This is a genomic window from Bartonella sp. B12(2025), from assembly GCF_053795135.1.
Genome location: NZ_CP200031.1, coordinates 688,552 through 746,222, shown reverse-complemented (window position 1 = coordinate 746,222; position 57,671 = coordinate 688,552). Strand labels below are relative to the sequence as shown.

At 36.2% G+C, this 57,671-nt stretch carries 51 protein-coding genes, 2 tRNA genes and 1 pseudogene (1 of these 54 running past the window's edge); 25 read left to right on the top strand and 29 right to left on the bottom strand.

The genetic code is table 11. The features are described 5' to 3' along the window. Positions 1-19: 19 nt before the first annotated feature. A complete protein-coding gene (locus tag V3564_RS03330; protein WP_455481448.1) occupies positions 20-514 on the top strand; it encodes a hypothetical protein in 495 nt (164 codons plus the stop codon). A gap of 364 nt (positions 515-878) precedes the next feature. Here V3564_RS03330 and V3564_RS03325 read toward each other — a convergent pair. The 4 genes from V3564_RS03325 to V3564_RS03310 form a co-directional block, all read right to left on the bottom strand. Continuing rightward, positions 879-954: transfer RNA gene (locus V3564_RS03325), tRNA-Thr, on the bottom strand. A gap of 199 nt (positions 955-1,153) precedes the next feature. Beyond that, positions 1,154-2,512 (bottom strand): acetyl-CoA carboxylase biotin carboxylase subunit, encoded by a 1,359-nt coding sequence (gene accC, locus V3564_RS03320; protein ID WP_455481394.1) that lies wholly within the window; start codon positions 2,510-2,512, stop codon positions 1,154-1,156. 13 nt (positions 2,513-2,525) lie between these two features. Next, on the bottom strand, positions 2,526-3,020 hold the full coding sequence (gene accB, locus V3564_RS03315; protein ID WP_455481393.1) for an acetyl-CoA carboxylase biotin carboxyl carrier protein: 495 nt from the start codon (positions 3,018-3,020) through the stop codon (positions 2,526-2,528). A 254-nt stretch (positions 3,021-3,274) separates the two neighbouring features. Continuing rightward, a complete protein-coding gene (locus tag V3564_RS03310) occupies positions 3,275-4,147 on the bottom strand; it encodes a DsbA family protein (RefSeq protein WP_455481392.1) in 873 nt (290 codons plus the stop codon). 364 nt (positions 4,148-4,511) lie between these two features. Here V3564_RS03310 and glpD point away from each other — a divergent pair, with 364 nt between their 5' ends. The 3 genes from glpD (at position 4,512) to cobT (ending at position 8,892) form a co-directional block, all read left to right on the top strand. Continuing rightward, on the top strand, positions 4,512-6,017 hold the full coding sequence (glpD, locus tag V3564_RS03305) for a glycerol-3-phosphate dehydrogenase (RefSeq protein WP_455481391.1): 1,506 nt from the start codon (positions 4,512-4,514) through the stop codon (positions 6,015-6,017). A gap of 486 nt (positions 6,018-6,503) precedes the next feature. Beyond that, the gene (gene dusA / locus V3564_RS03300; protein ID WP_455481390.1) at positions 6,504-7,484 is read left to right on the top strand and encodes a tRNA dihydrouridine(20/20a) synthase DusA; all 981 of its coding nucleotides are present in this window, start codon (positions 6,504-6,506) and stop codon (positions 7,482-7,484) included. A 400-nt stretch (positions 7,485-7,884) separates the two neighbouring features. Beyond that, positions 7,885-8,892 carry a nicotinate-nucleotide--dimethylbenzimidazole phosphoribosyltransferase gene (gene cobT, locus V3564_RS03295; protein WP_455481389.1) on the top strand — a complete coding sequence of 336 codons (1,008 nt, stop codon included), beginning with the start codon at positions 7,885-7,887 and terminating at the stop codon, positions 8,890-8,892. A gap of 34 nt (positions 8,893-8,926) precedes the next feature. On the opposite strand, the gene V3564_RS03290 is transcribed toward cobT, so the two are convergent. From V3564_RS03290 to topA, 6 genes are all read right to left on the bottom strand, one after another. Next, positions 8,927-9,418: an Lrp/AsnC family transcriptional regulator gene (locus V3564_RS03290; RefSeq protein ID WP_455481388.1), complete on the bottom strand. Its 492-nt coding sequence runs from the start codon at positions 9,416-9,418 to the stop codon at positions 8,927-8,929. A gap of 20 nt (positions 9,419-9,438) precedes the next feature. Beyond that, positions 9,439-10,074 carry a uracil-DNA glycosylase family protein gene (locus V3564_RS03285; RefSeq protein WP_455481387.1) on the bottom strand — a complete coding sequence of 212 codons (636 nt, stop codon included), beginning with the start codon at positions 10,072-10,074 and terminating at the stop codon, positions 9,439-9,441. A 46-nt stretch (positions 10,075-10,120) separates the two neighbouring features. Then, entirely contained in the window at positions 10,121-10,684 is a 564-nt protein-coding gene (locus V3564_RS03280) for a thermonuclease family protein (RefSeq protein ID WP_455481386.1), read from the bottom strand. Between the two features lie 305 nt (positions 10,685-10,989). Next, on the bottom strand, positions 10,990-11,157 hold the full coding sequence (rpmG, locus tag V3564_RS03275; protein WP_455481385.1) for a 50S ribosomal protein L33: 168 nt from the start codon (positions 11,155-11,157) through the stop codon (positions 10,990-10,992). Between the two features lie 1,561 nt (positions 11,158-12,718). Beyond that, entirely contained in the window at positions 12,719-14,989 is a 2,271-nt protein-coding gene (gene rnr / locus V3564_RS03270; RefSeq protein WP_455481384.1) for a ribonuclease R, read from the bottom strand. Positions 14,990-14,992: 3 nt separating this feature from the next. Next, positions 14,993-17,554, bottom strand: coding sequence for a type I DNA topoisomerase (topA, locus tag V3564_RS03265; RefSeq protein ID WP_455481383.1), 2,562 nt, complete (start codon positions 17,552-17,554; stop codon positions 14,993-14,995). Positions 17,555-17,816: 262 nt separating this feature from the next. Here topA and V3564_RS03260 point away from each other — a divergent pair, with 262 nt between their 5' ends. Then, on the top strand, positions 17,817-18,023 hold the full coding sequence (locus V3564_RS03260; RefSeq protein ID WP_455481382.1) for a hypothetical protein: 207 nt from the start codon (positions 17,817-17,819) through the stop codon (positions 18,021-18,023). Here V3564_RS03260 and dprA read toward each other — a convergent pair. The 4 genes from dprA to V3564_RS03240 are packed head-to-tail and all read right to left on the bottom strand — an operon-like array spanning position 17,953 to position 22,060. Beyond that, complete coding sequence (gene dprA / locus V3564_RS03255; protein WP_455481381.1) at positions 17,953-19,167, bottom strand: DNA-processing protein DprA; 1,215 nt, start codon at positions 19,165-19,167, stop codon at positions 17,953-17,955. The two genes, V3564_RS03260 and dprA, sit on opposite strands and share 71 nt — an antisense overlap. After that, on the bottom strand, positions 19,142-19,786 hold the full coding sequence (plsY, locus tag V3564_RS03250; RefSeq protein WP_455481380.1) for a glycerol-3-phosphate 1-O-acyltransferase PlsY: 645 nt from the start codon (positions 19,784-19,786) through the stop codon (positions 19,142-19,144). The genes dprA and plsY overlap by 26 nt, the downstream gene beginning before the upstream one ends. A 10-nt stretch (positions 19,787-19,796) precedes the next feature. Next, positions 19,797-21,098, bottom strand: a complete 1,302-nt coding sequence (locus tag V3564_RS03245; RefSeq protein WP_455481379.1) for a dihydroorotase — start codon at positions 21,096-21,098, stop codon at positions 19,797-19,799. Then, a complete protein-coding gene (locus V3564_RS03240; protein WP_455481378.1) occupies positions 21,095-22,060 on the bottom strand; it encodes an aspartate carbamoyltransferase catalytic subunit in 966 nt (321 codons plus the stop codon). The genes V3564_RS03245 and V3564_RS03240 overlap by 4 nt, the downstream gene beginning before the upstream one ends. 132 nt (positions 22,061-22,192) lie before the next feature. Here V3564_RS03240 and V3564_RS03235 point away from each other — a divergent pair, with 132 nt between their 5' ends. Then, positions 22,193-23,821: an acyl-CoA dehydrogenase family protein gene (locus tag V3564_RS03235; protein WP_455481377.1), complete on the top strand. Its 1,629-nt coding sequence runs from the start codon at positions 22,193-22,195 to the stop codon at positions 23,819-23,821. On the opposite strand, the gene ruvX is transcribed toward V3564_RS03235, so the two are convergent. Further along, entirely contained in the window at positions 23,806-24,285 is a 480-nt protein-coding gene (gene ruvX, locus V3564_RS03230) for a Holliday junction resolvase RuvX (RefSeq protein WP_455481376.1), read from the bottom strand. The genes V3564_RS03235 and ruvX overlap by 16 nt on opposite strands. Positions 24,286-24,424: 139 nt before the next feature. On the opposite strand from ruvX, the gene gatC reads away from it, so the two are divergent. Continuing rightward, positions 24,425-24,712: an Asp-tRNA(Asn)/Glu-tRNA(Gln) amidotransferase subunit GatC gene (gene gatC / locus V3564_RS03225; protein WP_455481375.1), complete on the top strand. Its 288-nt coding sequence runs from the start codon at positions 24,425-24,427 to the stop codon at positions 24,710-24,712. Between the two features lie 31 nt (positions 24,713-24,743). Then, the gene (gatA, locus tag V3564_RS03220; RefSeq protein WP_455481374.1) at positions 24,744-26,228 is read left to right on the top strand and encodes an Asp-tRNA(Asn)/Glu-tRNA(Gln) amidotransferase subunit GatA; all 1,485 of its coding nucleotides are present in this window, start codon (positions 24,744-24,746) and stop codon (positions 26,226-26,228) included. A gap of 80 nt (positions 26,229-26,308) precedes the next feature. Here the strand turns inward: gatA and V3564_RS03215 are convergent, their stop codons facing one another. The 5 genes from V3564_RS03215 to V3564_RS03195 form a co-directional block, all read right to left on the bottom strand. Beyond that, positions 26,309-27,019 carry an ABC transporter ATP-binding protein gene (locus V3564_RS03215; protein ID WP_455481373.1) on the bottom strand — a complete coding sequence of 237 codons (711 nt, stop codon included), beginning with the start codon at positions 27,017-27,019 and terminating at the stop codon, positions 26,309-26,311. Continuing rightward, positions 27,006-27,788, bottom strand: a complete 783-nt coding sequence (locus V3564_RS03210) for an ABC transporter ATP-binding protein (RefSeq protein ID WP_455481372.1) — start codon at positions 27,786-27,788, stop codon at positions 27,006-27,008. The genes V3564_RS03215 and V3564_RS03210 overlap by 14 nt, the downstream gene beginning before the upstream one ends. Beyond that, positions 27,785-28,843 carry a branched-chain amino acid ABC transporter permease gene (locus V3564_RS03205; protein WP_455481371.1) on the bottom strand — a complete coding sequence of 353 codons (1,059 nt, stop codon included), beginning with the start codon at positions 28,841-28,843 and terminating at the stop codon, positions 27,785-27,787. The genes V3564_RS03210 and V3564_RS03205 overlap by 4 nt, the downstream gene beginning before the upstream one ends. Continuing rightward, positions 28,843-29,919, bottom strand: a complete 1,077-nt coding sequence (locus V3564_RS03200; protein WP_455481370.1) for a branched-chain amino acid ABC transporter permease — start codon at positions 29,917-29,919, stop codon at positions 28,843-28,845. The genes V3564_RS03205 and V3564_RS03200 overlap by 1 nt, the downstream gene beginning before the upstream one ends. 113 nt (positions 29,920-30,032) lie before the next feature. Then, positions 30,033-31,166, bottom strand: a complete 1,134-nt coding sequence (locus V3564_RS03195; protein ID WP_455481369.1) for an ABC transporter substrate-binding protein — start codon at positions 31,164-31,166, stop codon at positions 30,033-30,035. A gap of 313 nt (positions 31,167-31,479) precedes the next feature. Here V3564_RS03195 and V3564_RS03190 point away from each other — a divergent pair, with 313 nt between their 5' ends. The 3 genes from V3564_RS03190 (at position 31,480) to V3564_RS03180 (ending at position 34,394) form a co-directional block, all read left to right on the top strand. After that, positions 31,480-32,055 carry a cold-shock protein gene (locus tag V3564_RS03190; protein ID WP_455481368.1) on the top strand — a complete coding sequence of 192 codons (576 nt, stop codon included), beginning with the start codon at positions 31,480-31,482 and terminating at the stop codon, positions 32,053-32,055. A gap of 769 nt (positions 32,056-32,824) precedes the next feature. Beyond that, positions 32,825-33,598: an alpha/beta fold hydrolase gene (locus V3564_RS03185; protein WP_455481367.1), complete on the top strand. Its 774-nt coding sequence runs from the start codon at positions 32,825-32,827 to the stop codon at positions 33,596-33,598. A 583-nt stretch (positions 33,599-34,181) separates the two neighbouring features. Beyond that, positions 34,182-34,394, top strand: a complete 213-nt coding sequence (locus tag V3564_RS03180) for a DUF3126 family protein (protein WP_455481366.1) — start codon at positions 34,182-34,184, stop codon at positions 34,392-34,394. Between the two features lie 45 nt (positions 34,395-34,439). On the opposite strand, the gene radC is transcribed toward V3564_RS03180, so the two are convergent. From radC to sfsA, 3 genes are read right to left on the bottom strand one after another with little or no spacing between them, the layout of a single operon-like run. Continuing rightward, positions 34,440-35,234 (bottom strand): RadC family protein, encoded by a 795-nt coding sequence (gene radC, locus V3564_RS03175; protein ID WP_455481365.1) that lies wholly within the window; start codon positions 35,232-35,234, stop codon positions 34,440-34,442. A 12-nt stretch (positions 35,235-35,246) separates the two neighbouring features. Further along, the gene (gene map, locus V3564_RS03170) at positions 35,247-36,077 is read right to left on the bottom strand and encodes a type I methionyl aminopeptidase (RefSeq protein WP_455481364.1); all 831 of its coding nucleotides are present in this window, start codon (positions 36,075-36,077) and stop codon (positions 35,247-35,249) included. Continuing rightward, on the bottom strand, positions 36,070-36,786 hold the full coding sequence (sfsA, locus tag V3564_RS03165) for a DNA/RNA nuclease SfsA (RefSeq protein ID WP_455481363.1): 717 nt from the start codon (positions 36,784-36,786) through the stop codon (positions 36,070-36,072). Before sfsA ends, map begins: the two co-directional genes overlap by 8 nt. A gap of 298 nt (positions 36,787-37,084) precedes the next feature. Here sfsA and V3564_RS03160 point away from each other — a divergent pair. The 3 genes and pseudogenes from V3564_RS03160 to rpsD all read left to right on the top strand — a co-directional run bounded on the left by V3564_RS03160 (position 37,085) and on the right by rpsD (position 39,529). Then, a pseudogene (locus V3564_RS03160) lies at positions 37,085-37,922 on the top strand (RNA methyltransferase). After that, positions 37,915-38,727, top strand: coding sequence for a glutamate racemase (murI, locus tag V3564_RS03155; RefSeq protein ID WP_455481362.1), 813 nt, complete (start codon positions 37,915-37,917; stop codon positions 38,725-38,727). The pseudogene V3564_RS03160 and the gene murI overlap by 8 nt, the downstream one beginning before the upstream one ends. Positions 38,728-38,911: 184 nt before the next feature. After that, on the top strand, positions 38,912-39,529 hold the full coding sequence (gene rpsD, locus V3564_RS03150) for a 30S ribosomal protein S4 (RefSeq protein WP_455481361.1): 618 nt from the start codon (positions 38,912-38,914) through the stop codon (positions 39,527-39,529). Positions 39,530-40,064: 535 nt separating this feature from the next. Here rpsD and rimO read toward each other — a convergent pair. After that, entirely contained in the window at positions 40,065-41,378 is a 1,314-nt protein-coding gene (gene rimO / locus V3564_RS03145) for a 30S ribosomal protein S12 methylthiotransferase RimO (protein ID WP_455481360.1), read from the bottom strand. A gap of 195 nt (positions 41,379-41,573) precedes the next feature. Beyond that, positions 41,574-42,278 (bottom strand): transcriptional repressor LexA, encoded by a 705-nt coding sequence (lexA, locus tag V3564_RS03140; RefSeq protein ID WP_455481359.1) that lies wholly within the window; start codon positions 42,276-42,278, stop codon positions 41,574-41,576. Between the two features lie 818 nt (positions 42,279-43,096). On the opposite strand from lexA, the gene V3564_RS03135 reads away from it, so the two are divergent. Then, positions 43,097-43,172: transfer RNA gene (locus tag V3564_RS03135), tRNA-Lys, on the top strand. Positions 43,173-43,629: 457 nt separating this feature from the next. Here V3564_RS03135 and V3564_RS03130 read toward each other — a convergent pair. Next, complete coding sequence (locus V3564_RS03130; protein WP_455481358.1) at positions 43,630-43,812, bottom strand: hypothetical protein; 183 nt, start codon at positions 43,810-43,812, stop codon at positions 43,630-43,632. 943 nt (positions 43,813-44,755) lie between these two features. On the opposite strand from V3564_RS03130, the gene V3564_RS03125 reads away from it, so the two are divergent. The 7 genes from V3564_RS03125 to V3564_RS03095 all read left to right on the top strand — a co-directional run bounded on the left by V3564_RS03125 (position 44,756) and on the right by V3564_RS03095 (position 52,084). Beyond that, complete coding sequence (locus tag V3564_RS03125; protein ID WP_455481357.1) at positions 44,756-45,634, top strand: septal ring lytic transglycosylase RlpA family protein; 879 nt, start codon at positions 44,756-44,758, stop codon at positions 45,632-45,634. A gap of 335 nt (positions 45,635-45,969) precedes the next feature. Continuing rightward, positions 45,970-47,133, top strand: a complete 1,164-nt coding sequence (locus V3564_RS03120; RefSeq protein WP_455481356.1) for a D-alanyl-D-alanine carboxypeptidase family protein — start codon at positions 45,970-45,972, stop codon at positions 47,131-47,133. Between the two features lie 32 nt (positions 47,134-47,165). Continuing rightward, entirely contained in the window at positions 47,166-47,810 is a 645-nt protein-coding gene (tmk, locus tag V3564_RS03115) for a dTMP kinase (protein WP_455481355.1), read from the top strand. Next, positions 47,807-48,865 (top strand): DNA polymerase III subunit delta', encoded by a 1,059-nt coding sequence (locus V3564_RS03110; protein ID WP_455481354.1) that lies wholly within the window; start codon positions 47,807-47,809, stop codon positions 48,863-48,865. Before tmk ends, V3564_RS03110 begins: the two co-directional genes overlap by 4 nt. Before the next feature lie 62 nt (positions 48,866-48,927). Continuing rightward, entirely contained in the window at positions 48,928-50,487 is a 1,560-nt protein-coding gene (metG, locus tag V3564_RS03105) for a methionine--tRNA ligase (RefSeq protein ID WP_455481353.1), read from the top strand. After that, entirely contained in the window at positions 50,477-51,250 is a 774-nt protein-coding gene (locus V3564_RS03100) for a TatD family hydrolase (RefSeq protein WP_455481352.1), read from the top strand. The genes metG and V3564_RS03100 overlap by 11 nt, the downstream gene beginning before the upstream one ends. Positions 51,251-51,262: 12 nt before the next feature. Next, positions 51,263-52,084, top strand: coding sequence for an MBL fold metallo-hydrolase (locus V3564_RS03095; RefSeq protein ID WP_455481351.1), 822 nt, complete (start codon positions 51,263-51,265; stop codon positions 52,082-52,084). Positions 52,085-52,833: 749 nt separating this feature from the next. Here V3564_RS03095 and V3564_RS03090 read toward each other — a convergent pair. The 3 genes from V3564_RS03090 to pcsA are packed head-to-tail and all read right to left on the bottom strand — an operon-like array spanning position 52,834 to position 55,164. Next, positions 52,834-53,280: a DUF6163 family protein gene (locus V3564_RS03090; protein WP_455481350.1), complete on the bottom strand. Its 447-nt coding sequence runs from the start codon at positions 53,278-53,280 to the stop codon at positions 52,834-52,836. Then, positions 53,277-54,323 carry an enoyl-CoA hydratase/isomerase family protein gene (locus V3564_RS03085; RefSeq protein WP_455481349.1) on the bottom strand — a complete coding sequence of 349 codons (1,047 nt, stop codon included), beginning with the start codon at positions 54,321-54,323 and terminating at the stop codon, positions 53,277-53,279. Before V3564_RS03085 ends, V3564_RS03090 begins: the two co-directional genes overlap by 4 nt. 1 nt (position 54,324) lies before the next feature. Continuing rightward, complete coding sequence (gene pcsA, locus V3564_RS03080; RefSeq protein WP_455481447.1) at positions 54,325-55,164, bottom strand: phosphatidylcholine synthase; 840 nt, start codon at positions 55,162-55,164, stop codon at positions 54,325-54,327. A gap of 179 nt (positions 55,165-55,343) precedes the next feature. On the opposite strand from pcsA, the gene V3564_RS03075 reads away from it, so the two are divergent. The 3 genes from V3564_RS03075 to V3564_RS03065 all read left to right on the top strand — a co-directional run. Next, positions 55,344-56,591, top strand: coding sequence for a UbiH/UbiF family hydroxylase (locus V3564_RS03075; protein ID WP_455481348.1), 1,248 nt, complete (start codon positions 55,344-55,346; stop codon positions 56,589-56,591). 702 nt (positions 56,592-57,293) lie between these two features. Continuing rightward, complete coding sequence (locus V3564_RS03070; RefSeq protein ID WP_455481347.1) at positions 57,294-57,632, top strand: hypothetical protein; 339 nt, start codon at positions 57,294-57,296, stop codon at positions 57,630-57,632. Next, positions 57,610-57,671, top strand: partial view of a hypothetical protein gene (locus tag V3564_RS03065; RefSeq protein WP_455481346.1) — the beginning only. The gene runs 265 nt beyond the window's last position; the window shows 62 of its 327 coding nt (coding positions 1-62); the start codon lies at positions 57,610-57,612; its stop codon lies beyond the right edge, outside the window. The genes V3564_RS03070 and V3564_RS03065 overlap by 23 nt, the downstream gene beginning before the upstream one ends.

Below are 57,671 nucleotides of genomic sequence, written 5' to 3'. Positions count from 1 at the left end.
GTCATTAGGTGAGTTCATGATGGTTGCACGAAAACGCTATGCCAATACGCTTACATTAGTTGATTATTTATCTCATTCCGCAGTTAAGTTATTAGATATTCATGCTATGCTTTCGAAGGTGAGAGAAGATAATATGGGGAAAAAGCCAAATTTATTGCATCAAATTGATTCCACAAAAAAGCAGTTGGATGAGATAAGTCATGCTCTTATTTTAGAATATCGTAAACGCCAAGAAAATGAGCGCTTTTTAAAACAAATTTTGGTATCAATTTCTGATCAGCTTTTTTCACTTAATAATGGTTTCAAAGAAAGTGGACGCCTTTTCTTTCAGGAGATTAGAATACTTCAATCTCAGATACAGTATTTTTACGAGGCTAAGAAGAGACAACATGCATTGGATAGCCAAGAACCTTTTTATTCTCCATCAAAAATTGATGAAGTCATTAAACAGTTACAAAAAGCACGAGAAAAGCTTATTGTTGAAAGCCCACATCTCTTTGAAAAAGAATATTAAAGCTAAAAACAAAATATTTTTTGAACTAAGTACGTTTGTAAAGATATTTTCAACCTCATAGAAAATAGTGCAGTTAGAAGTCTACAGCTTTTTTAAGGAAAAAAGCAAATTCTTATCGTGAAGTTTCTATAATAAAGTCTTCTGATTCTTTTAGTCGTAAAATTTATGGTATAGGCCATTAGAATATTGCATAGCTTTCACAGCACAACTTGGCAGAATTCAAAACATTAATAGAAAAAGTTGATAAATAAAGGATACATTTATAGAATCAAATTGGAAGAAGCTATTCCCTAGCTTTTATTCAGACGCTCTACACCTTGAAAAAGAGTTTTAAAATAAAAATCCCGTGTGTAATAAAAGTATGTGGTGCCCCCAGAGAGACTCGAACTCCCGACCCCCTGATTACAAATCAGATGCTCTACCAACTGAGCTATAAGGGCACAACGGCGCAAAAGGTAGCACAAACTCACAAAAAGAAAAATAGAAAATATCAGTTTTTGTGCATATTTCTAAAAAATTATGTTATAAATTATAAAATAATCAGCTCCTTTAGTTTTTACATAGTTTACAGGCAATGTTGGATATTATTTCCAATACTGACAGAAGTATTGATAGAAGATCGCCATTTCGTTATAGGAATTACGAATCTGGAGAAGGTGATTGATTAGAAAGATATTTTTCCAGCCAGTGAATATTATAATTACCCTCTGCTATATCTTGATTATTAATGAGATCACGAAAGAGAGGCAATGTGGTTTTTATCCCATCCACCACAAATTCATCTAAAGCACGCCGTAAACGCATCATGCATTCTAAGCGAGTACGTCCATGAACAATCAGCTTTCCAATCATACTATCATAATAAGGAGGAATACGGTAACCTGAATAAGCACCTGAATCGACGCGAATTCCTAATCCTCCAGGTGTATGAAAATGTGTAATGATTCCTGGTGATGGAGTGAAGTTAACAGGATCTTCCGCATTAATACGGCATTCAATAGCATGGCCAGAGAAGCAGACATCGTCTTGTGTAACTGAAAGTTTACAGCCCGATGCAATATGAATTTGTTCATGAACTAAATCTATACCTGTAATCGCTTCAGTTACAGGATGCTCGACTTGTAAGCGTGTATTCATCTCAATAAAGTAGAACTCGCCATTTTCATAAAGAAACTCAATGGTACCCGCTCCACGATATCCAAGTTGTGCGCAGGCATTTGCGACAATACCACCAATTTTTTTTCGTTCAGCTTCATTAAGTGCAGGTGACGTAGCTTCTTCCCATATTTTTTGATGACGTCGTTGCAGTGAACAATCGCGTTCTCCTAAATGAATAGCATTCCCTGTTCCATCACCTATAACTTGAATTTCAATATGACGGGGGTTTTCTAGATATTTTTCGATATATACTGCGCCATCACCAAAAGCCGCTTCCGCTTCTGAACGGGTTGTTTTGAGAGCTATAGCAAAGTCTTGTTCAGAATGGACGACTTTCATACCGCGTCCACCACCACCGGCAGAAGCTTTAATAATAACTGGATAACCAATTTTACGAGCAGCGCGTAAAGCATCTGCTTCTTCAGTGACAGCTCCGTCTGAACCAGGGACTACAGGAACTCCAAGTTTTTGAGCGGTTTTCTTTGCTTCGATTTTGTTGCCCATGATTTGAATATGTTCAGCCGTTGGACCGATGAATGTGATATTATGGGCTTCTAGAACATTTGCAAATTTTGCATTCTCAGAAAGGAAGCCATAGCCCGGATGAACAGCATCAGCGCCTGTAATCTCGCACGCGGCAATAATTTGATGAACACTCAAATAAGAATCGCGTACTGGGGGAGGGCCAATACAAACACTTTCGTCAGCAAGACGAACATGCATTGCATCAGCGTCAGCAGTAGAGTGAATGGCTACGGTTTTTATTCCAAGTTCTTTGCAGGCTCGCAGAACGCGAAGAGCAATTTCTCCCCGATTGGCAATGAGGATTTTTCGAATCATAGTTGCCCTCGCTTTATTCAACAACAACAAGTGGTTCACCAAACTCAACGGGTTGGCCATCTTTGACGAAAATAGTGGTCACTGTGCCTGAGCGCGGTGATGGAATTTGATTCATCGTTTTCATCGCTTCAATAATAAGTAATGTTTGTCCTTCAGAAACATTTTGCCCTACCTCTACAAAAGATTGTGCACCTGGTGAAGGTGCAAGATATGCTGTACCAACCATTGGAGATGTTACTGCATTCTTTGATTTGTCTTCTTGTGTAGGAGTTTCAGTCGTTGATGCTGAAAGAGAAGAAGCTACGGCAACAGTAGGTGTGGAAACGGGAGCATAAATTGTTTGCTCGGGAATGGCGGAGGCATTTTGACGTGATACACAAATACGAAGTCCACCCTGTTCAAGTTCAATATTGGTTAGATTTGTATCATTCAAGATTTCAGCAAGGTCGCGGATAATTTTCGTATTAATTGCGGTATGTTTTGCAGCGTCCGTTTTTTTCGTTGCCATTTTATTTCTAACTCCTTGATCAATGAAGAGTGTCATTATTTAATTTTTATGACTGAATATTTTTAGATTACGGATAACCTTTTTGAAGATTCTATTAAAACTTATTTACTTTTTTAGAACTATATTTTGCAATTTAAAATCAGTATCTGCTACGCGAGATTGTATCTATAAGCCTGTTGTCAAAAAAGAGGAAGCACGAAATCACCTAATTTACGGTATACTCTTAATAAATCTGATGAGTTAAAGAAGAACGCTTACTGTAAATTTTCTATGGATTCTTTTAAAATATCTTGTGTTGAGGCTCCGATGAGCACTTTATCACCAATGATATAAGATGGTGTACCCGTAATATTGATTGCGGAAGCAATTTGAATATTTGCTTTAAAGAAATTTTGGAGATTAGGATCTTTTATTGCATTGCGCAGTCTTTCTTCATCTGCTCCTAATGAAACTGCGATTTTTATAGCCTTAGCCTCAGTTGCGCGACTTTTATTATTTAAAAGCGCTTTATGAAACTGAGGATATTTCTCTGGAAATTGTTGCCGAAAAGCATAGGCAACGGTATGCGCTCCCATAGAATCAGGTCCCAAAATTGGTAAATCTTTAATAATAACTCGTAGATCTGGGTATTCTTTTATTAAGTTTTCTATATATGAATAAGACATCTTACAATACTTGCAATTGTAATCAAAAAAATCAACAAGAACTTTTTTACCATTTGGATTTCCTAAAACAGCATCATAAGGAGACTGAAAAATTTCCTTTTTTAACAAATTGATGATTGAAGCTTGTTCTTGGGTTTTTTGCTCTCTTTGCTTTTCCATCTTTTCTTGAAGGATAAGTTGCATTTTAATCATAATTTCTGGATTAGTGAGTAAGTAATCTCTTATAATTCTTTGAATATCGTGATCGTTAATACGTGGTGTAATCTTTTCTTTGAGCTTAGATAAAAAAGTATGATCTTCTAGAAGTTGTATCTTAAGGTTTTCTGCATTCAAATAATTTTCTGTTTTTCTGCTTGATGTTGCGTTTGATACAAAAGATGGGCAGATTAAAATGCTCAACATGATTGTTGCTAAAAATTTTGCAATAAGCGTTGCTTTTGAATGTTGAGGCTTATGGGTCATTTATATGGCTTTATGTTTCTAGTGTAATGTTGGGTAAACTCTACGAAAACTTATTGCCTATGTGCAATAAAAAACTTAACTGACAGTATAAATCTAATAGGTTGAAGAGAAAAGATCAATTTTTTTCTAAGAAAGTTTAATATGAAACATATTTTGCGATAATTATGTTCTTTAACGGCTAAAATTTCCTCTCTTTTTTATCAAATACTGTTTTTATTTATGATGATATCAAAGATCTTTTTATGCATATTTGTTGTGGAAAAAAGCACATTGATAATCCAAGTAAGAGCGTTTGTATTGACTTTTTACTGTTTCTTTATTGAGCACAATGAAATAAATGAAATCTAATACGAAAAGAAAAATTATGAAAACCACTATGCATTATGACCTGTTTATTATTGGTGGGGGAATAAATGGATCGGGATTGGCGAGAGACGCAGCTGGGCGCGGCTTTAAAGTGGGATTGGCGGAGATGAATGATCTTGCATCAGGGACGTCAAGTGCATCGACGAAGCTTATTCATGGTGGTCTTCGTTATCTTGAACAATATGAGTTCAGACTGGTTCGTGAAGCGTTAAAAGAGCGCGAGATTATTTGGCGTATGGCTCCACATATTGTGCGTCCTTTGCGTTTTCTTCTCCCTCATCATAAAGAGTTGCGTCCTGCTTGGATGTTGCGTTTTGGACTTTTCATTTATGATTATCTAGGTAACTGGAATCAAAAACTGTGGCGCACTAAAACGGTTAATTTTTCAAAAAACTTTTGCTTTACACTTAAGAAAGAGTATCAGAGAGGTTTTGAATATTCTGATGCAAGAGTAGATGATGCACGTTTGGTAATTGCTAATGCTCGTGATGCAGAAAAGCAGGGCGCTGATATAAAAGTACGGACAGAAGTTCTTTCTTTAAAGAGAGAAAAAAATAGATGGCTTATAACTCTTCACAATAAATTAAGTAGCAAAGAATACTGCGTCACGGCCTCTTATGTTGCGAATATGACAGGCCCATGGATTAATCATATTTTGAAAAATGTATTAGACTGTAAAGAGCATCCACCTGTACGACTTGTCAAAGGTTCTCATATTCTGGTTCCCAAGCTTTATGCCCATGATCGTGCTTATATTTTTCAAAATGGTGATGGGCGTATTATATTTTCTATTCCGTATCAAGAAGAGTTTACATTGCTTGGAACAACAGATTGTGACTATCAGGGTAGTCTTGCTGATGTTCATATTACGGATGCAGAGATTGAATATATCTGTACAGCAGCGAGTAAATATTTCATACAACCCGTATTGCGTGAGAATATTGTCTGGACATACTCTGGTATTCGTCCGCTCTATGATGATGGAGCTTCAAAAGCACAAGAAATCACACGTGATTACGTTCTAAAAGAAATGGGTACAGAAAGTGAGCCACGGATTCTGAATCTTTATGGCGGTAAGATTACAACTTATCGCAAGCTAGCTGAAGATGCGATGAAATTTGTTGAAAAAGCGCTTGGGACAAAGGGAGCTCCGTGGACAAAAAACTCAACGCTTCCTGGGGGAGATTTTCCGTATAATAGGCTAGATACCATTGAAAATGAGATCGCTCTTTTGGTTCCAGATTTAGATGCTTTTACATACCGCAGACTTGCACGTTCTTATGGTTCGGAGGCGCTAGTGATATTTGCAAATGCTAAAGCAGATAAAGGAAAAGATTTTGGACATGGACTTTATGAAGTAGAAGTCAAGTGGTTAATGGAAAAGGAATGGGCTAAAACATGTGAAGATGTGTTATGGCGCCGTTCAAAACTTGGGCTTTTTTTTAATGAGAAAGAGATTGATGTTCTTTCTGCCTATATGCAAACTCAAAAAGAGATCAAATAAGATTTATGATAATCCATCTTTACAGCAGCACATTATAGTAACACTTATTCACGCACTAAATTGAAAAACATTGAAGGAAAGCAAGCTATAATGATACGATTCGTATAATGTTTCTGTTTATTGTTTATCAGACTCAGAATATCTTAGATACTGTTTTGGATAATGCAGGTATAATCTTAAAGGATAGTATGAGTGGCGGGAAAAACCATTCAAATGAATTTTTATTTACAATTTCATGTCGTATAATACTACTTGCGTAATCATATATCTAAAAATCGTCCCGTTAAGAACAGTATATTGTGCTCTTTCTTTTGGATTTCACAAAAGTTTAAGTTTAGGTCAATTGAGAAAGGCAATTGGATAAAAGTGGGTGTTTATATTTTTAGGCGATACTTAAAGAGAACCAAACTTTCTGTAAAGTAGAAAAGTGGAGAGCTGTGTGTGTGAATGGAAAGCACTTAATGGAGATGAAAGAGTAATTTTTTTATGATATTTTATGCTCCTCCATCGTCAGTAAAATTTGCAGTAGCGCCAATGTTGGGCTGGACAGATAAACATTGCAGATTTTTTTATCGCCTTTTAACGAAAAAGGCGCTCCTTTATACTGAAATGATTGTAGCTGATGCTGTAATCCATGGTGTTCGTGAAGAACTGTTGGCTTTGAAGCATAAAGAACATCCAATTGCATTGCAATTAGGGGGAGCAGATCCCAAAAAATTGGCAGAGGCTGCAAAAATTGCTGAAGAATTTGGTTATGACGAAATAAATCTCAATGTTGGTTGCCCATCAAATCGTGTTCAAGCAGGCGTGTTTGGTGCTTGTTTGATGCTGCATCCTGACATTGTAGCAAGTGCTGTAGAAGCGATGAAGCAAGTGGTTACCATACCTGTAACTGTAAAATGTCGTGTTGGTGTGGACGAGCAGGATGAAGAATTAGCTTTAGATCTTTTAGCTGATAAAGTTTGGAATGCTGGGTGTGATGCACTCTGGGTACATGCACGTAAAGCGTGGTTACAAGGATTAAGTCCGAAAGAAAATCGCAATATTCCTCCACTTAATTATAAAAGGGTTTATAAATTAAAACGTAAATATCCTCATAAATTCATTGGAATAAATGGTGGAATTAAATCGATTTATGAGATCAAAGAACATTTGACTTTGTGTGATGCTAGCATGGTTGGTCGACAAGTTTATCATGATCCAGCTTTGTTAAAGCATATTGATTTTGAAATATACGGTGAACCCAAAAATGATCTTAGTGATAGTGATCTTATTGAGGTCATGTGTGATTATGCTGCTCGACACATCGCGTTAGGAGGGCGGCTTTCACATGTGACACGTCATATGATTGGTTTATTTCATGGTCGGGATGGTGCACGTCGATGGCGACAAATATTATCAAATGATGCAACAAAAACAGATGCAGGTGTGCATGTTTTGAAAGAAGCTTTTTCTGTCCTCATTTAATAGCAGTTTACAGTTTAACATATGTTAAAGCTTAGATTCTTTAAAGTTTTATTTTTTACGAAAATTTTGAATAATCCAGGTTTGTAAATTTCAGAAAGCTATCATCTTTATCATGGAGAGAATATCACTCCCATATGTTAAATAGTGTACTGATCAATGCCGCTCAATATGGAAATAGGTTAAGATCATAATTTAAAAATATAGGATAAGAGATTTATAATACTCCTAAATTGTAACTTAGGAAAAAAATCATTTGGTGAAAAAATATAGTACAAAATAAGTTTGTTAATTAATATTTTATGCTTTTAAAATGCTGCTTTTAAAAAACCAACAAATTATTCATATCCTGTATATATGATGAGATTCTAGTTAAACATTGTAGACTTGAGAAGGTATTTTCATGACCGTTAGTCCATTTGATGATTTTCGTGCTTTACTCACAAATTTACCTGCTGCTGATGAGTTTTCTATAACTTTGGCAAAAAAACGGCAAACAAAATTAACAAAAGCTAAAGGAGCTTTAGGAAAGTTGGGAGATATTGCAGTTTGGTATGCGGGATGGAGAGGAACAGAAAAGCCTATCGTAAAGCGACCCTTGGTAGCTATTTTTTCTGGAAATCATGGCGTTACAGAAGAGAATGTTACACCATTTCCGCAATCTATGACACAAAAGATGGTACAGAATTTTGCAACTGGTGGTGCTGCTATTAATCAAATTTGTATAGCTTATGATCTTGGATTGAAGATATTTGATCTAGCACTGGAATATCCAACAATGAATATTACCAAAGATGCGGCAATGGACGAGCGTAGTGCGGCTGCTACAATGGCATTTGGAATGGAATCCATTGCTGGTGGAACAGATCTCTTGTGTATAGGTGAAATGGGTATTGGAAACACAACAGTAGCTTCAGCTTTATGTTTAGCATTGTTTGGTGGAAAAGTTGAGGAATGGACAGGAAAAGGCATGGAATCTGAAGGGGAATTTCATCAGCGTAAAATATCAGCAGTCAAGATAGCGGTTTCTTTACATAAGAATCATCTTAAGGATCCTTTTGAAATAATGCGTCGCTTAGGGGGACGTGAAATTGCCGCTATGGTTGGCGCCATTTTAGCGGCAAGAATGGAAAAAGTGCCGGTTATTTTAGATGGTTTTGTAGCAACAGCAGCAGCAGCGGTACTTTATAAAATACATCCAAGAGCTCTTGATCATACTCTTGTTGGGCATGTTTCCTCTGAACCAGCACATCGTAAACTTTTAAAAAAAATTAGCAAAGAACCGCTTTTAGATTTGGAAATGCGTCTTGGTGAAGGGACAGGCGCAGCCATGGCGGCTGGTATTGTCAAGGCTGCTGTGTTAACCCATACACAAATGGCGACTTTTGAACAAGAAGATTTGACTGCTTAAAGATGATATCGTTTTTAAAGATTGAAAGAAGTTTTTAAGAGTTTTGTTCACTCGCTTTTTCGTGTAATTTTATGTAATTGAGTGGAAGTTCGGTTGTGTATTTAATCTGTTCTATTGCGAAAGAGGATGAGACGTCACGAATATCAATTTTAGCAATTAATTTCTTGTAAAAAAGATCATAAGCTTCAATATTAGGAACGACAACACGTAATAAATAGTCGATATCTCCGCTCATTCTATAAAATTCAATCACTTCACAAAATTCCTGTGCAATTTTAGAAAGGCGCTTAAACCATTCATGGTTGTGTGTGTGTGTACGAATAAAAACAAAAACAGTAACGTGTGCATTTACTTTTTCTGGAGAAAGGACTGCAACACGACGCTGAATAACACCATCTTCTTCAAGTTTTTGAATTCTGCGCCAGCAAGGAGTTGTTGAAAGTCCAACTTTTTTAGCGATATCAGCGACAGAGAGTGTCGCATTTTCTTGCAAAAGATGTAAAATTTTTCGATCAAGACGATCCATATTTTCTCTCAATATTTAATTTATAAAAGTTTACGCACTAAATTACGTAGGTATACAATAAGCTCATCGTCAAACCATGGTTTTTTCTGTAACCATGAAGTATTTCGCCATGATGGATGAGGTAAAGGCATGACATTATAGCCTCGAGGTTGACGTATGGAAAGAATGTTTTTCCAATCACTGACGGTTGCTGAAACAGTTTTATGTTTTAACTTTGCAATATGCCACTTTTGCGCATAACTTCCAATAGCAAGGACAAGCTTTATTTGTGGCATAGCTTGAAATACTTTTTCATGCCATATTTCACGGCATTCACGTCTTGGCGGTAAATCAGATTTATTTTTATCATAACCTGGAAAACAAAATCCCATAGGAACAATAGCAAAGAGAGATCTATTATAAAATTCCTCTTTTGTTACGTTGAGCCAATTACGCAATCTTTCGCCAGAACGATCATTAAAAGGAATAGAACTTTCATGTACACGTAACCCTGGTGCTTGACCTGCGATTGCAATCAAAGCTGTGTTGGATAAATAAACTACAGGTTTGGGTTCATGAGGAAGTGGAGGAAGATAACGTGGTTGTTGGATACAAACACGACAGGAATAAATTTTTTTTTCAAGTCTGATAATTTGGCTACAGTGTGGTTGTTTCATTGGAAAATAAGAGATTAAAGAATGTGTTTAAGAAAAAATATTTTCCTTATTCTGTTTGAGAATGTGCTCTTCGCCATTTTCTCGGTCGTTGAAAACTTGATTGCCATATTCCTTTTTTTTTCTTTCTAGCTTCTTGCTCTTCTTTAGGGTAATCATAATAACTTACAGCCCAACCGTTACGTACAAGCGTTGCATTGATATTGCTAACTTGTTTTGTTCCACATGTCGCAAGGATGCGGTGATATTTATCTTTTTTATACCAGTGACATGTAACAGGATGGTTTGTTATGAGTTGTTTTAAATATTTTTTTGCTTCGAGTCCGCATGGATAACGCATTTGCTTTCTGCCACAAAATTGCTGAAGCTCAGGAGCATCAATCCCTAAAAGCCGAATCTTTACAGAAGAAATCGTGATTGTATCGCCATCAATAACTAGCGCATTCCCTTTGATAGATGCTTTAGAAACAAAAGTTGTCCTTTGTGGAGGTGTATGAGTCTTCTTGAAATAAGATGTTATAGTTATGAGAATAGCAGTCGCAACAAGAGTGCTAAAACCAATAATTTTTAGGTCAAAGATTCTTATATTAAAATGAGAAAAATTTTTTTTCATGGATAAAAAATTGCTACTATAACATGTTTTATTTAGCGAGCATCATTTATAATTTCCGTAAAAAATCTTGTCTCATTCTAATGAGAAAGTTTTGTTATATTTAATACATTTTGGTTATATATCAAAACATACAAAACGCACTATCATGATACAGATAGGCAAGAAAAAAATAAATCATCTCATCCAAGTTTGTACAAAGCATACAAATTATCGGTACACTATCCCCATCAGAAAATAACTCTTAAAAACAACAAAACTGCATTCAGCTTCAATTATAGAATTTATCACTTAAACGGTATAATGTGCTATTTAATTTTTGTTTCTTTAAATTCAACGTGTTTTTTTACAATTGGATCATATTTACGTTTGCTCATTTTCTCTGTCATCGTACGACTGTTTTTCTTTGCTACATAGAAAAAACCAGTATCTGCAGTTGACAAAAGCTTGATCTTTACAGTTGCTGCCTTAGCCATAATTAAGAATCCTATTTATACTGAAAACGATATCATATTGCTATAAAAATTTATTTCTGATGTAATCAGATTTTGTGGCAACACTACGGATGTTCTAAAAAAAGTCAAGAGCTGATTAATTCCCTCATGAGTTGTGCAAACACCAAGATAATATATAAGTTAAAAAACAAGTTATTGCTTCTGAAAAATCAAATGGTTTAAAGGTGGTATTCACTGTCTGTCTAATAATGATTAATCCAGTGAGCATACCAATCCCATAACATAAGATAAAAGTAGAATTAGCAGTAAAAAATTCATGCCTTTTGAGATGTGCACCTAGATGTGCAAGCCCGATCGTATAAAGACCTGCGGATACGCCACCGAGGAGAAAGCGATAAACATAAAAAAATCATTGGTATTTTGTTCTCCATGGTATCATAAAACTTCCAACAAAACCTAAGATAGCGTGACCCATAAGAGAATAACACCGATCTTTTGTATAATCACTTATAAAACTGATAAGGATTAAGAGAAAAATATCAAGCGCGGGTATTGTTATAAAGTGTGTAACTTTATTCTCATTATATCCTATGAATAGACTGAAGGGGGTTATAAGAGTTAATGCTTTTATTTGGATAGCACCCTAAATAAGTACTGTCATTATTGAGATTGGAATATAGAAAAGATAGAGAACAAATAGCGTACGTTATTTTTTTGTCTGGACTTAATTTCCAAGCCGCGAGAATTGGTATAGCTGTAAGTACAGTTTAGTAGCAAAGGGTATAAACCTTTGTTTTCCTAATTTTGTGAATAGTGTATGATCTACCGCAAATGCTAACCCTAATAATAGCATAAATTAAAAGTACCAAAGCACGTTTTTTAGGTGATACACAACTGTTGGTTCAAAACTCCGACAGTATAAACATTACTATCATGGTAAAATGTAATACAAATCTTAAAATGAACTAAATCCGTATTTGTTTGAAAAAAAATAGAATCCTAGAAAGCTCAAATGCTCTATGAATATCGTAACCATTATTGTTTGGAAAATACCTAATTATAAGATGATTTGAGTTGTAAAAGCGGCTGCAATAGTCATAACGATTCTATCGACTGTTCAGCTATAGCCGATGGCACTATTTAAAATAGCTTTCTTAGTCATTAGAGGTGAAACAAGTTATGTTCCCATTCCGAATGCTATTCCAACGATACTAATGGTTGTAATCATTGCACGCAAAAAATTAATTATTTTAAGGATTCAAAACTTTTTATCATGAGGATGGTTTACATTGTGCCTTCACTCATTTGGTTGATGAAATTTTTATTTGTAATAAAAAGATACAAATCTATTCTTTGCAGAGATTCCAAATTATTCAATATGGAAAATTTTTCCATATTAAAGAATGGTAATTGTATACATAAAATAATATAATTATAGCTACATTGTGGCTTAGATATTATTTTAAAATTATTGATACTTTTGATTTTATTATTAATATTTAATTGAATGGTATGGCGCGAAGCTTAATTGCCTTTCACAATATTTTTATTTTAAAAAATATTGTGATGATGGTTTTAATTTTTAGCTAATATTTTTTCTTCCATAAGAATCATATTTTTGTTTTTTTGTCATAAATTTGCTTTTATGGTAGGATAAAGGTGAAAAGGTTATTGGACGAGGCTCTGTTAATAGTTCAAAGCATAAAGAACCAGAAAATGGCTGTACTGTTATAAGTTTCACCTCTACCGTATCACTCAGTTGATACCCTTTATGGCTGCGCTTTCCTACAAGAATATGTTGTACTTCATCAAAATAATAATAATCATTTTTAAGTGTAGAAATATGCACAAAACCATCTGCATTGAGTTTATCAAGTGATATAAAAAGACCCGCTTTTGTGACTCCAGAAACACGACCTGTAAAGGTACGGCCGATTTTGTCGGCTAAATAGTGTGCGACAAGCCGATCAATGGTTTCTCTTTCAGCTATCATTGCACGGCGCTCATATAAAGAAATTTGTGTGGCGATTTCTGCAAGATTTTGTTCTTGTGTATCTGTTAATTGGTCATTCCCGAGTTTTAGGGCTTTAATGAGTGCCCGATGAATAATAAGATCAGCATAACGACGGATCGGTGATGTAAAATGTGTATAGTTGTGTAAGTTCAAACCAAAATGTCCGATATTTTTAGGATTATATTCTGCTTGAGATTGCGCGCGCAAAATAACCTGATTGACCAATTCTTGTTGTTGGGTATTCATGACCTTTGCTAAAATGCTATTAAGACGTGCTGATGTAAGCTCTGCACCTCGAGAGAGTGATATCCCCAAACTTTTAAGAAAACTTCTCAGTACTTCTTGTTTTGCAAGAGAGGGTTTATCATGGATACGATAGATGAGGGGCTGATGATATTCTTTTAATGTTTCAGAAGCTGCAATATTGGCTTGTATCATGAACTCTTCAATCAAACGATGTGCTTCTAGGTGTGGCTCTATTAAAACATCTTTAATACATCCATTTTGGTCAAGAATAATCTTTTTTTCTGCTATTTCTAATTCCAGCGGTTGTCGACGATTCCGCGCAGTTTTGAGGCATTCATAAGCTTCCCATAATGGTTGCAAGACACTCTCGAAAAAGGGAGCTATTTTTTCATTTATATTTCCCTCAATTGCTAATTGTATTTCTTGATAAGAGAGCTTAGCTACCACACGCACCATAATACGATGAAAACTATGTCTTCGTTTGTTACCGTTTGCATCAAAAACCATACGAACTGCCAAAGCTGGCCTTTCTTTTCCTTCACGCAGAGAACATAAATTATTAGAAATACGTTCTGGAAGCATTGGCACAACATGATCGGGAAAATAAACAGAATTGCCCCGTTTTAATGCTTCTTTATCTAAAGCACTTCCCGTTTTTATATAGTAAGAAACATCTGCAATCGCGACGATAACAATCCAACCTCCACTATTTGCAGGATCTTTATCTTTTATTGCATAAACGGCATCATCATGGTCTTTTGCATCTGGTGGATCAATTGTAACAAGCGGTAATTGCCGCCAATCTTCGCGATTTTCTATGCTGGCAGGTTTTACATTTTTTACTTGCTCAAGAACACCTTCAGGAAAAATATAAGGAATTCTTTTTGAAAGAAGAGCAATCATTGAGAGTGTTTTTTCACTATCAATGCGTCCTAAAACATTCTTTATTTGTGCACTTTTTAATCCATAACCAGTATTTTTTTTTATTTCGATTTCAACGAGATCGCCAGATCTTATCTTTATTTTTGAAGACGTATCAATAATCACTTCGTCGGACTTGCGTTCTATAGGATCGAGGCGCCATTGACCATTTTCTAATTTTCGTACAATGCCAAACGTGTTCTTCTTTGGCTCATCAATTTTACGAATAATTCGCCCTGTATAAGAGGCGCTTTTATTTCTAAAAATTTTTGCAAGAACATGGTCTCCAATACCAATGTTTATTCCTTTTATGCGATGAAAAGGGAGTATTTCAATATTTGGTTTTGGATAACTTTCCCACTCAAGGGGGTGTGCAATAAAACCGCCATCTTCATCGCGTTCACTAATTTTTACTAAAGCAACCGATGGCAATTTTCCTTTGTTTATTGCCTTTTTACGTTGTTTTGATATTAAGTTTTGATCCTTCAATTCACGCAATATACCCCTTAACCAGATACGAGAATCGCCTTTTAAGTTAAAAGCTTTGGCGATTTCACGTTTACTTGATCGGTCAGGATTCTCATTAATAAAGGAGAGAATTTCTTCTTTATTGGGCAGATGTTCCATATTAAATGACTGGAAATATGTTGTTTTTTTTTCACTTTTGGCCAAAATCTATGTCTCTTTTCTGGAGGAAGAAGCTCTTTTTGAAGTTGTTTTTTTACTGGATGCTTTAGCCAATATAAGTTCTAATGCTTCTGAAAGCGTTATACTAGTTGGATCTTTATCTTTTGGCAATGTTGCATTAATTTTACCACAATTAACATACGGACCATAACGTCCATTGCGTACAGTTACAGCACCTCCATCTGGGTGTTCCCCTAATGTTGCGAGTACTGCAGGTGTTGTTCTGCCTCGTTTTGCTTGATTGTCTTGTTTTTCGGCAAGCAGTGTAACAGCACGATTGATGCCAATATCAAAAATTTCATCTGCATGAAGAAGGGGAGCTGATTTGCCATCATGTGTAAGGTAGGGACCATAACGTCCAATCGTGGCTGTGATTATTTTGCCTGTTTCAGGGTGTGTTCCAATTTCACGGGGCAGGGATAGTAGAGCCAAGGCTTTATCAAGAGACATATTTTCTGCTTGCCATTCTTTTGGCAATCCTGCACGCTTGACTTCTTTGCTTTCACCAAGTTGAACATAGGGGCCAAAACGACCATTGCGAAGAGAGATATCTTTTCCTGTTTTAGGGTCGATACCAAGCATAACAGGTTCATCATTATGCATGGCGTTATTCTCTTCTTCTGTATCCGTTCCAAATTGGCGTGTGTATTTGCATTCCGGATAATTGGAACAGCCAACAAATGCACCATAACGACCTAATTTTAATGATAATTGGCCATTTCTGCAAAGAGGGCAGGAACGAACATCACTTCCGTCCTCACGTACAGGAAATGCGAGAGGTGCTAATGTTACGTTTAAAACATCAAGGATATTTGTTATACGCAGTTCTTGGATATTGGCAATAGACGCATTAAATCCATCCCAAAAATCGCGCAATACATCTTTCCAAGAAAGTTTTCCATCCGATATAAGATCCAGTTTCTCCTCAAGGTCTGCTGTAAAACCATATTCTACATAGCGATTAAAAAAATTTTCAAGAAAGGCTGTAACGATACGTCCTTTAACATCAGGAATAAGCTTTCGTTTATCAGCTATAATGTATCCACGATCACACAATGTAGCTAATGTTGATGCATAAGTTGAGGGTCGACCGATTCCTAACTCTTCAAGCTTTTTAATTAAGGAAGCTTCAGAATAACGGGGAGGTGGTTCTGTGGTATGTTGTACAGCTTCAATTTTTTCTTTTGTAAGTGCTTCACCAGCGTTAATTTGTGGCAAACCTGTTGTTTCATTTTCTTCACTGTTTTCTTCCTCTCGTTGATCAGTGTAGACAGAAATAAAGCCATCAAAACGAATAATAGAACCTGCTGCACGTAAATTTGCACGGTTTGCTCCTTGCTGTGCTTCAATTTCAATAATTGTACGTTCAATTTCAGCAGAACGCATTTGGCTAGCAATGGCGCGTTTCCATATTAGCTCATAGAGTTTTGCTTGATCGCTGTCGAGAAAATTACGTACTTGATTAGGGATACGTTGAAAATCTGTTGGACGAATAGCCTCATGCGCTTCCTGCGCATTTTTTGCTTTTGTTGAATAAAAACGTGGCTTTTCAGGAACATAGTCACTACCAAATGATTTATGAATTACTTTTCGTGCTGAATCAATGGCTTCTGGTGCCATTTGCACACCATCGGTACGCATATAGGTAATAAGTCCTGCCATTTCACCATTAATTTCAATACCTTCATAAAGTTTTTGAGCAATTTGCATGGTGCGAGAGGCAGAAAAACCTAGTTTTGAAGATGCTGCTTGCTGTAAAGTAGATGTTGTAAACGGAGGAAAAGGATTTCTCTTTGTTGGTTTTGCTTCAACGCTTAGTATACGATATTTTGCTTCCTCCAGCATAAGGCGAATTTGATTTGCTTGCTCTTGTGATTGAATGTCAAGCTTTCCAATCTTTTTTTGATTAAACATTGTTAATCTTGCTCGGAAATTGTCATTTCTGATGGTTTTTAAATCTGTTGTAATGAACCAATAATCTTCTTTGATAAAATGTTCTATTTCTGATTCACGATCACAAATAATACGCAAAGCAACTGATTGAACGCGACCCGCCGAACGTGCGCCAGGAAGTTTACGCCACAAAACAGGTGAGAGTGTAAAACCGACAAGATAATCAAGAGCGCGACGTGCAAGGTAGGCATCTACAAGTGATGTATCAATATCACGTGGATTGTTCATGGCATCAAGCACAGACTTTTTGGTAATGGCATTGAATACAACCCGTTTAACAGGTTTATCCTTTAAAACTTTCTTTTGACGAAGAATATCGAGAATGTGCCAGGAAATAGCCTCTCCTTCACGATCAGGGTCTGTTGCTAAGATGAGGCTATCGGCTTCTTTGACTGCTTTTGCTATTTCATTCAAACGTTTAGCGGCAGTAGAATCTACATCCCATTTCATAGAAAAATCTTGATCGGGTAGAACAGAGCCATCTTTTGCAGGCAAATCACGAACATGTCCAAATGATGCCACTACTTTATACTGAGATCCAAGATATTTATTAATTGTTTTTGCTTTTGCCGGAGATTCAACGATAACGATATTCATAATTTTACCCGAATGTTGAAATAAAAACTTTTTTATAAACTCCTTTCATAGGAATAGCTAATGGCAATTGATTAAGAGTACATAAAAAACATTAATCACATAAAAAAAATAATATTATACAACTTGTGATTGTTATTATTAAAATACACCCTATATGGAATTACGCGATTTATTTTCCACTGTTAATACAAAAACATACGGCGAAGTACTAAGATAACATCTATTGAGAGGTAGGAGGAGAAATGCTCAAGGATAGAGGATTATGTTTATAAATCATTTAAAAGTTATCCAATATATTACAGATATGTCAAAACAAATGAATCTGATGGCGCGTCAGGCGCATAGTCCGCTTTTAGCATTGCTTTTGGATATGGTTGCCAAAGAAGGACAAAGCATTATTAATAGTGCTGAGGCTCTTGGAGAAGATCCAAACTCAACAATGACACATAACCACCAGGGTGTCGAATAAGCTTTCCGGCGAGTTCGAGTTCCACCAACAATAAGTAGAGGTTTGGTAGGGAAACGCCTGAATGGGTGCTGAGTGTATCCAAATCTATTGGAGTTGTTGAAAGGGCGGAGAGGACAGCTGTGCGTTCTGCATCATCTCCAATCGGAGGAGGGGTGGTATTTTTTTCATCAGGTGAATTAAAACTGTTCTTTTCAAGCGGTAGAGAGGCAGGTTCCTCGAAAAAGTTGAGTTGGGAGTTAGTGGGCGTTGGAGTTAATGGTGTAAGCGCTTCTACGATATCAGAAGGATGCGTGGTTAGTAAAGCTCCGTCCTTGATGAGATTGTTGGTACCAACAGATCTTGGATCAAGTGGAGAGCCGGGAATGGCAAAAATCAACCGTCCCATTTCGGTAGCTTGACGTGCGGTAATTAAGGATCCTGATCGCAGGGCAGCTTCTACAACTAAGAGGGCAAGTGATAAACCCGCAATAATACGGTTTCTTCTCGGAAAGTCGATAGCACGCGGCTTCCAAGCAATTGGCATTTCGCTGATAATTGCTCCACCGTTAGCGATAATCTCCTCGTACAGTTTTTTATTTTCAGGAGGATAAATATGATCAATTCCACCAGCCATAACTGCGACTGTGCCTGTTTGAAGACTCGTTTGATGAGCAATGCTGTCAACTCCACGAGCTAATCCAGAAATAATTGTAAAACCAGCATATCCAAGAGAATGGGCAAATTGAGTGGTTAATTTTTTGCCCGCTGCCGAAGCATTTCGAGAACCCACAATTCCAACGGAAGGTTTCTGAAAAACTGAAAAATTTCCTTTTATAGAAATAAGTGGCGGTGATGCTTCCGTGACCTTAAGAAAGGCTGGATAATCTGGTTCTCCTATACCGACGAATCGAACGCCTAATCTTTCGGCTTCTTGTATTTCTTTTTCAGCATCTTCTAATGTTGCTATCCGGATAGGTGCAGAAAGACTACCCTTTCTACTAAGATCGGGAAGTGCAGCCAGAGCGTTTTCTGCTGTTTTATAATGATCAATTAAATTGCGAAAACTAACTGCTCCAATATTTTCGCTACGCAATAACCGTAACCAGTTTAGACGTTGACGATCAGTGAGTAGGATTCCTTTATTCATTCCCGTTTTGAGTGCCAACTTTGCTTTCTTTCCCAACCAATAATCTGCCGATATTTGAGTAATGTTTTATAATCACAAAAATGCTCATTATGAGCAGCATATAAAGCATATAATAAGCATAAAGGTAAGGATAGAAAAAATAAACAAATATTGGAGTAGAAATAACAGCAAGGAGTGCGGACAACGAAGAGTAGCGTGTAATTAAAAAAAATGTCACCCACACAATAATGAAAAAAATTGCTGCTGGCCAGAAGTATCCTAAGCATACACCAAGATAGGTAGCAACACCCTTGCCACCTTTAAATTTAAGCCATATTGGGAAAAGATGTCCTAAAAAAGCGAAGAAACCAGCTAGAGTAATAGCGATATTATTTTCCATCGGATAGCTTAAAACTTTTACAACAAGAATTGCAACAGTTCCCTTCAATATATCGCACAGAAGAGTAAGAGCAGCAAGTTTTTTACTCCCTGTTCGTAATACATTTGTAGCTCCAATATTTCCGGAACCAATTGTTCTTACATCGCCAAGTTTGCTCAATCGTGTAAAAATAAGTCCAAATGGAATAGATCCTATGAGATAGGACATCAAGAAGATAAGCCATGTATAAAACTGGAAAAGTGTTTCTAATTCATTCATTAAGATCTCATTAAGTTTGTTTATCAAATTTAAAAATTGATTTTCCTTTAACAAAGGTTTGGAGAACACGTCCCTGAAAGCGTGCATTCTCAAAAGGTGTGTTTTTTGAATGTGAATACAGCTTATCTGCAGATACTACCCATGGTTCATCAAGGTCAACCAAAATAAGGTCTGCATGAGCGCCTTTTTTGAGTGTTCCTGCATTGATGCCAAAGAGTTTTGCGGGTGTCGTTGACAAAAGTTCAGTTAATCGTAGAAGCGGTACGGTTTCATTGTGATAAAGGCGTAAAGCTGCACTCAATAAAGTTTCCATGCCAATAGCGCCTGAAGCTGCGTCACTAAATGGTAAACGTTTTGTATCAACATTCTGGGGATCATGGGAAGAAACGATAATATCTATTGTTCCATCTTTTATCGCTTCAATCATTGCTATACGATCTTCTTCTACACGTAATGGAGGCATTAGACGGAAAAAGGTACGATATTCACCAATATCATTTTCATTAAGAGATAAGTGATTAATAGATACACCAGCTGAAATTTTAGCATTACGTTGCTTACCTAGACGAATAGCGTCAGCAGACATAGCTGTCGATATTTGTGCAGCATGATAGCACGTTTGTGTCAATGTCGCTAAGCGCAAATCTCTTTCAAGTGTAATGACTTCTGCTTCGCGAGGTATTCCAGAAAGGCCAAGCCAACTCGCTAGCAGCCCTTCATTCATAACGCCTTGTTCTATAAGATCATTATCTTGTGTTTCGTGCATCAACGTAACACCAAAATCGCGTGCATAAGCCATTGCGCGCCGCATAACAGACGAACTTTGAAGTGTTTTTTTGCCTTCACTGAAGGCAACTGCTCCAGCATCCTTTAGCAAGCCAAATTCGGTTATTTTTTGTCCGTGAAAACCTTGAGTGATCGCAGCAACGGGATAAATATTGACCAATGACATTTCCTGTGCTGTACAGGTAATGAATTTAATAATTGCTACATTATCGATGACTGGATGCGTGTCTGGCATCATAAGGAGGGAAGTAATACCACCCGCAGCAGCAGATTTACTTACTGAAGCGATTGTGTTATAATACTTACCTTTTGCTTCTCCCATAAAGACGCGGGCATCAACAAGTCCAGGAAGAATTGCTTTGTTTTCTGCATTAATAATCTCTGCTCCTTCGGGAGCTCCCTGATTTAGAGCTTCTTTTCCAGCGGCTGCAATCAGCCCATTTTCGACAACAACCGTGCCAATTTCATCAATTGCGCGTGAAGGATCAACAATACGGGCATTTTGAAAAAACGTTGGCTTTATCATTTTTTTTCTCCACTTGTCTTAAGACGTGAATCTAATAACGCCTCCATGACAGCCATACGCACAGCAATTCCCATCTCTACTTGTGTATGAATCATACTTTGAGGTCCATCTGCTATATCAGATGCGATTTCTATACCGCGGTTTATTGGGCCAGGGTGCAGAATGATGCAATCGCTTTTTGCATAGGCCAAACTTTCTTTATGTAAACCAAAATAACAAAAATATTCACGAATAGAGGGAATAAAGGAACCTGTCATACGTTCATGTTGTAAGCGCAACATCATGATGACATCAGCATCTTTAAAACCGTCTTTCATTGTATTAAAAACTTCAACACCCATATCTGAGATTCCTGCGGGCAAAAGTGTTGAGGGAGCAACTGCACGGACACGTGCTCCTAAAGCATTTAAACTAAGGATATTGGAGCGTGCGACACGTGAGTGCAAGATATCTCCACAAATTGCAACAGTTAATCCTTCAATACGGCCTTTTGTTCTTTTAATGGTCAAGGCGTCTAACAAGGCCTGTGTTGGATGTTCATGAGCACCATCACCTGCATTAATGACACTACAATCCACTTTTTGCGCTAACAGTGCAGCTGCTCCGGCGCTACTATGGCGGATGACGAGTATATCCGGTTTCATCGCATTGAGGGTTGTGGCTGTATCAATTAATGTTTCCCCTTTTTTTACAGATGAGTTGTCAATAGCTACACTTATCACGTCTGCTCCCAGCCGTTTTCCAGCTAATTCGAAAGAGGATTGTGTTCGCGTGGAAGCTTCAAAGAAGAGATTAATTTGGGTGCGTCCACGCAATGTAGATTTTTTTTTATCAGTTTGTTTAGACAAGATAACATTCGCATCTGCGCGATCAAGCAATATGGTAAGATCTTGCACACTCAGACCTTTAATACCTAAAAGATGTCGATGGGGGAAAAGGGGGGGAAAAGTGTTTTGAGTCATAGCATTCTTTTCTATCTCTCTCTAAACAGGTTAAACATACATTTAATTTATTTGAATATGATAAATGTTTTTTTAACTGCAAACAGACAAATAGTCTATGATATGAATGATTTGAATAATAGGAATATGCCTATGAGTGCTGTGTCTGCGCAAAATGCTCGCCGAAAAAATGCATTTCTCAGTGATACGCTTATGTTTCGTATTGCCTCTACTTTGCCTAAGTTTTTATTAGCAAGCTTTGAAGAAATAGGAGATTTTGTGGTAAGTCATGAAGCACGGGAGCTTTCTTCTTTGGCGAATCGTTATCGGCCAGTGTTGCACCGTCATGATGAATGGGGGGAGCCAACAGAACAATTAGAAATACACGCTTCATACAAAGCTCTCCAAAAGTATTCCAGACAGACTGGTTTGGTCACTTCTCTTTGGGAAAATACAACTTCAGAAAATGGGGTACGCTATCAAGCGCGTGCTATTCGCTTGGCTTTATCTGCTAGTCTGGAAACAGGGCATTTGAATGAAGTTATTATAACAAGTGCGGCTATTGCAGTCTTAATTAGTGATTCTGAGCTCTTCAAAAAATGGCAAAGTGTACTCTTATCACGCCAATATGATTTATCGTCCAAGCCTGTTAATAGCAAAAAGGCGGCTGCTCTTACATGTGCTTTTGACGGTGTTGAAAAACACGAAAAATACTCTTTTAATTTTCCGTGTGTTAAAAAAATTTCTTTTGATAAAAAAATGGGGCGTGACCTGTATCGTTTAAATATTGTCAAAACAAATGTTATTAATCCTATGGTGGATGGATATCTTGTTAGTGCAGATTTAGATGGTCATTTAAGCTGCTTTCTAGTTCCACGCATACAAGAAAATGGCGCATTAAATGGTACTATCTCGATTCGTCATTTAGTGCAGCGTTCCGGAGAATTTTTAACGCCAGAAGGTGTTGTTGATTTTCAGGGTAGTTATGGTTGGCTTTTGGGTAATGCCGGAGAAGGTATTAAAATAATTAAAGATATCGAAACAATGATGCGTTTCGATCAATCTGTAATATCGGCAGGTGTTCTGCGGGCTGCACTTCAATTTGGCATAGATTTTTTTCGGAAAAAAATACCGGATCAGCCTTTACCGCCACTGACAGAACGTATTTTTGCAGATATTGCACTGGATATCGCTGCCGCACAAGCATTGGTTTTACGTTTAGCGCGAGCCTTTGATAACGCTGCAAATGATCGTTCTGAAGCAGCTTTTGCACGAATTATGACGCCTATTATTGCTTATCACGTCAGTCAATTAATCATTCCTATTATTGGTGAAATTATTGCTCAACTTGGCATCGAAAGCTTTGTTGAGGGAAATCCATTATCGCAAATGCTGTGTAATGGGCCTGCACGGATTGTAAGAAATAATTCTGCTAATCAATTGGTAAAGGATGCAATTCTCATCGCTGAAAAAGCACCGGGATTGTTTCAGAAATTGTTAGAAAAAATTGCTATTGATATTGGACCAGCTGGACCACGAGCAATTGAAATTATTAAGTCTGCTGTGGAGATGGCATCGGCAAATGAGGGAGCAGGAAGATTTTTTGTTGAACAAGTGGCGTATGCAGCTGCAGCTGCATCGTTACGTTCTACAGACATAGAACATGTTGCAAATGCCTATATGGAAAGCCGCCTTGGAGGACAATGGAGATCTTCCTATGGAATGCTAATTGCACGGTATAATGCAGGACACCTGTTAAATGTTCTTTATCCTTCCATATGATGAAGGCTTTGAATTCTGTTGAGAGCACCTTGCAATATAAAAGCAGCAGCAGCCGAATCAATTCGGGTTGCTCTTTTAGCGCGCGATACATCCATTTCTAGAAGAAAGCGTTCCGCAGCAATAGTTGATAAGCGTTCGTCCCAAAAAACAAATGGAATTTCTGTATGTGCTTTCATATTGCTTACAAAAGTTCTTGTTGCTTGAGCACGAGAACCATTACTTCCATTCATGTTAAGAGGTAAGCCAATGATAACAACTCCTACATTTTCATGATCAAAAATTTTTATAAGTGCGTGGGCATCTTCCACAAATTTTTTTCGTTGAAGCACAGGACGCGGATTTGAAAAAGTTAGCCCCATATCAGAAATCGCAATTCCGATAGTTTTTCTTCCTAAATCTAAACCTGCTATTGTTTGTCCAGGCAAAAGATGTGTAATAACTTCATTGATATCGATAATAGCCATATGGTTTATAATTTAAGTCTTTTAGTGTTTAGGTTCATACTTATATTTTTTATTCGCGTTATCAATATTCTTGCACTCGTAAACGCAGCCTTGTATAGCCATAAATGAAATATCAAAATAAAAAGTAGAGAGGCATAGTATGTCTGTTGATCAAGAAACAGTCAAGCGGGTGGCACATTTAGCGCGTATTGCTGTTCACAACGATGAAGTAGAACGTGTGACAAAAGAACTCAATGTTATTTTAGGTTTTGTGGAACAATTGAGTGAAGTTGATGTCAGTAGTGTTGAGCCGCTAACATCAGTGATGCCAATGACGTTACGAATGCGTGAAGATAATGTCACAGACGGTAATAAAGCAGCAGATATCGTAGCAAATGCACCTGTTACAGAAGAAAATTTTTTTCTTGTCTCAAAAGTCGTCGAGTAACTTTTTATATTTTAAAAACTTGAGAACCAATATGACCGATTTAACAACCTTTACAATTGCACAAGCCCGTGATGCTCTAATAAAAAAAGAGTTCAAAGCAACTGAATTAACAGAAGCTTATTTAGAAGCGATTGAATTAGCTAATCCAACTTTGAACGCTTATGTGGCAATAACAGCAGAACAAGCAAGAAAAATGGCTGCTGAATCAGACAACCGCTTGGCTAGAGGGCAAGGTGGTATTTTAGAAGGAATTCCATTAGGAATTAAGGATCTTTTTGCGACACATGGTGTTCATACTCAAGCCTGTTCATATATCCTTGATGGTTTTAAACCGCGCTATGAATCAACCGTAACAGCTAATTTATGGCAAGATGGAGCCGTTATGTTAGGTAAGCTTAATATGGATGAGTTTGCTATGGGTTCCTCCAATGAAACGTCATGTTATGGTCCAGTTATTAGTCCATGGAGAAAAAAAGACTCCAATGAAAAGCTCGTGCCAGGTGGTTCTTCAGGCGGTTCTGCAGCCGCTGTTGGGGCGCAGCTTTGCGCTGGTGCAACAGCGACAGATACAGGCGGTTCAATACGTCAGCCAGCAGCATTCACTGGGACGGTAGGAATTAAACCAACTTATGGGCGTTGTTCACGGTGGGGGGTTGTAGCTTTTGCTTCATCACTTGATCAAGCTGGGCCTATAGGCCGAGATGTTCGCGATTGTGCTATTTTACTTAGATCAATGGCTTCCTTTGATGAAAAAGATTCCACTTCGGTTAATTTACCAGTCCCTGATTATGAAAGTTATATTGGTCAATCAATAAAAGGAATGAAAATTGGTATTCCAAAAGAATATTACCTTGAGGGGATGTCTCCTGAAATTATCGCGCTTTGGAAAAAAGGAATGAGTTGGCTAAAAGAATCAGGTGCTGAGATTGTTGATATTTCATTACCCCATACAAAATACGCTTTGCCTGCTTACTATATCGTAGCTCCTGCAGAAGCGTCTTCTAATTTAGCGCGTTATGATGGTGTTCGTTTTGGTCTTCGCATACCGGGAAAAGACGTTATTGAAATGTATAAAAATACCCGTTCAGCTGGTTTTGGTGATGAAGTCAAACGTCGTATTTTGATCGGTACTTATGTCCTTTCATCAGGTTATTATGATGCTTATTATATTAGAGCGCAGAAAATACGAACATTAGTGAAGCGTGATTTTGATCAATGCTTTGCTTCTGGTGTCGATGCCATTCTTACGCCTGCAACACCAACATCAGCTTTTAGCATTGCTGATGAAAAAATAAAAAATGATGCTGTGGCAATGTATCTCAATGATATTTTTACTGTGCCAGTTAATATGGCTGGTTTACCAGGAATTTCTATTCCTGCTGGTCTCTCATCAAATGGTTTACCATTAGGCTTGCAATTGATTGGTAAACCTTTTGCTGAAGAAGTCATTTTTCAAATAGCCTACGTTATAGAACAAGCGGCCGGAACGTTTAGCACTGAAAAATGGTGGATATAATGATAAAAAAGTATTTCTCTTAAAGCAGAGAGATGCTTTGGGAAAGGATAAGTTATTGATTTTAAAGTATTGCGTAGCTTTTATCCGCCGAGATATGCTTCTTTAACACGTGGATCAGAAAGCATGGCTTTGCCTTCACCGTGAAATAAAACATTCCCTACCTCTAAAATATAAGCATAGTCAGCAATAGAAAGTGCTGCAAATGCGTTTTGTTCAATAAGAAGAACAGTTTTTCCCATATCATTAATTTTCCGGATAATTGAAAAAATTTCCTTTACAAGAAGCGGTGCTAAACCCAGAGAGGGTTCATCTAATATTACCATGTCAGGATTACTCATGAGTGCGCGACCTACAGCAAGCATTTGTTGTTCACCACCTGACATTGTTCCTCCCAACTGTTTTGTTCTTTCACGTAAGCGTGGAAAGAGATCAAATATCCATTCGATATCGCGGGCAATCTCTAGCTTATCATGACGAATATAAGCACCTAAATATAGATTCTCCAAAACAGTGAAATGGGGCATAATGCGTCGTCCTTCAGGACTTAAAGCAATACCCAATCGCAAAATTTTTTCTGGTGATTTTTTAATAATTGATTCGTCTTTATATGTAATCTCTCCATAAACAGATTGATTAAGTCCTGTAATAGAGCGTACAATACTGCTTTTTCCTGCTCCATTGGCACCGATTAAAGTTACTATACTTCCCTTTTTTATAGACATAGAAAGATTTTGGACAGCTTTAATGGCGCCATAATGAACGTGAAGATTTTTGATTTTAAGAATATCCATAAATATCTCCGCCAAGATAAGCTTTAATAACTTTAGGGTTGTTACGAATTTCATCTGGTGTGCCATTGGCAATACAACAGCCATATTCCATTACCCAAATATATTGGCAAAGTCCCATAACAACTTTCATATCGTGCTCTATAAGCAGAATTGTAAGATCAAAGTCTTTTTGCACTTTTGCTATAAATGTTTTAAGATCCTCACTTTCTTGTGGATTCATGCCAGCAGCAGGTTCATCAAGAAGAAGCAATTTTGGCTTTGTTGCTAGCGCACGCGCAATTTCTAGACGTCGCTGCACACCATAAGGCAAAGTCATTGCGGATTGATTAGCAAGGTGATCAAGTTGTAGCCGCTCAAGAAGTTCCATTGAGCTTTTATGGACTTCGCTTTTCTCTTTCATTGCTTTTGGAAAAAATAGAGCTGAAGAAAACCATGGATACTTTTGTCGAACATGAGCTCCAACCATAACATTTTGCAAAACCGTTAGTCCTGAAAAAAGGCGAATATTTTGAAATGTTCTCGCAATATGGCATCTACAGATAATATAAGGAGGAGCTCCAGAAACTTTTTGGTCGTCAAAAAGAATTATTCCACTTGTGGGAGTATAAAATCCAGATATCATATTAAAAACAGTCGTTTTTCCAGCGCCATTTGGACCAATTAATCCGGTAATTGTTCCTCGTTTAATCGCCATATTAATATTATTTACAGCAACCAATCCGCTAAAACGCATCACGATATCATTGAGTGAAAGGATGGTATCGTTCATAACTTTCCCTCAGTATTAGGGAGCTTTTTGCGTGTCAAAAAGCTATAAATTCTATTCCATGAGAATTCGCGTTGTCCCAATAATCCTTTTCTCCAAAATAAGATAATTACTAGCAATAGAAGAGAAAAAACAACCATACGAAGCCCTGGTATCTCAGGAACATGGATAAAACCTAAGTCAAACGGGCTTTCAATAATGCGAAGCCATTCAAGCATAACTGTAATAATAATGCTACCAATAATGCTACCTGTAATTGAACCAAGACCACCAGCAACAACAATCATCAAAATATTAAAAGTTATAAGGAAGTTGAACATTTTGGGATCGATAGTTGAAATAAGAGCAGCCATCAGTGCTCCTCCTATACCTGCAAAAAATGCACCAACAGTAAAGGAGAAGCTACGGTAGAAAAAAGCGTTAATTCCCATTGTTTTTGCGGCAATTTCGTCATCACGAATAGCACGCAATACATTACCAGTATTGCTTCGCAGTAAAAGAGTAATAAAGATAACTGTAAATGCTAACCAGCCACAGTTCCACCATAATGTGGCATTTTGAGGTATCCCTTTGATGCCCAAAGAACCGTTTGTTATAGATGTTGCATTCGTAATAACAATGCGAATGATTTCTGCAAAACCCAATGTTGCAATTCCAAGATAATCACCACCAAGACGTAATATAGGGAGAGCAATCAATAAACCTACAACAGCAGCACACAAACCACTTACAGTAACGGCCACAAAAAAAGGCAACTGCAGATAATGCAAAGGCTCAGCTATAGGTTCAAGAATCCACATCATTTCTTTTTGTTCAGGGGAAAGAAGTAAAATTGCGCATACATAAGAACCAATGGCCATGAAGCCAGCATGTCCAAGAGAAAACATACCCGTAAAACCGTAAATCAAATTAAGCGAAATTGCCAATATCGCATTAATAGCAATAAGATTGATGACACGAAGTGTGTAATCATTAAAATGTTTATCAGCATAAAATAAGAAACAGATAAAAATTAAAATACTGATACACGATAGAAAAGTTGTAACTGATTTTGTCATTAGATTTTCTCCTGATTTTTTTTGCCCATTAACCCAGTAGGCATTGCCAATAAAATCAGAATCAACAAAATAAAAGCGAATGCATCTCGATATCCAGATAGCGAGGGAAAGAATGCGATAATCATAGTTTCAATAAACCCTAGTAACAATCCTCCCAACATTGCTCCTGGAATCGAGCCAATACCTCCAATAACAGCAGCGATAAATGCTTTGAGTCCAGGAAGAACACCCATATAAGGCTGAATTTGAGGATAGCGTAGAGACCACATAATGCCTGCGATGGCAGCAAGTGCTGAGCCTATTCCAAATGTAAATGCAATAACTTTATTAACAGAAACCCCCATCAAACGCGTCGTTTCAATATCATGTGAAATTGCACGCATAGCAAGACCAGGTTTTGTTTTATGGATAATCCATAGCAATAAAACAATAAGAATAAATGAAACAGCGGGAACGATCAAAGACATAGGAGCAATTCTAATGATTCTATCCGCTCCCGATTCTAAGTGCCATAGAAATGGTACTACAAGAAAATCTGGCTGTTTTACACCTTTCGGAACACCACTAAAGAGTACAGTAGCAAGATTTTCAATAAAAAAGGAAACTCCTATTGCACCGATAAGTGCTGAAATACGCGGAGCATGGCGCAGAGGTTTATAGGCAAATTGATCAACAGTAATACCCACTGCACTTGTGATAAAAATTGAAAAACAGAGAGCTAAGGCCCAAATCGGTGCAAAATCTTGTGGGGAAATTTTAAAATAATAAATGAACCCTAAAGCAAGAATTAAAAAAATAGCAACCCAATAAATTGGAGGGCGTTTTTTGAACCCTATAAACACCGAATAATAAACAAGAACAGCCAGTAATAAAAGAAGAATAGCAGCCCAAGCAGGCATAAAGCTAATCGTGGAAAAGAAAACAAAATATGCTCCCAACATGAAAATGTCACCGTGAGCAAAATTAATCAATCTCAGTATACCATAGACCATAGTGTAACCAATAGCGATAAGCCCATAAAGAGATCCTAATGTCAGTGCATTAAAAAAATACTGGATGAACATTTCAGTGCTCATCTCTTATCCTTCCACATTTGTTAATTAATATAGGATAAAATAAGAAACCTTTAAATTTTGGTTGAGAAAAAACTCAACCATTTTGTATTTTTATTAGAAAAATTTCTGATCTTTTAAAAAGCGGGTTTGACTTCATCTAAATAAACACGTTTTCCACTTTTTATTTCAATTATACCAATAGACATTTTAGGATTATGATTCTCATCCATAGACATATCACCAAAGGGTGTTTGAAAATCCTTCAATTTACTAAGGGCGATAGTGATTTTTTCACGGTCAGCACTGCCAGCATTTTCAATAGCTTTCATGAACATCATATAACTCGTGTATCCCAAAACAGAGTTGATATTTGGCTCTTTGTTAGGATAAGCAGCTCTCCATTCATTTGTGAACTCTTGTGCAGCTGTTGACATATTCGGCATATCCTCACTGTAGGGAAGTGTTGTATGTAAGAAGCCTTCTGCAGCTTTTCCTGCAATTGTAACGGTTTCTGGATTATCCATAGCGTCTCCACCCATAATTTGAAACGTTGCACCTAGTTCACGCGCTTGTTTCATGATTATGGCACCTTCAGAAAAATAGGATGGAATAAATAAGATATCAGGTTTTTGCGCTATAATCTGTGTGAGAACAGCTGAAAAATCCTGATCTCCAGAATTATAATTTAAATTTGAGATAACTTCACCACCTAATTTTTTGAAAGCACGTGTAAAATAACTTGCGAGGCCAATCGCGTAATCGCTTGATATATCTTTGAGGATAGCTGCCTTTTTTGCGTGTAAAGTTTGACTTACATAGGTTGCGATTCCTACACCTTGGTAGGAGTCGATGAAGCAAGCACGAAAAGAATACCTTTTACCCTGTGTAACAAGCGGATTTGTTGAGGAAGTTGCAATAGTTGGAGTTTTTGCTTTTTCAGATATTTCTCCACCAGCCAACGAGAGTGAAGAGCCATAACTACCAATAATTCCATTAACTTTTTCACTTGCAGTTAAACGCATAACAGCATTAGCAGCTTCTACCTTATCAGATTTATTATCAATAATAATAAGTTCCACTTTACGTCCTAATATTTCTGGGATTTTTTTATGTGCTAATTCTATGCCTTTAATTTCAAGCTGGCCTCCAAATGCATTTTGACCACTTAACGGAAGATAAACACCGATTTTGATGGGTTCACTCGCATAGACATTTGATACAAGAGCCATGACAGCTGCGACTGTAGTAAGGATTTTCTTCAATTGCATTGCGCACTTTCCTTAATTAAGTTGTAGTTTGTGCACTTTATCTTGAACTTTTTCATCATGCAAGTTACACATTAATAAAAATATCATTATGTGAAAAACCCTTTGTATTATTTTTTATAGGATAACTATTGTAAGGTGTGTAGGGCGTACAATCAAACAATTTCGTAAATATTTGTATTGATATTAACATAGGAAATGCGACAATATGGGGAAATCTTAATCTTGGGGCTTGCGTGTTGATGCAAGAGCAATGTTTACTTAGGCATAGAGAATCAATATCGTACAATTTAAAGCTACAGGATCACGTTTTATTATGACGACTAAGGATGCATTAAAGGATTGTGCCCTATCCGAGGAAGGTATAGGTGCTTGTGGTGAGATTATTGAAATCAGTGGTGTCATTAAGTGGTTTGATGGTAGTAAGGGATATGGGTTTATTGTCCCTGATTTGCCTAATTTTCCCGATATATTATTGCATGTTACAGTGATGCGAAGAGACGGTTTTCAAACAGCTTTGGAAGGTGCTAAAGTTTTCTGTGCTGTGGAAAAAACTGAAAGAGGACTGAAGTGCGTTCAGGTAAAATCCATAGATTGTTCTTCAGCAATTCATCCGTTAGAAACTCCAGCCCGTACGCATTTTTCTGTTACTCCAGAAAGTGGCTTAGAGCGCGCAATTGTCAAGTGGTTTAATCGCGATAAAGGATTCGGTTTTCTTAGTCGCGGGCAGGGGACAGAAGATATTTTTATTCATATGGAAACATTGCGTCGTTTTGGTTTAGCAGAGCTTCGATCTGGTCAAGTTGTTCTTATACGTTTTGGTAAAGGGGAAAAAGGCTTGATGACAGCAGAAATCTATCCGGATATAGGGATCCCATTTGCTACGCATTGAATTCTACTATTGGAATTATGTGATCTCTTTGTTTTTTTTAAGAGAGGTATTATTGTACAGAAATAAGTGAAAATGGTCGTAAAGCCAGCATGTGCAATAGAAAAGCATATCTGTAAAGCTGTAAATCAAATGAGGCGGATTGTGAATATATTGTAGTGAATGCGATAAGAGAGTGACTATTTCATTTTTCAAAATTCTGATTCTTTTTATTTTGTGCGACAAAGCTAAAGAGATCCTTTAGGTGGAGATGAAAATATTGAAGTTTTTTTAAGAGGAAAAACCGTTCCATTGACACTGTTTTCTATGTTGAGAATGTATATAGCTGTAGCAAAAATTTTTATAGAGAATTCCTGTTCATCCGATTTTTTTAGAAATATAAACAAAGAAAAATACGGTTTTGTTTATAGGGTGGAGGTTTCTTTTGCATAGCTTCAGATGGCAGCTGATTTTGATGTATCGCACTAATTTCACGTAATCTGCAATGCTTTTTAGACATCAAAGAATAAGCAATTAGAGAGTAAGCAGGAACTTTTTATGTGGATGGTAAATATATCTTTATCCTTAGATATGTTTTTTTAATATTGAAGAGATTGTTGTATCAATTGTCGAAAAAGCTTTCCCATTTTCAACAGATACTATTTCGTTAGGAGTACCTGCAACTTTTGCATTTGAGATTAATGCTGCTGAAGTTTTTGAAAAACAAGTACAAAAGAAAGAGACAGCGTGTTATTCATCATGCTATTTGTGGAAAGTGTAAAGGTGATAAAAAATGACAGCGGAAGATATTCGTTTTTTTGAATACGATGGTTTGCGATTTGCTTATCGAGAAGAAGGGCAGGGTATGCCTGTTTTGTTAATTCATGGTTTTGGGTCTTCCGCACGTGTGAATTGGTATGCAACGGGTTGGTTTCGTACTCTTACTGAAGCAGGATATCGTGTTATTGCTCTTGATAATCGGGGACATGGAGATTCAGTTAAAAGTTATGATCCTTCTTTTTATACGCCTCAAGCTATGGCTGGTGATTCCGTAAGATTATTGCAGCATTTAGAACTATCTAAAGCACATGTTATGGGCTATTCTATGGGTGCAAGAATTAGTGCATTTATGGCTCTTTTGCATCCAACATATGTACACAGCGTTATTTTTGGTGGTTTAGGTATTGGTATGGTAACAGGAGCAGGGAGTTGGGAACCTGTCGCTGAAGCTCTTTTAGCAGATGATATTTCTGCTATTACTAACCCTCGTGGTTTGATGTTTCGTAAATTTGCAGATCAAACTAAAAGCGATAGACGTGCTCTCGCTGCTTGTATTATCACATCAAAAAAGGATTTAACAGCATCTGAGATTTACAAAATTAAACAACCTGCACTTGTTGCTGTTGGTTCATTAGATGATATTGGTGGTGAAGCAGAGCCGTTAGCAGCTTTGTTGCCCTATGGTGAAGCGTTACCGATTCCTGGTCGAGATCATATGCTCGCTGTGGGAGATAAGGTCTATAAAAAAGGTGTTATCGATTTTCTTTCTCGTTATCCTATCGTATGAGAATTATTCATAGGTTTTAGAGTTGAGAGAATAATAATATTTTTATCTCGAATAAAATGAAAAGCTGGGAAGAGTAACCGTAAATTCTAGCTAGCTTGTTTTATATATTTGTGTAGAAATGTAATTTCCTTTTTAAGTTGAACGAATGTACTCTGGAAGTAGTTAAAGAAAAATATTTTTTTAACTATGCAGTGGGATTTTTAGTAAACAAAAAGCTGTAAAAGACGGAAATGCTTTTGTTTTATAAAATTCTACTTTTGACAGAAAAGAAAAAAATATAAGTGATTGATCAATGTTTCGTCAGAATATGCTTGTAAGCGCAAATGCTGAAATTGGGGATAAGGTAAAAATTACGGTCTTCTAACCGTTTTTTTACTTTTGAATCTATACGAGTATATTTAACAATGATAGATACTTCTAGCAAAACTTCTTCAGTAAATGTGTCAAAATGGTGCTATTTTGAGTATAGGTCATATAAGTGAAGATTAAGACTAAGATTTTTTATGGCTTTAGAGAATCTTAGGAGTGCCTTTGTTTGCCAACTAGGAGTTAATTTAAGAGTCTCAAAAGACAGGAGGGCATTGTGAATGCTGATGAAATAAAAAAACTTGATAGTTATTTTAAAAACACATTCCAAAATTCAGCATTACAAGTGAAAGCACGGCTTAAAAAGAGTGATTCTTGTGAGGTTTATATTGGGGATGAGTTTTTAGGTATTATCTATCGAGATGAAGATGAGAATGAACTATCATACAATTTCTCAATGGCCATATTAGATATTGATCTAGAAAGTTGATTCGTTATGAATAATTGAATGAAATCTTTCTTCACTTAATAAAATTCATATGAGTTTTGATGCTTTGAAGCTCGTGTGGGTGTTTCGTGCGATAATAAGGTGGTCGTGAATAGCAATTCCTAATGCATTTGCTGCATCTTTTAATCTGTATGTCATTGTTATGTCTGCTTCAGAAGGCGTAGCGTCACCAGAAGGGTGATTGTGCACTAAGATAAGTCCTGATGCGGATAATTCCAAAGCTCGAGAGATTACTTCACGCGGATAGACAGGGGTATGATCAATGGTTCCAGTTTGTTGCACTTCATCAGCAAGTAAACCATTTTTCTTATCAAGAAATAAGATACGAAACTGTTCGCGTGTTTCATGTGCCATGATAGCTTTACAATAAGCTAATACTTTATCCCATGATGAAAAAATATCACGTTTAAATAACTCTGCACGTGCAAGGCGTCCAGCAACATCTGAAATAATTTTCAAATCAGTCGCAGTCACCGGACCACATCCTTTAACTTCTTGAAGTCGATGAATATCAGCACCCAATACGTCAGCTAATGAGCCAAAACGTGCTATCAAGTTTTTAGCTATTGGTTTTGTATTTGCTCGGGGAATAGTGCGAAAAAGCAATAGCTCAAGGTATTCATAGTCTTCAATTGCATTTCCTTTTGACTTTAAATAACGTTTACGAAGACGTTCACGATGCCCTTGATAATGTTTATGTGTCTGTGATTTTTTCTGAGTTTCTTTACTTTTTGTTCCTGGTATTGGATCAAGTGGAGAACTCGATATCAATGCAAAACTGTTGCTCTGGATGTTTCCTTTTATATTTATTTTTTTAGCCATAACATTTCTTTTTCAGGCATAAGAACTTGGAATGTAAAAAATATTCTCAGGAGACGCAGTAAAAATTTCGCATCCTTCATTTGTTACACCGATTGTATGTTCGTATTGTGCAGTAAGAGATCGATCGCGTGTAACGGCAGTCCAGCCATCAGATAAAATCTTAACCTGTGGTTTACCAAGGTTGATCATCGGCTCAATTGTAAACATCATACCTTGCTTTAGTTCTACTCCTTCTCCAGGATTTCCATAATGTAGAATATTGGGTGCATCATGAAAAAGCTGGCCGATTCCATGTCCACAAAAATCTCTCACAATGGAGCATCGTTCAGATTCTGCGTAGTGTTGAATGGCTGCACCAATATCACCTGTAGTTGCTCCAGGTTTGACGACAGCAATTCCTCTCATGAGACTTTCATGCGTTATTTTTATTAAACGTTCCGCAGCACGTCTAATTTTTCCAACGGGGTACATGCGGCTTGAATCCCCATGCCAACCGTCGAGAATAAAGGTCACGTCAACATTAACAATATCACCTTCTTGCAAGAGCCTTTTATTAGGGATGCCATGACAAACAACGTGATTGATGGACGTGCAGCATGAATGACCGTACCCGTGATAATTAAGGTCAGCAGGAAGAGCTCCTCGCTCGGCAGCAAAAGTAAACACAAAATCGTCAATTTTTTGCGTAGTGACTCCTGGCTTAATAATATTCGTAAGTGCATCTAGGCATTCCGCAGCAATGCGACCAACTTCACGCATTTTAGCAAAAGCGTATTCATCAAAAATGCGAATTTGTCCGTTAAATTTTAAGGACGTCTTATTATATTCAATATAATCAGTCATTGCTTTTTCTATTTTCTATTTTCACTCGATGAATCGGAAAAATACCTTTCGCATTTACGTGACATTTTACAGCGTAAAACTCTACCCCTGATTTTAATGCCAAATCAAATTTACGTCCATATGTTGGATCAAGATCATAACAGATTGTAAAAGATGAGCAATCTTCTCGTTGAATTACATAAAGCATAGCGGCTCTTTTTCCTTGTTGCACAATTTTTATGAGTTCTTCAAGATGGCGTGCACCACGTTTTGTTACGGTATCAGGAAATTCTGCTAATCCTCTTTGGCGAATAAAATGAACATTCTTAACTTCTAAATAACAGTCAGGGGTGATGCCGTTACGTAGAAGAAAGTCAACCCGTGATTGCGTACCATAATATTGTTCTTTCAAAATTGTTTTATATCCGTTTAGCTCCGGTAATAATCCATTTTGAATTGCTTCTAATGCAAGTTTGTTTGGTAAAGTCGTATTAATGCCAACCAAAGTATTATTTGCCTCAACAATTTCTAATCGATATGCGTATTTTCGCTTGGAGTTGTTGTTGTATGAAAGCAAAATATTAGAGTTTGGAGTTGTTAATCCAAGCATTGATCCTGTATTAGGAACTGACACGGTAAAGGTGTGTTGATCATCCCATTTAACATCAGCAAGAAAACGTTTATAACGACGGATAAGTTTTGCAGGAAAAAGTTTAGGAATAAAGAGCATGTTCCTTTCTTAAAATACATAATTTGATAATTCAACTCAGATTATAATTTTATAAATATTATAGCACGTTAAATAATGCACTGTTGATACAAAAACGTTCAAGTAACTCACATAACCGCTCTAAGGTCTAATAACAAAAGTTTGTTTTTCTTTTACAATTCATTGTTAATTTTTTTGAAGCTATTACTTCATAATAAATTCTGAATGAAAAAGTAATATTAACCGTAATTTATTATTAAAAAAGTTGTATTCAAAAAGTCAGCTATAGAATATAATGTATTGGAATTAGGTAGGATTGATGGCTGGAACCAATAAGAATCGTAAAAATTTAATAAATGGTCCAATTATTATTTTAGTCGAACCGCAACTTCCTGAAAATATTGGTATGGTAGCAAGGGCTATGGCAAATTTTGGGCTCTCTAAGCTTCGGTTAGTCAAACCTCGGGAAGCATTTCCAAATGAAAAAGCTAGAGCTGCAGCTAGTAAAGCAGATCATGTCATTAACGACGCAGCAATTTTTGATACATTGCGTGATGCGATTGCAGATTTGCATTATGTTTTTGCTACAACAGCACGTGAAAGATGTGGTTTTAAAACCGTGAAAAGTGCTGTTGAAGCAGCAGGTATGTTGCGTCAACGCGAGAATATTGGACATAGAACAGGTATTTTGTTTGGAAGAGAAAGGTGGGGATTAGAAAATGATGAAATCAGCCTTGTTGATGAAATTATCACTTTTCCGGTTAATCCTGCCTTTGCGTCACTCAATATTGCACAAGCGGTTTTGCTTATGTCTTACGAATGGATGAAATCAGGTTTGGAGGATGTCAGAGATACGGCTTTTCGTGCAACAGAGATGGAGCCAGCGAATAAAGCAACGTTTCACGGTTTTTTATCTCAATTAGAAGGAGCTTTGGATGTTCGTGGATATTTTAGACCCCCAGAACGCAAAGAGGTGATGCTTGCGAATCTGCGTTCTGTTTTTACGCGCGCTAATTTTAGTGAATCTGAGGTTTGCTTGCTACGAGGGATCATATCTTCACTGGATCATTTTTCGCCTAAGTTTCCGCGAGGAAGCGGTGCGCCCGCAGATCGTGAACGTAAAAAAATTTAAAACAAGTGTGAAAACTAATGGATGAACGGCCTATTCTTTTTTTTGATAGTGGCATTGGCGGTTTAACAGTGTTGAGGGAAGTACGTGCTCTTATTCCTGAAATGCAACTTATTTATGTTGCTGACGATGCAGGATTTCCTTATGGAAACTGGGAAGAAAGTGTTCTAAAAAACCGTATTTTAAGGGTTTTTACAAATCTTTTGGCACTCTATAATCCTAGCTTATGTGTAATCGCTTGCAATACTGTTTCTACACTGATGATGGCAGATTTACGACAGCAATTTCCCCATATTCTTTTTGTAGGAACGGTTCCTGCAATTAAAACAGCGGCCGAACAAACAAAAACTGGTTTTATCTCAGTATTAGCCACTCCTGGAACAGTTAAGCGTGCTTATACACATGAATTAATCAATTCTTTTGCTGCTCAGTATCATGTTAAGCTTGTTGGAAGTGAAAAACTTGCTGGATTTGCTGAAGATTATTTACGTGGAAAACCTATAGATTCTAGTGAGTTACGTCAGGAAATCCTTCCGTGCTTTGTTGAGAAAGATGGAAAATATACTGATATTATTGTTTTGGCTTGTACGCATTATCCTTTTTTGATTAACTTCTTTTATGAACAAGCTTTATGGCCAGTTGAATGGATTGATCCGGCAAAAGCTGTGGCTAAACACACAAGATCATTATTACCGGAAAAAGTGCGTCCCAAAAACGTAAAGAAACGTAAAGATTTTGCGTTATTCACATCGCAAAATATAACTTCTTCAACAGAGTATTTATTAAAAGGATTTAGCTTAAACGTTATGAAAGGAGTTGACTTTAAGGTGTAAGATCAATAAAAGTATTACAGCTTTTTCCTACGGGAAAATAGCATTAATTGACGTGTCCCGTGGATGGCTTTACATGTTTTATGTGTTGAGGTATTCTGTCAGTCTTTGTATTTAAAGGCAGAGGAGGGCGCGTTTCCTTGATATCTCATCATGAGATTTTGTTTTTTATTTTAAAGGAAATGCGATGAGCAAGCGCGAAACAACGAAATATAAAATTGATCGCCGTATGGGAGAAAATATTTGGGGTCGTCCAAAATCTCCTGTTAATCGCCGTAGTTATGGTCCAGGTCAGCATGGGCAGCGCCGTAAAGGAAAACTTTCTGATTATGGTGTGCAATTGCGTGCTAAACAGAAACTAAAAGGATTTTACGGTGATATTTCGGAAAAACAATTCCGTAAAACTTATGAGGAAGCCGCTCGTCGGCGCGGTGATACTGGTGAAAATCTTATTGGTCTTTTGGAATCGCGTTTGGATGCTGTTGTTTACCGTGCAAAATTTGTGCCTACAATTTTCGCTTCTCGCCAATTTATCAATCATGGTCACATCAATGTAAATGGTCGGCGTACGAATATTCAATCATACCGTTGTAAACCAGGTGATATTATTGAAGTTCGTGAAAAGTCAAAACAGCTTGTTTTGGTATTGGAATCTGTGCAGTTAGCGGAACGTGATGTGCCTGAATATATTGAAGCAGATCATAATCAGATGAAAGCAACGTTTACGCGTATTCCTGCTTTTGCAGATGTTCCTTATGCTGTACAAATGGAGCCAAATTTGGTTGTTGAGTTCTATTCTCGTTGATTGTTTGTCTTGAAAGAGGAGGGCTATCCCTTTATAGATCTTTTTTATAAATATTTAAAATTATTCTATTGCTTTGTGAGTGAAACTATATCAGGTCTATTGTCATTTTTTAAGACAATAGACCCATTTGGTTTTTTTTCTTTTTTAGATAAAAATGGTATAAGTTTCCAGGAATTTATCTATATTATTGCTTTAGAATGTATCCTGTATATTATGTATGTTTTGTCGTTTCTGCTATTTGTAGTTGGGTATTATAAAACTTACCTCTAATGTTTTTAGCTTGCTTTTTCGACTTTTAAAAATCACCATTGGAGTGTTTTTTATGAATTTTCTTAGTGTAATTGGTGAATGATTGTTTTTTTGTCTTGTACCCTTTAGTTAATACTTCTGAAGAGCATGTGAGAAGTTTTTTTAAGTTGTAAGAATTTTTATAATTTTTTTGGTAGTTAGGGTTGTTTCCACTATAATAGAGCTTTTAAAAGTTTATTATAATTATTCAACATTAAAGAAAATCAGTTTTAATCTATTTATAATTCTAAACTGCAATACCATGGAGATCATAAGCATCTGATTGTTCAATTTTAACGGTGACAAATTCGCCTGCGTGCAATGGTCTTCGTGATGATATATACACGGCACCATCTATTTCTGGAGCATCGTATTGGCTACGACCTTTAGCAATTTTACCCTGACTTTCATCAATAAGAACTTGGAGTCTTTTTCCGATTTTTTTCTTTAAAAGACGTGTGGAAATTTGTTTTTGTTTTGCCATAAAGCGATGCCAGCGTTTTTCTTTCACTTCTTCAGAAATTCTTTCTAAACCCAAATTATTTGCAGTAGCTCCTTTTACTTCTTCGTATTTAAAGCAGCCAGCACGTTCAATTTTTGCTTCCTCTAACCACTCAAGAAGTATGTTAAAATCTTCATCGGTTTCACCTGGAAAACCAATAATAAATGTTGATCGTAAAGCAAGATCTGGACAAATTTCTCGCCACTTTTCAATTCTACGGTTTGTTTTTTCCATAAGGGCAGGACGTTTCATGTTGCGCAAAACGGTTGGCGATGCGTGCTGAAAAGGAATATCCAGATAAGGAAGGATCTTTTTTGCAGCCATAAGTTCAATAACTTCATCAACATGCGGATAGGGATAGACATAATGCATGCGTATCCAAATGCCCATATTTCCTAGTTCGCGGCAAAGGTCGAAAAATTTTGTTTGTACTGTGCGATCTTTCCAAGAACTTTCAAGATATTTAATATCAATACCGTAAGCACTCGTATCTTGTGAGATAACCAAAAGTTCTTTTACACCAGCCTGTACAAGTTTTTCAGCTTCGCGAAGAACATCATTGATGGGACGTGAAACAAGGTTACCACGCAGAGTAGGAATAATACAAAAACTACATCGATTAGAGCACCCTTCGGAAACTTTTAAGTAAGCATAATGGCGAGGTGTTAAGCGGATACCTTGCGGAGGAACTAAATCGATAAATGGATCATGAACTGGAGGAATTGCTGTATGAACAGCTCGTATAACACTTTCATAGGCTTGTGGTCCTGTAATGGCCAATACATGAGGATGTGCTTGACGAATAACCTCAGGATCAGCACCAAGGCATCCAGTTACAATAACTTTTCCATTTTCTTTGAGGGCTTCATCAATATTGGCTAACGATTCATTCCGGGCAGAATCAAGAAAACCACAGGTATTCACAATAACGAGATCAGCGCCTTGATGCTTATGTGAAATTTCATAACCTTCAGATCGAAGCCTTGTAATAATTCGCTCAGAATCTACTAGTGCTTTTGGACATCCGAGGGAGACAAAACTAATACGAGGTGCTGCCATGATAAATCCTGCAACTTTTATAATGTTTAAATTTTTTTGCTGTTTTTACTTCATTAAGAATAAAAAATGCTTTTTAACTTTTATACATATGCAATACATTCTTTTCTAAAGTTATTTATTTTTAAAAATATTTTATGGGTGCATGTGCTTTACTAATAAATGTGACACAATAATTAAAAAATACCAAATAATTTTTTAATATTTACGAATAAGTCCGATAACTTTACCTTGTATCTGTACACGTTCAGATCCATATGTGTATGTTTCGTAGTGAGAATTTGCAGCTTCTAATACTATAGAAGCTCCTTTGCGTCGATAACGCTTTAACGTTGCCTCTTTTTTATCAATGAACGCGACAACAATTTCACCTGATGTTGCTGTATTTTGGCGTTTAACAATTATAGTATCTTTATTAAGAATACCAGCTTCAATCATAGAATCATCTTTAACTTCTAAAGCATAGTGTTCACCTGAATTAATCATATCTTGTGACAAAGAAAGCGTATTTGTTTGTTGCAATATAGCAGACGTAGGCATACTCGCAGAAATGCGCCCCATAATGGGAATAGTGATATTTTTTTGTTCTTCTGCTTCAAAAGTATCAAAGTTTTTTGATACTTTTCTTCCATTTTTTTCTATCATATTGGGAGAAATTTTACGAGCCAAAGAAAGATTAAATGTTATTTTATCGGGGAGTCGAATCACCTCCACTGCACGAGCACGATTTGGCAAACGACGTATAAAACCTCGTTGTTCTAAGGCTACAATAAGCTTATGAATGCCAGACTTTGAAGAAAGCTCTAATGCAATTCTCATTTCATCAAAGGAGGGGGGAATGCCAGTTTCTTTCATACAATTGCGAATGAACAAGAGTAGCTCATATTGTTTATATGTTAGCATTCAATATTCCAATCCAAAAGGAAGAAATTAAAATATATGTTTCTGTAATTATTCTATAAATTTTTTAGAGATGATTCAAAAAAATCTTTACTTTTTATTTTAAAAGTAAATTTAATAATTTAATATGTTATTATTTATATTAATAATAAATATATATAATATATATATTTTACTTTCTTAACTAAGATGAATTATTTTCAGTAAATTTATTTACAGCTAAAATATTGAACGCGATCTTTTTATCATCACTAGTGGTATTTTTCAGTTCACTTCAATTGTGTTAGACTTTTATTTCATCTCTGCTTTAGTTCTATATATTAATGGGTTTCCAAGTATATGCTCAGTGTGCATTCTCATATTTGAAAATGTGAAAACAAAACATTTAAAGAAATAAAAATAGATAATGTTATCTGCATAAGAATGATATAACATCTATATCTTCTGATAAATACACCCCCTTTTTCTCCAACCGTTACATTCAAGAACAGTGGAGATCACTGTTTTTTCTTATTTGCTTTGGTTATTTATAAAACTCAGTTTACCATTTTTACATATGTTACCTACTCCTCTTGTAATTTTGAATTATTCACTATTTTTGTTTTAGACGCTATGAATCGTTTTTTATGTTTAAATTATTACTTTTGCTCAAGCTTAAAAAGAAGAAAAACTTATATTTACCGTGATGAGAAAAGGAGAAAAAAACAGAAAAGTATTGATAACTAAACCTAATAATAATATTTTTTTTCGAAAGGTGTTGACCAAATGAAAAGTCGACCGTATGTTCCGCTTACTTTCTACAAGTGAGATGGCTTGTGTGGGAGCGCGTAGCTCAGCTGGTAGAGCAACTGACTTTTAATCAGTAGGTCCAGGGTTCGAATCCCTGCGCGCTCACCATATTTTGATAAAATCAATAGCCTACATAAAAGTGCGGGAGTCTTCGTTCTTTTTACACTAGAGGTTTATCTTTACCTATCCTGAGCCTTTTCTATTGATTCCATTGCCGACCATTTTCTATCAGCCATTTTGGTATACAGCGATGCAATACTGTTTTCTCTCAAGCCAAAAGCGCTTTAAGTTGTGATGCTGTTGCTTTTGCATTAGTTACATGTGTTGCTATTAACTTTCTTAATCCATGTGCCGATTTTAAAGCCTGTCCGCGTTACACGGCTCATAAAACAAGGTGCCAAAACTTTCTTTAACGAGCTTATTCACGCTTTACTATTAGTGAATGTTTTACCCCAATATAATCAGTTTTAAGGGGTTCTGTTAATTAAGAAAAATTTGAAGAAAAACATCTGTTTTAAATTGGCTTTTTTCTGTCTTTAAATGGATAATTATCTTTAATATCTTTTCAATCGATCCAAACCGTACCACCTACAGTACAGATAACATTAACCCATTCGCATTCATGTGTACCATGTGCCCAACGATGATAATATTTGTCGATACCTTCTTCTAACCATAGCGTGAATCCCCCTATATTAACAGACTTTAGCGGTTTTATGTTAAAAGCAAAATTTCTATTCAAGAGCATTATAAACAGTCCAATTAAAAAACATTTAAAGCCATTTAAAATGCTTAGTCTCTGCAGGGGTAGCGCGTCTCCTTTCTACTACGTCAAAAATATATTATTTTTCTACGCTTTTGTAAGCACGATCATCAATATGCTATAAGCATTACCTGTTTTGGGGTGCTGTGATTTTATTGATCTGAATGAGTAATTCTTTAGTAGGCTTGATTTCTAAAATCTCTTCTTCTTATTTTTTAACTTCTCTTAAAGCGTATGCAACATTTGATTGCGTTATGGTCAGTGAGCAATGTAGCATGTCCATTCCCCTTATTTATACGCAACTCATCCGTGGCGTGAAACACGCATTTGTTAAGATGGTTGTTTTGTTCTGTTAGAACTTTGTATTTTTAGGCTGTATGATCTTATCAAAGAATTCGTATTTTTCATGATTTAGAACTTCAGTTATCTGCAGATGGTTTCACTACCGAAAATTTTGGCACTACCGCAATAAATGCACTTTAAAAGCTCATTGCTAAAAACCTTTACATCACAGGAAAATCTAGCTTTCTCAGATACATGAGAACCATCATAAATCTGTGTATGGCTCTCTTTTCTCTCATTGTATGCATAAAGAATCATAATCATTTACATGAAAATAATATGATAACATACTGTTTTTATTAATATTTTTTTCGAACAGCACAAATATGTATAAATAAGTAATTGCTATTTATTGTAAAATAAGCAGAAGTATTCTGCTTATTCACAGTTTATATTATAATATTGTATTTTTTGTTAATACATTAATTTCTTGATAAAAAGTAAAATTTAAGGATAGCATAGGCGTATGAGGAGAATCATTTGAAATTATGAATGTTCCTATCGCATACAGAAGTGTGACGTGATCTTTTGCCGTGAATGCTTAATTTTTCTGTGAATACGTAATAAAAATAAGCGAGCTGAATAAATGATTTTAAATAGCAAAAAGAAGTTTACTTTCATTGTTAAATCAACATTTCAACTTGTTTTTGTGGTTGTCATTTCCCATTTGTTGGTATCTTGTTCCACAAACAAAACTGCGCATTTTGCAGTAAAAAACTCTGCTCATAATAAGGAAACTGATGCAAAGACTGTTATTTTTCCTCAAAAAACTTCAAGTGGAAAAAATCAATCAAAAGAAAAGAGGGGGGGGCGGGTTGTTGTCGGCAAACCTTACAAAATAAAAGGAAAGTGGTATTATCCCAAAAATGATCCAACCTATAAACGCGTGGGAGAAGCGTCATGGTATGGTTCAGATTTTCATGGACGTTTAACCGCAAATGGTGAAGTCTATGACATGAATCTCTTGACTGCTGCTCATCCCACAATGCCTTTACCCAGTTATGCTCGTGTTACTAACCTGAAAAATGGATCTTCTATCATTGTCAGAGTGAATGATCGTGGTCCTTTTATGAAAGATAGAATTATTGATTTATCAAAGAAAGCTGCGGAAATACTTGGTTATGCAAATGCAGGTGTAGCAAATGTTAAAGTGGAATATATTTCTGATGCGCCTGTTGACTATTATGATGGTGCCTATTTAATGGCTTCTTATACGTCAGAGAATTACGCTCTATCCCCACCAGTATTGGCGAGTATTTCAAAAGAGAGAGAAGATATCATACTAGAGAGATTGGGTGCGGATATTAAAAAACAATTGGATGAAGCTGCAATTGAACGAAATCAATTCAATAAAACTCTTTCAATAAGATTGCCGGAAATTGGTCCCATTTTGATCGATAAGCCGATGTTGCTTGATCAAGTAGCTTTTATAAATAAGCTAAGCAAAAGCATGAGAGCCAATTAATTATAATTGTTTTAAGAAAAAACAATGTTTGTTTCTGATTGTATATAGTTTTCAAGTTATAGATGATTACAAGTGGCTGATTGTAGCAAGACCTTCATTTGCAAATGAACAATTAGGTTGTGTGTTATTATGAAAAGATGACGCCTTAAAAACTTTATTATGCTTTTCGTACACTTAAAACATTAAAAATAAATCCTATTTGTTTTAATGGTACTTAGCAAAATAGAAATCTATTCTAAGTTTGTGGTGTTTTTTCAATCTTGAAAAAATAAACAAAGCTTTTCTGGTATAAGAGGACTGTTTATACTAACTCTTTAGATATGTGAGAGGCGGTTATGCATACAGCACTAAGGGTTTTATTTACCTTATTTTGGATGTTGACATTGAATGAGTGGGGGAGAGCACAAAGCTTTCAAAACTCTGCATCGCAATTACTGTTATTAGATAATGATACAGATACAATACTTTTTGAAAAACAGAGTGATGTTACTTTCCCCCCCGCTTCATTAGCAAAACTGATGACGGCTGAAGTCATATTTCATCAATTAAAAGAAGGATTGTTAACCAGTACACAGAAATTCAAGGTAAGTGAAAATGCTTGGCGCAAAGGTGGAGCGCCTTCCGGTACAACCACTATGTTTGCAAAAATAAAGACAGAAATTAGTGTTTCTGATCTTTTACGTGGTTTAATTATTGTTAATGGGAATGATGCTGCTATTATCCTTGCAGAAGGAATATCGGGAAGTGAGGCTGATTTTGCAAAGCTGATGAATCAGAGAGCCAAAACACTTGGATTGTCGCATAGCCATTTCGTTAATGCGACAGGACTTCCTGAAGAAGGGCAGTTTGTAACATTGCGCGATATGATCACATTAGCGCGTCATATTTTTTATGAATATCCTGATTATTATGCGCTTTACCGTGAACCTCACTTTACTTGGAATAAAATTTTTCAACGTAATAAAAACCCTCTTATTTCTAAGAAAATTGGTGTAGAAGGATTTGGTTTTGGTTACAGTGAAGAAAAAGGGGGTTCAATGGTTGTTTCTATTTATAAAAACCATCGACGTCTTTTTTTAGCAATAAATGGTTTGCAGGATGGTAAGGGAGATACAAAAGAAGTAGAACGCATTCTTCAATGGGGAATGAGTGCTTTTGATCTTAAAACGATTTTTACAAAGGGAGAGATAGTTGGTCGCGCTTCTGTTTATGGTGGGTCAGAAAATTCTGTTCCTCTTATTGTTAACAAGCCGATAAGCTTTATGCTTTCGAATGAAAAAAAAGTTAATGTTAAAGCGAAAATTAAATATCATGGTCCGTTGAAAGCTCCTGTTGCTTTAGGGCAACCAGTTGGTGTTATTCAAATTTCAGAAGGTAAAAAGCTTCTTCTTGAAAAACCAATTTTTTCTGGAGCCAATGTTCAGGAAGGAAGTTTCTTTGCAAAAACAAAAGATGCATTCTATGAGATAACAATTGGATGGTTACGGAAATATTTATAGTTACGTGCTTAAATAAGGGATGATGTTTATACGTGTCAGGTTATTTTATCACATTTGAAGGGGGAGAGGGAGTAGGAAAAACAACTCAAATTTCTTTGCTTGCTCAATATTTTTGTAGCAAGGGCTATGATGTTGTTACAACACGAGAGCCAGGAGGAACAGCAGGTGCAGAAGCAATGCGCCACATTTTGTTGTCAGGTCAAGCACAACATTATGGCTCCTTCATTGAAGCAACCCTGCTTACGGCAGCGCGTGCCGATCATGTTATCGAAGTGATCGCACCTTCCTTACAAAAAGGTAAGATCGTATTATGTGATCGTTTTATCGACTCTACGCGTGTTTATCAAGGTCTCAATGATAAAGTCAATTTGTGCACTCTTTCTGTCTTAGAACGTGTTGCTGTGAATGGGATAATGCCTAATCTAACGTTCTTGTTAGATATGCCAGCAAAGTGTGGTATGGAACGCGCAAATTTGCGAAGAAAAAAAGTAGAAACGATTGATTATTTTGAAAAAGATGAACTTAAAATCCAAGAACAAAGACGTCAAGCTTTTCTTGGATTGGCAAAACAGGAACCTCATAGATTTCAAGTAATTGATGCAACAGATGCAGTAGAAGTCGTTGCGCATAAAATAAAAAGTATTTGTCATCAGGTAATGTTGGATCATTTTCTATGAGTGATGTAGTAGAATCTTTACGCCAATATGATGATATTGATGCCGTTCTATCACCGTCACAGAATAATACCATCTTTGGTCATGAGGCTGCCCGTCATTTTTTTGTGAAAATGTGTAAGGAAGGGCGTTTACATCATGCGTTATTATTTGAAGGAGAACGCGGGATTGGAAAGGCCACATTGGCATTTCACCTTGCTTGGAATATTTTAAGTTCTCAAAAAGGTGATTTTCTGCAACCGGAATATAATTCAATCATATGGCGCCGAATTATGCAGGGTATTCATCCTGGTCTTTTATACATTTCACGTCGTTTTGATTTAAAGACGCAAAAATTCAAAACAGGCATACTCATTGATGATATTCGCGATATTTTGCATTTTTTAAATCAAACATCACAAGATAGTGGGTGGCGTATTGTTATCATTGATTCTGCAGATGATATGAATAGAAATGCTGCTAACGCAGTTCTCAAAATGCTTGAAGAACCTCCTGCAAAGACTTTATTCATTCTTATCACCCATTCTTTAGGAAGATTGCTCCCAACAATTCGTTCACGTTGCCAACAGATTTCCTTGCGGCCATTGCATGATGATGCAATGAAACAAGTCATTACACATATTTTTTCCAATCATGTAATGATCGATGAAAAAGCTCTTGAAATGATTATTAAAAAATCTAAAGGGAATCCTCGAAAAGCAGCTTTACTTATTTACCACGGTGGGCTTGAAATTATTAAAACCATTGATGCTCTTTTGGAAAAATCTGTTTGCAATTTATCTACGACACATACTTTTGCTCAAACACTTTCTTCACCTTCTTCTGGGATCCAATTTCAACAATTTTGCGATGAAATTCTTGATAAAATTCAAAAAAAAGCTATCATGCTGGCTGAAAAGGGAAATCTGACTTTCTCAAAAAAATGCGCGCAAGCATGGGAAGAAATTCATCAAGAAGTAAGGGAAATACAATTATTTAACCTTGATAAAAAGCAATTCATTATCAACTTGCTTTTTAAAGTTCATAAGATTATTCGTGAAAGTGAGCTTTTTCCGTGACAATATGATTGACAGACGTTATGTCATTATTATTTTTTATTGCGTTTCACAGCGAGTATGACATGCGTGACACATATTATATAACAACTCCGATTTTTTATCCTAATGGAGCTCCACATATTGGACATGCCTATAGTGCGATTGCAAGCGATTCTTTAGCCCGTTTTCAACGATTAGATGGCAAAAATGTATTTTTTCTATCTGGTACGGATGAGCATGGTTTAAAGATGCAACAGACAGCAGAAACGTTAGGTGTAACACCTAAGAAACTTGCAGATCGCAACAGTGCTGTATTCCAAAAAATGCTTGCAACATTAAATTGTTCTAACGATGATTTCCTTCGCACGACAGAACAGCGGCACTATCAAGCTTGTCAAGAAATTTGGAAAAAAATGGAAGCAAATGGCGATATTTATCTTGGGCGTTATACCGGTTGGTATTCAGTCCGTCAGGAAGCTTATTATGAAGAAAAGGATACAGAAATTGGAGAAGATAAAATCCGTCGTGAGAAGGAATTAGGCTCTCCAGTTGAATGGAACGAAGAAGAGAGTTATTTTTTTAGACTTTCGCGTTATGAAAAAGCTCTTCTTGAATATTATGAAAAAAACCATGGTTTCATTGCTCCTACTGAACGGCGTAATGAAGTTATAAGCTTCATAAAATCAGGTTTAAAAGATATTTCTATTTCACGAGCGAATTTAAATTGGGGGATTAGTATTCCAAGTAATCCAAAGCATGTAATGTATGTTTGGGTTGATGCACTTACAAATTATTTGTCAGCAATTGGCTTTTTCGACGAAAATACAAAGAAACGTAATTTTTGGCCTGCAAATGTTCATATTATTGGTAAAGATATTATTCGTTTTCATGCAGTCTATTGGCCAGCGTTTTTAATGTCTGCTGGAATTGAGTTACCTAAGCGTATTTTTGCGCATGGTTTTTTACTCAATCGCAGTGCAAAAATGTCAAAGTCCATTGGAAATGTAGTTGATCCTTTTGAAATGGTTGACAATTATGGTCTTGATCAGGTGCGTTATTTTCTTCTTCGTGAAGTACCATTTGGACAAGATGGCAGCTATAGCCATGATAGTTTTGTGAATCGCATTAATGCAGATCTTGCTAATGATCTTGGAAATTTGGTGCAGCGCTCTTTGTCTATGATTGCCAAAAATTGCGATGCAAAAGTTCCTACACCAACTATATTTTTAGTTCAAGATAAACAGCTTTTAGAACAATCTCTTCAAGCGCTTGAAACTTTACGCCAAGCTATGTCTTCTCAAGAGATTCATTTAGCACTTTCAGCTATTTTTTCGGTCGTAGCAGATGCTAATCGCTACTTTGCCAGTGAACAACCTTGGAGTTTACGAAAAAATAATCCAGAAAGATTTTCTACAGTTCTTTATGTAACTGTAGAAGTTTTGCGGCGAATAGGGATTATGCTATTGCCTTTCATGCCGCAATCAGCGGCCAAGATTCTTGATAGCCTTGCAATTGCTGAAGAAGATCGATTATTACATCATATAAATAGTTCAAAAATTCAACAAGGCATTAATCTTCCACCACCAGAACCAATCTTTCCCCGTTATATCCTTAAGAAAGATGATACCCATCATGCTAATTGACACACATTGCCATCTTGATTTTGAGGATTTTACGCAAAAATTAGACAGTACTATTCAACGAGCTTTAGAGGCCGACGTTGGACGTATGATAACGATTTCAACACGTGTTCACGAATTGGATAAGCTTCTAGAAATTACACAAACATATGATCAAGTATTTTGTTCGGTTGGTACACATCCAAATCATGCGCATGAAGAACAGAACATAACAGCTGAAAAGCTTATTTATCTATCGACACATCCCAAAATTGTTGCTTTTGGGGAAACAGGCCTTGATTATCATTATGATTATTCTTCACCGGAAGAGCAACAGAAAATTTTCCAAGAGCATATTATTGCTTCTCGAGAGACACAGCTGCCTATTGTCATTCATTCACGTAATGCTGATACAGATATGGAGCGAATATTACGTGAACAGATAAAAGAAGGGGCTTTCCCATTTGTATTGCATTGTTATTCTTCTGGAATGCAACTTGCTCGTGCTGGCATTGAACTTGGTGGTTATATATCTTTTTCAGGTATCCTTACTTTTAAAAATGCTTCTGGAGTTCGTGACATAGCAAAAATTGTACCTCATAAGCATTTATTAGTTGAAACAGATGCACCATTTTTAGCGCCTGTTCCTCATCGAGGAAAAATCAATGAGCCATCTTTTGTGCGTTATACAGCGGCTACTTTGGCCGAAACTATCGGCTTAAGCATTGAAGAAACAGCTCAGATAACGACGCAAAATGCTTTTCGTTTATTTAGCAAGATAAAGTAAGGCAAAAAAGATATGTTTGATCTATACCGGTTTACAATATTAGGTTGTGGTCCTTCTCCGGGAGTACCACGCCCCAATGGCGATTGGGGAGCTTGTGATCCGCATAATTTCAAGAATAAACGTTATAGAAGTTCTTTATTAATTGAACGTATTCACACATCAGGAAAAAAAACAACGGTTATTATTGATACTGGACCAGACTTTCGGTCACAAATGATAGATGCACGCGTGAGCTATCTTGATGCTGCACTTTATACACATTCTCATGCAGACCATATTCACGGTATTGATGATTTACGCAGCTATGCACTTGCACAAAAATGTCTGATAGATATTTATGCAGATGCGTTTACACTGGGACATTTGAAAAATGCTTTTGGCTATTGTTTTCAAACACCAAAAGGTTCGTCTTATTCACCCATTTTAAAAGCGCATCTTATTAATGAAGATAGCGAATTTATAATTCAAGGGCAGGGTGGAGCAATAAATGTTAGTACACATTTACAATTTCACGGGACTGCTCATTCCTTAGGTTTTCGTATTGGAAATGTTGCTTATTGTACAGACGTTAGTGAGTTTCCTAAAAAAACATTACCAAAATTGATGAATTTGGATGTTTTAATTATTGAAGCTCTTCAGTTTAAATCTCATCCAAGCCATCTTTCAGTTGATCAAGCGTTACAATGGATAAAATATCTAAAGCCAAAACAAGCTATATTAACACATATGGACAAATCACTTGATTACGATGAGGTTGTAAACTATACCCCTCCACATATTAAGCCTGCATATCAAGGCCTTATTTTCGAAACAGAAATACCGCTCATTGTCTAAAACTAAGGTTAATTTTTGGCATTATATTGTTTTTTATAGGAATATTGTGTCCAATATGAGTTTTTTATGTGTAGATGTTTTGTGTCGGGGATACTATGTTTATTTTAGCAGTAATAGTCCTGTTGGTAATTGCTCCACAGTGGTAGAGTCTTGAAAGTTAGAGTAGATTTACAGGTGAGTTACAGCCTTCTATACATTCTCCTTTCTATTCTATTTTGTTAGTCACATGAAAATGATCTTCTTGCTGGTATGGGGGGAGGGAAAACATTTGATGAAAATTTGCGTAGTGAACCCAGGGACTTAAAGTCGTGCAGTTTTGATAAAGCTGAATTTATGGCCTCTAATCCAAATATAATGGGAAATGTGTTGCAGCAGCTTATAAGTGATATTTTTAAAGTTAAATATTTTTGTCAAATTTTAGACATAATTATGTTGCAAAGGTGAATAGCGTGTTAAAAATGTGATTAATGTGTCTAAAGGAAGTTTTTCCTATTTAAGTAGGTTATTTATCTTCTTTTGTTCTGTATCACGTTATCGCATAATATATATTATGGAACTTTTAAAAGCAGAAAGGATATGTATTATGGCAGCAGCACTTTGGGGAGCACTCGCATCATTGATATGGATATTCTCAACAAAAGCGACCAGTATCTGGAATTTGTGGTGGGTACCATTTTCTTGAAAAAGCTCTATGAACTTTATCAAAACAAGATTGAGCCAGGACTACTAGCTCAATCTTGTTTTTAGATCTAATAGTCTGTTACAATGGTATCAGTAGCATCAGTTATGTGATTTCTTTTAAAAAAGATCATCATAATTTGTAATGCCATAAGAATTAAGAACAATATCCCATAAAGTAATACAAGAATCTGGTAATTGAAATCAGAATGGTACATTGTCATCACGAGTACTTCTGTAAAAGCTGCGATGCACCACAGAACAACTCCCCACGGCGAATACATCCAAAGTCCAATCAACGCTATAGGATAAGCGATAGCTAATGTACCTGATAAAAGCTGCCACTGCCATGGCATGAGATCAAAGCGCCATAGAACTCCTGGGAATACCCCAACAAGACGTAGCCAATAAAGAACACTTAAACCCAAGCAAATTAGTGCTAAAAATCGCAAATAAAAACTATAAATTAATAGAAATAGATTGTTTTTTACAATCTTTTTTTGAGGACTACTTATCAAAACAATAATTCTCGCTTAACGGGTTGAAAATAGGTATCGATCATATCATCTGTTATATCTAAGAGTTTATCTGGCTGCCATTTAGGTGTTTTATCCTTTTCAATTAGCATTGCACGCACACCTTCATAGAAATCATGTGAGTTAATCATATGGTGTGCGATACGGTTTTCAATCTTCATGCAATCTTCTAAAGTTTGAGGTGAGTTTTGTTTCATTTGTTTCCAGATAATTTTTAAACTAGTTGGAGAACGTAATTGCAAAATATCATAGCATTCTTTGGCAAACAAAGATCCTTCATTACTTTTTTTATGAAGCAATTCCATACATTTCTCTAATGTGTGAGCACCAAAACAAGTACTGATGACAGAGCGTGTTTCATGACTTGTTTCATAGTCTTTTGTGACTGTTCGTTTTTTTAAAGCTAAAATAGGATTTCCTTGCTCAATAATAAATTTTTTAACCATATTGAGTTCAATTTCAGGAACTGCATGAGTTGCTAGTCCTAAGCTTAAACAATCTCCCCATTTTATGCGCGCACCAGTCAAGGCAAGATAAACACCAAAATAATTTGGAAGAGGTGGCAAAAAGAAGCTTGCACCAACATCTGTAAAAAATCCAATAGCTCCTTCTGGCATAGCAAAGAGTGTGTTTTCTGTAACAATCCGGTATGAACCGTGTATAGAAATCCCTACTCCTCCTCCCATACAAATACCATTCAAGAAAGAAACATAAGGTTTTGGAAAACGTCTAATATAAGCATTTAAACGATATTGATCGCTAAAATATTTATAAAAAGAGGTTGTTTTTCCCATATGATAGACTTCTACAACATCTCCACCAGCACAGAAGGCACGTCCCTCCCCTTCAACTAAGATGCAAGAAACATCATCATCTTTTTCCCATGTACTGAGAGCTTTTTTAAAAGCGATAACCATTCGATGATTAAGAGCGTTTAACGTGGAAGGACGTGTGAGCTTTATAATACCAGCATGCCCCTCTTTTATAAAGGAAATGTCATCACCTGCCCCAAAATCAATTTGCATTTTATATCTTTCTTAAAGTACGTATTTTATTGTTTTTACTGTTTTTTTTAGCACCTAACTGTGGAAATAGCTGCATGACAGCACCAATACAATACATATAAATGCCTGTTACGGAAATTCCTATCTTAACCCAATATGGGGCATTAAGCTGGTAAAAGAATGCGGCAATACCAAAAGAACACCATAAGAGAAAAATTGAAAAATTAAGCCTACGCAAACGAATGACTCTTACTGGATGAATGAAATAAATTGGTAAAAAAGATATAATTGCTGATAAGGCAATAATGGTGAAAGCAATCCACTCTCCTGGATTTACTACAAAAAGCATAAAAACCATCATATTCCAAACTACGGGGAATCCTTTAAAAAAGTTTTCTTTGGTTTTCATTCCAGTATCTGCGTAATAAATAGCTGACGAAATAACAATGATAGCACTCAATAAAAACGATAGTCCTGAACCCACAAACCCACTTTGATAAAGCGCAAACGCTGGAATTAATACATAAGTTACGTAATCAATAATGTTGTCCAATAGTTCTCCCGACCATGTGGGGAGCACATATTTAACATCAAGTTTGCGCGCAATTGGTCCATCGATACCGTCAACGATAAGGGCAAGTCCGAGCCAGCAAAACATGGCAGTCCATTCTTTTTCAGATGCAGATATAAGAGAAAGAAATGCTAGAAATGAGCCAGAGGCTGTTAATAAATGAACAGAAAAAGCTTTTGCTTGTGGCATCGTCACTGTTTTATGGCGCAAAAGACCAGCTTTAGTTTTAATTTTTTTTGTCAGTTTATGTTTCAAGTTTTTTTTATCCTCATTTCTCAAGTTTTCATCTATTTCCCAATACTCTATCTTTCCTTTATGGTATGATTCGAACGTAAAAAGCACAAAAAAATTACTTTTTTATATCGCATCATTTAATACATAAATATAATAGAAAAACTTCACATAATATAAAGAGATTGTTCATTCAGAAATATTAAAACTATAGATAAATGGGAAAGGCTTAAGTAGTCGTGACATTTAAAAAAAATAAGTATAAAGATATTGCTGTTATTGGTGCAGGCCCAGTCGGTATGTTAGCAGCGCTTAGTTTTGCACATAGAGGATATTCTGTTTTTCTTATTGGTCCGCCTACCCATGCAGATGAATTACGGACAACTGCTCTTATGATGCCAGCAATTCATATGCTTCAAAAACTTAATATTTGGAATACTCTCAAACATCATGCTGCAGCTTTATCTTTCATCAAAATCATTGATATAACATCTAGGGTTGTACGTGCTCCTATCGTAAATTTTTGTTCTACTGAAATTGGTGAAGAGGCTTTTGGTTATAATGTACCTAACATAAAATTAATGAATGCTTTAGCCGATTCTGTTGCACATACGCCAGGTATCCTAAGACTTTTTTCTTCGGCAAAATCTTTTCATTATCAACAAAATCATATATGCGTTACTCTTGCGGATGGCAAAGTCATTCACGCACCACTTGTTGTTGCTGCTGATGGACGCCATTCTCCAACACGCGCAGCAGCTGGTATCAGTATCAAACAGTGGAGTTATTCGCAAACAGCACTAGTTTTGAATTTTTCTCATGATTTTTCCCATCAAAATACATCAACTGAATTTCATACAGAAAATGGTCCATTTACACAGGTTCCACTACCCGGACATCATAGGTCTAGTCTTGTATGGGTTGTCAAGCCTTCTCGCGCTAAGGAACTATTGAATATAGAGCCAAAAGCAATTGCAAAAGTGATTGAAGATCAGATGCAGTCAATGCTTGGAAAGCTGACGCTAGAAACATCAGTTCAAGCATGGCCCCTTTCAGGATTGATTTCTCATCGTTTTGCTGCCAATCGGACGATTTTAGTGGGTGAAGCAGCCCATGTCCTCCCTCCTATTGGGGCACAGGGATTAAATTTAGGGTTTCGTGATGTTCAAACTTTGATTGATATTTTACCCAGCCAAATATCCAGTTTTAACCCTGAAATGATTGTTGCACATTATAATCGATGCCGTAAACCTGATATATTGATCCGGAGTGGAGCTATTCACACGCTCAACTCTGCTCTACTTTCCAATATATTACCTGTTCATATTATACGAAGCATTGGGCTTGGATTATTACGTAATTGCTCACCGTTACGTAATTTATTTATGCGGGAAGGAATGTATCCCGGTTACGGATTCAAAGAAATTACGCAAATATTCCAAAGAAATCGTCTAAAAAAACTCATTGATATAATAAAAAGTGAATGACGCTGATGAAAACAGTGCATAATGCAACAAAAATGATATAAGTCGAAGATACAAAAAGCAGCTTTGATGACGTAAAATGCCATTACTTATAAAGGAATATTTCTGGTTTTCACATTTTTATTAAACACTTAAACTTGAGCACCATTTCGTTTTACAAATCATTTTGTTCGGAAAAAAGCTATTACATATATTTAGTATATGTTGATATAAATAAGAGCAAATTAACTTATAATAGATATATTTTTTCTAGGTAACATGCCTTTTTGCAAGTAAGTATATTAATTCATCGCGTAAAAAATAAAAATCTCGAAATTTTTTTATTACTAATCTAGGATCTGTTCAATGAGATTATACCGAAGGGGGCTAATTCCAAAAGGTGCTTTTTACAAGCTGCTCATGTGAAAAGTTTTTGTAAAATCAGGAATGTGGGATGTTAAAGAAAATCCTATAGGTGCCATACGAACATCAAAAGTCAGACTTATCGACGAACAATAATGTAATTTTTTACATCAGTTACCTAATGATATGGATATTGTAAAACTGTATTTTAAAATAAGTAAAGAAGAAAAACGACTTTAAATAGTCAATGTAAAGTTTTTAAAGTTTGCGTCATTAAGTATAAACATTGAAAATAAAACAGTCTTGGGAACCTGTTGGCAATACAAAGGTTAATGAAGTATTGTTTCGACAAATGGTGACAAGATGAGACTAAGTAAAATTTTGAAGTCAAGTACTTTTTTTGTGGTGATTATATCTCTCTTAACTATAATCACAGTTTCAAAGCTTTTCTCTGCTCCCTATTGTCAAGATTCTGCGTATACCTTCACAAAAGATACCACTAAACCAGGCCAAAACTCATTTACTGCTTCGCAAATTAAAAACTGTCTCATACAAAATGGTTTCACGAATATTAAACGATTGCGTTTAGATGATAAAGGCATTTGGCGTGCTTTAGTAGAATTTAAAAAATGTCATTTTCTCGTATCAGTTGATTATTCTGGGACAGTTAGCATTCACAATGAAGGGAAAAAATATGATTGATTTTAAAACTTATAGCAATATTAATTCTAATCGCTGTGA

Bases quoted from the DNA above. Each gene is read 5' to 3' on its own strand.
- gatA (WP_455481374.1), top strand. From the start codon at position 24,744: ATGACCGATTTAACAACCTTTACAATTGCACAAGCCCGTGATGCTCTA.
- V3564_RS03215 (WP_455481373.1), bottom strand. From the start codon at position 27,019: ATGGATATTCTTAAAATCAAAAATCTTCACGTTCATTATGGCGCCATT.
- V3564_RS03245 (WP_455481379.1), bottom strand. From the start codon at position 21,098: ATGATAAAGCCAACGTTTTTTCAAAATGCCCGTATTGTTGATCCTTCA.
- ruvX (WP_455481376.1), bottom strand. From the start codon at position 24,285: ATGGCTATTATCGATATCAATGAAGTTATTACACATCTTTTGCCTGGA.
- V3564_RS03120 (WP_455481356.1), top strand. From the start codon at position 45,970: ATGCATACAGCACTAAGGGTTTTATTTACCTTATTTTGGATGTTGACA.
- sfsA (WP_455481363.1), bottom strand. From the start codon at position 36,786: ATGCTCTTTATTCCTAAACTTTTTCCTGCAAAACTTATCCGTCGTTAT.
- gatC (WP_455481375.1), top strand. From the start codon at position 24,425: ATGTCTGTTGATCAAGAAACAGTCAAGCGGGTGGCACATTTAGCGCGT.
- V3564_RS03110 (WP_455481354.1), top strand. From the start codon at position 47,807: ATGAGTGATGTAGTAGAATCTTTACGCCAATATGATGATATTGATGCC.
- V3564_RS03260 (WP_455481382.1), top strand. From the start codon at position 17,817: ATGTTTATAAATCATTTAAAAGTTATCCAATATATTACAGATATGTCA.
- V3564_RS03310 (WP_455481392.1), bottom strand. From the start codon at position 4,147: ATGACCCATAAGCCTCAACATTCAAAAGCAACGCTTATTGCAAAATTT.
- V3564_RS03130 (WP_455481358.1), bottom strand. From the start codon at position 43,812: ATGCTCTTGAATAGAAATTTTGCTTTTAACATAAAACCGCTAAAGTCT.
- V3564_RS03100 (WP_455481352.1), top strand. From the start codon at position 50,477: ATGCTAATTGACACACATTGCCATCTTGATTTTGAGGATTTTACGCAA.
- V3564_RS03125 (WP_455481357.1), top strand. From the start codon at position 44,756: ATGATTTTAAATAGCAAAAAGAAGTTTACTTTCATTGTTAAATCAACA.
- V3564_RS03290 (WP_455481388.1), bottom strand. From the start codon at position 9,418: ATGGATCGTCTTGATCGAAAAATTTTACATCTTTTGCAAGAAAATGCG.
- V3564_RS03085 (WP_455481349.1), bottom strand. From the start codon at position 54,323: ATGCAAATTGATTTTGGGGCAGGTGATGACATTTCCTTTATAAAAGAG.
- V3564_RS03070 (WP_455481347.1), top strand. From the start codon at position 57,294: ATGAGACTAAGTAAAATTTTGAAGTCAAGTACTTTTTTTGTGGTGATT.
- lexA (WP_455481359.1), bottom strand. From the start codon at position 42,278: ATGCTAACATATAAACAATATGAGCTACTCTTGTTCATTCGCAATTGT.
- plsY (WP_455481380.1), bottom strand. From the start codon at position 19,786: ATGAATGAATTAGAAACACTTTTCCAGTTTTATACATGGCTTATCTTC.
- glpD (WP_455481391.1), top strand. From the start codon at position 4,512: ATGAAAACCACTATGCATTATGACCTGTTTATTATTGGTGGGGGAATA.
- rimO (WP_455481360.1), bottom strand. From the start codon at position 41,378: ATGGCAGCACCTCGTATTAGTTTTGTCTCCCTCGGATGTCCAAAAGCA.
- dusA (WP_455481390.1), top strand. From the start codon at position 6,504: ATGATATTTTATGCTCCTCCATCGTCAGTAAAATTTGCAGTAGCGCCA.
- V3564_RS03095 (WP_455481351.1), top strand. From the start codon at position 51,263: ATGTTTGATCTATACCGGTTTACAATATTAGGTTGTGGTCCTTCTCCG.
- V3564_RS03210 (WP_455481372.1), bottom strand. From the start codon at position 27,788: ATGAACGATACCATCCTTTCACTCAATGATATCGTGATGCGTTTTAGC.
- V3564_RS03195 (WP_455481369.1), bottom strand. From the start codon at position 31,166: ATGCAATTGAAGAAAATCCTTACTACAGTCGCAGCTGTCATGGCTCTT.
- V3564_RS03280 (WP_455481386.1), bottom strand. From the start codon at position 10,684: ATGAAAAAAAATTTTTCTCATTTTAATATAAGAATCTTTGACCTAAAA.
- V3564_RS03285 (WP_455481387.1), bottom strand. From the start codon at position 10,074: ATGAAACAACCACACTGTAGCCAAATTATCAGACTTGAAAAAAAAATT.
- radC (WP_455481365.1), bottom strand. From the start codon at position 35,234: ATGGCTAAAAAAATAAATATAAAAGGAAACATCCAGAGCAACAGTTTT.
- accC (WP_455481394.1), bottom strand. From the start codon at position 2,512: ATGATTCGAAAAATCCTCATTGCCAATCGGGGAGAAATTGCTCTTCGC.
- V3564_RS03185 (WP_455481367.1), top strand. From the start codon at position 32,825: ATGACAGCGGAAGATATTCGTTTTTTTGAATACGATGGTTTGCGATTT.
- V3564_RS03190 (WP_455481368.1), top strand. From the start codon at position 31,480: ATGACGACTAAGGATGCATTAAAGGATTGTGCCCTATCCGAGGAAGGT.
- V3564_RS03240 (WP_455481378.1), bottom strand. From the start codon at position 22,060: ATGACTCAAAACACTTTTCCCCCCCTTTTCCCCCATCGACATCTTTTA.
- accB (WP_455481393.1), bottom strand. From the start codon at position 3,020: ATGGCAACGAAAAAAACGGACGCTGCAAAACATACCGCAATTAATACG.
- V3564_RS03205 (WP_455481371.1), bottom strand. From the start codon at position 28,843: ATGACAAAATCAGTTACAACTTTTCTATCGTGTATCAGTATTTTAATT.
- cobT (WP_455481389.1), top strand. From the start codon at position 7,885: ATGACCGTTAGTCCATTTGATGATTTTCGTGCTTTACTCACAAATTTA.
- V3564_RS03235 (WP_455481377.1), top strand. From the start codon at position 22,193: ATGAGTGCTGTGTCTGCGCAAAATGCTCGCCGAAAAAATGCATTTCTC.
- metG (WP_455481353.1), top strand. From the start codon at position 48,928: ATGCGTGACACATATTATATAACAACTCCGATTTTTTATCCTAATGGA.
- murI (WP_455481362.1), top strand. From the start codon at position 37,915: ATGGATGAACGGCCTATTCTTTTTTTTGATAGTGGCATTGGCGGTTTA.
- topA (WP_455481383.1), bottom strand. From the start codon at position 17,554: ATGAATATCGTTATCGTTGAATCTCCGGCAAAAGCAAAAACAATTAAT.
- V3564_RS03200 (WP_455481370.1), bottom strand. From the start codon at position 29,919: ATGAGCACTGAAATGTTCATCCAGTATTTTTTTAATGCACTGACATTA.
- map (WP_455481364.1), bottom strand. From the start codon at position 36,077: ATGACTGATTATATTGAATATAATAAGACGTCCTTAAAATTTAACGGA.
- rpmG (WP_455481385.1), bottom strand. From the start codon at position 11,157: ATGGCTAAGGCAGCAACTGTAAAGATCAAGCTTTTGTCAACTGCAGAT.
- V3564_RS03330 (WP_455481448.1), top strand. From the start codon at position 20: ATGGTTGCACGAAAACGCTATGCCAATACGCTTACATTAGTTGATTAT.
- rpsD (WP_455481361.1), top strand. From the start codon at position 38,912: ATGAGCAAGCGCGAAACAACGAAATATAAAATTGATCGCCGTATGGGA.